Below are 57,671 nucleotides of genomic sequence, written 5' to 3'. Positions count from 1 at the left end.
GCCCGGAGCGGAAACCCTGCGCGCCAACAGCAACGGCTACGTCCAGCTCGGCACCGGGGTGTCCGGTAAGCCCGCGCGCGTCCAGCTCTACGACCCGAAGGGCGGCGCCCGGCACGTCATCATCGTGGGCGTTACCGGGTCCGGCAAGGGCGGCGTCCTGCAACTCGCGGCCCTGTCGTACCACGTGAACGGCGTCGCAATGATCTACGCCGACCCCAAGGGCAGCAGCAACCCCGATGTCGAGGACATGGCCGCCTACGCCGGATGCGGCCCCGAGCAGGCCCTCGGCGCCCTGCGCGTCGCCTACGCGGTCTTCCTCCACCGCGTGGAGGAGTCGCGGGACCTGCGGGCGAAGAACTTCGAGCCCACCCCCGAACGCCCCTACGTCGTCACGATCCTGGACGAGATGGTCCAGCTCCTCGGCGACAAGTCCCCCCACCGCGCCGAGGCCGGATGGATCATCTCGATCCTCGCCGCGCAGGGCCGCTCCATGGGTATGCCCGTCGCGCTGTGCGGACAGATCATGAACCTCGACCAGATGGGTTCCGACACCAGCATTCGCGACAACGTGTTCCACGGCGGCGCGCTGGTCCTCCTGCGCTCCGACAGCGCCCAGAAGAGCCGCGTCGACCTGCCCCGTTCCTTCGACGGCATCGACCCCTCCCAGATCCCGGCCTACTGGAAGGACGACGAGGGCAGCCTCATCTACGACCCGTCCGTCCCCGAGGACGACCCGCGCCGCACGTTCGGCGTCGGCTACGTCGTCGGCCCCGACGAGCTCGCCGAGATGATGCGCGCCTGGATCCTCGAATCCGCCGCCGGCCACTGGAACCCGGCCAACGTCGTCATCCCCGCGGACTTCCCCGGCTGGGCCGATCGCGACACCATCGCCACCATCCCCGTCGGCCCCGCCGCCAACGAGGACACCGGCCCGGCGTGGATGCCCGCCTCCGCCACCACGACCGCGGCGAAGGAGCCGACGGCCGAGGAGAAGATCCTCACCGTCCTCGACGAGCGCCGCGACCCGATCGGGCTGGAGGTCGGCTACCTCCACCTCGACCAGATCACCGACATGACCGGCGTCACCCGCAAGACCGTCGAGAACACCCTCAGCCGCCTGGTGAAGAAGGCCGTCGTCGTCCGCAGGTCGCCGTCCGCCGGCGAATACGGACTGCCCCTCACCGACGAGCGCTGACGGCCCGTCCGACCGGCCGTGCCGCCCGCACCCCGCCGCAGCCAGCGGCAAGGGTGCGGGCGGTGCGGGGGACCGGACAGGCCGGCCCGCTTCACGAAGGGCAGATACCGTGCTCGACCCCCATGATCCATACTTCGAAGCCGTGCTTGGTGCGCTCGGCGCGCTCGCCGACCAGCACGAGTCGTCCGCCGAGTTCAGCGCCGACGACGGCGAGCGGATGCTTACCGAGATCTGCATCCGGCTCGACCCCGACCGTGCCCGCGCCGCGGGCCACCCGCACGGCCTAGCCCTGCTCTGGAACCAGGTCACGGGCTGGCTGTGGGCGTACGGCACCTCCGACGACCGGCTCTCCGACCCGCAGCCGCTGGTCCTCGGCCTGGTCGCCACGCCGGACAGCATCACCTCCGCCGTGGAGGAACTCCTGGCGGGACACGCGGGCCACCTCCCCCTCCGGGGGGAGGAGACCTCGCTGCCCTCCCCCGCGGCGCTCGAAGCGCTGGCCCGCGCCGTCGCCGAGGGCGACCTCGACGAGGACACCGCCGGCCGACTCGCCCGGTACGCCTGACCGGCCGAACCACCTGGGCTCCGTTGCGAGTTGCGACGGAGCCCGCCCGCGCAGCACGAAGCCCTGCACCGGCCGCCTGATCTTGGCAGAGAGCCGGCCGGTGCAGGGCCTGCGACCACGCCCTTACAGACGAGATCGGACACCAGCATGCCCGAGTTCGACCGCTTTACGCTCGCCGTCGTGGACGACATCCGCGACCGGGATCAGGCCAGCGACGGCCACTCCCGCTACGGCGCCGACCACGCCAACAGCGCGCTGGCCCCCCTCGTGGACGACCTGCTCGGCGGTGCCCGGTGAACGAGTCCGCCGCCCTGGCTGCGCTGTTCCTGGCCGCCCGCCCGCCCGCTGCGTGGCTGCCCACACGGCCGTGGAACGGCCTGACCGTCCTCGACACCTATGGGTGCCAGGGCGGCGCCGGCATGGGCTACCACCTCGCCGGATACCGCGTCCTCAGCGTCGACATCGACCCGCAGCCGCGAAACCCGCTCGCGTTCCTGCAGGCCGACGCCGTCGCGTTCATCGCCGAGTACGGGCACCTCTTCGACCTGCAGCACGGCTCCCCGCCGTGCCAGCGCTACACCCGCTGCCAGAAGATCCGGGGCCGCGAGCACCCCGACCTCATCGGCCCCACCCGCACCGCCATGCAGTCCACCGGGCGCCCGTGGGTGATCGAGAACGTCGAAGAGGCCCGCAGCGAGCTGCGCGACCCGGTGATGCTCTGCGGGGCCGCGTTCGGCCTGCGCACCTACCGCCACCGCGCCTTCGAGTCCGGCGGCGGCCTCACCATCGTCCCGCCCCAGCACCCCGCGCACACGGCGCCGCTGGCGAAGATGGGCCGCCCCGTCGCCGACGGCGAGTTCATGCACGTCGTCGGCAACTTCTCCAACGTCCCCCTCGCCCGCAGCCCCCAGGTGATGGGCATGCCGTGGGCCAGCCGCGACGGCCTGCGCGAGGCCATCCCCCCGGCCTACACCGAACTGATCGGACGCCAGGCCGCCGCCCAGGTACCTGCCGGGGCGGTGGCGGCGTGAGCGGCCGGACCCCGCCGCTCGGCGACACCACCGGCCTGTGGCAGGCCGTCCTGGCCGCTGCGGCCGGACGCTGCCAGTGCCGCGGCACCTGCGGCAAGACCCACGCCAAGGACGGCGGGCGCTGCCCGACCCGGCACGGCGGCTACGCCCGGCACGGCACCGGCCCCGTGAGCCTGCTCGCCGCCGCGGCCGACCCGGACGCCCTGCTGCTGCCCGCGCACCGCGCCGCCGCCCTGCCCAAGCGGGAGCTGACCGCGTGGTGCCCGGCCTGCCACGACGCCACCCGCCGCGCCGCCGCCAGGGCCCAGCAGGCCGCGTCCCCGACCGCCGAGCCGGACGCCCTCTTCGCCCTCTGACCCCTCGCGGGCCGGGGCCCGTCCTCCCGGGCCCCGGCCTGCCCGTACCGAGAGGACCCCGCCATGACCGGAAAGCCCTTCCCGGACCGGCTCACCGCCGCGCTGACCCACGCCGCGTGCAACTGGCACGTATTCCCGCTCGCCCTCGGCGCCAAGCACCCCGCCCTGCACAGCGAGGAGCGGTGCCCGCGCACCGGCCCCTGCACCTCCGGGCATCTCGGCTGGGAGCGGCGGGCCACCACCGACCGCGACGTGATCCGCCGGGCCTGGTCCCACGGCCCCTACAACATCGGCATCGCCTGCGGTCCCTCCCAGCTGCTGGTGGTCGACCTCGACACCCCCAAGCACGCCGGCGACCTCCCGCCCGAGCGGTGGGCCGAGCGCGGCTGCAAGGACGGGCACGACGTGTTCGCCGCCCTGTGCGAGGAGCACGGGCAGCCCGTCTGCGACACGTTCACCGTGCGCACCGGTCGCGGCGGCACCCACCTCTACTTCACCGCCCCGGCTGGCCTGGCTCTGCGCAACACCTGCGGGGAGAAGGGGCAGGGGCTCGGCTGGAAGGTCGACACCCGCGCCCACGGCGGCTATGTCGTCGCCGCGGGAAGCACCGTCGCCGGTCGCCCCTACACGGTCACGGCCGACGTGGCGCCGATGGTCCTGCCCGCCTGGCTCGCTGCCCTGCTGACCCCGAGGGCCCCGTCCGTCGCGCCGCTCGACAGCGCGGCGGTGCGGGCCCGGATCGGGCGTCTCCAGGCGTACACGCAGGCCGCCGTGCGCGGCGAGACGGACAAGGTCGCGGGCGCCGGGGAGGGCGTGCGCAACCACACCCTGTTCGCGAGCAGTGCTGCGCTCGGCCGACTGGTCGCCGCCGGGACCCTGCCGGAGCACGACGCCACCGACGCCCTGCTCGACGCCGGGCAGAAGGCCGGACTCGGGGAGGCGGAATGCCGGCGCACCATCGCCAAGGGCCTGGCCCGTGGCGCCGGCGGCGCGGGGCGGGCCGCGTGAGCAACCACCACCTCTCGCCCCGTCAGGAGAAGCGCTTCTCCGGCAGGCGACGGCACAGGCCGGAGGCCGAGTGAACGCCACCAGCACCCTGCCCGCCCAGGCCCCCGCCGACGGCCGGAAGGCGGCGGGGGATCCGTTCTACGGCGACCTGCCCGGGGTGGAACGGCCCACCCGCCCGGGCCCCGTCCCGGACATGGCGGTCTTTCAGGGCATGGTGGGGCACACCGTTCGGGCTCTGGACCCGACCACGGAGGCCGACCCGGTCGGCGTACTCGTCAACCTGCTGTCCGGCGCCGGCGCCATGCTCGGCCCCACCAGCACCGGATCGGCCGACTGCTGCCCGCACCTGCGGATCGGCAACGACCGCCACCCCGCACTGATCTGGGGCCTGACGATCGGCGCGACCGCCGCCGGCCGCAAGGGCGCCGCCACCAACACCGCCAAGCTGCTGCTGTCCGCCGCCGCCCCCGGCTTCGCCAAGGACTGCTGCCTGTCCGGCCTGTCCTCCGGCGAGGGCCTGATCGAAGCCGTGCGCGACGGCGACCCGTCCAAGAAGGACGACCCCGGCCACGTCGACAAGCGGCGGTGGATCGTGGAGTCCGAGTACGGCATCACCATGGCACGCGCCCGCCGCGAGGGCTCCTCCCTCGGCGGCGTCCTGCGCCAGGCGTGGAACGGCGAGGACCTCGGCGTCATGAACCGCGAAGCCCTCAAGGCCACCGCCCCGCACATCGCGATCATCGGCCACATCAGCCCCCGCGAACTGCGCGCCAAGATGCAGGACTCCGAGATGGCCGGCGGCACCTACAACCGCTACCTGCCGGTCTTCGTCCACCGCAACCTCATCCTCGCCGAATCGCGGGGAGCGGATCCACAGCTTGTGGACAGCCTCGCCGCCACCTGGCGGGCCGCCCTCGCCGACGCCCGCCAGGCCGGAGAGATCACCCTCGACGACACCGCCCGCACCCTGTGGCGCGACGGCATCTACCCGGCCCTGTGCGGGGACGAGGACGGCGACGGCCCGCTCGCCGAGTTCACCGCCCGCGCCGCCCCGTACACCCTGCGCCTGGCCATGGTCTATGCCCTGCTCGACCGCCGCCGCCACATCGCCGAGGAACACCTGACGGCCGCCCACGCGCTGGTCGCCTACTCCCGGGCCTCCGCCGCACACGTCCTTGGCCTGTCCGAGCACACCACCGGCGACCCCAAGCTCGACAAGCTCGCCGCCGCCGTCCGCGCCGCCGGCCCCCGCGGACTGACCGGCGACGAGGTCTACCGGCTCTTCAAGAAGGCCACCAAGGACGAACGGGACCGCCTGGTCGCCGCCCTCCTCCAGATCGAGGGCTACGGCAGCGCCCAGATCCCCGGCGCCGGCCGCCACGCCACCGTCCTGCTCTACGCCCCGCCCGCCGACTGAACCCGGGGGTGGAAAGGCTGGAAAGGGGTGCTAAGCCCTCCCACCTGCGAAAACACCCAACCCGGGAGGGGTGGGAAGGGGGTGGAAAGGGGGGTGGAAAGGTCCCGCCCCAACCCGCCCTCCCAGGACGCCGACCCTTTCCACCCCCCTTCCCACCCCCTTCCCACCCCCTCCCCTCGCCGCAAAAACCCAGGTCACCAGGCTTAGCACCCCTTTCCACCCTTTCCACCCCCCTGCCAGAGGGGCCGAGCCGCCCGAACCGCGTGTCCGTAGCCCCTCGCAGTCACCGTCCAGCCCGTCACTTGGAAGGCAACCGTGCTCGAACCCATGCTCACGCTCGCGCAAGTGGCCGAACTGCTGGGCTCCGTCAGCCGCCCCGACTCGTCGCCCGCCGGGCCCTCCGGCCTTCTCGGCGCCGGGTGGTACTCGACGGAGGACGTCGCCTCGCTCATCGGAGTCGACCCGTCCACCCTCAGGCGCTGGCGCACCTCGAAGCCCATGCAGGGCCCACCGTTCGTCCGCCTGACCTCCCGCATCACCGTCTACAGCGTCGCCGACGTCCAGTCCTGGCTGGAGTCCCGCCGCATCGTCCCCGGAGAAGCCGCCTGATGCCTCAGCAGAACCCGCCGATCGGCGTGAAGTTGTCGACCGACATCGAGTACCGCCCCGAGTACCCGAAGCCCTACCGGGGACGGGTCCGGTGGTTCGACCCCGTGACGGGGCGCCGGCTGTCGCGCTCGGAGATGTCCGAGACGATCGAGGAGGCCGAGGCCTGGATCTCCGGGATGGAGCGACTGGCCAGCCGCGGCGTGACCCCGGCGACCGCGACCATGCCGCTCGCCGAGTACGGGGAGTCCGTGATGGAACTGGCGCTGCGCGGGCTGGAGTCCAAGACGCTCGACCCGTACCGCGCCGGCTGGCGGCTGCGGGTCGTCCCGACGATCGGCCACCTGCCTCTACGCGCCGTCACGAACGGCGTGATCGACCGCGCCGTGTACGGGTGGATCGCTGACGAGCACGGCCGGTCCACCGTGAAGAACACGCTCGCCATGCTCGTGCGGGTCATGGAGCAGGCCGTCCGGGACGGCGTCATCGACGCCAACCCGGCCAAGGTCAGCGGCTGGCAGCGCGAGTACCAGCGTGCTGAGGACGAACTCGACGACCCGCGCGCCCTGGCCCTGCCGGACTGGGCGACGCTCGACAGGCTCGCCACCAGCCTGGTGCAGCGCTCGCACGGGGAGTTCGGCGGCTGGGGCGACGTGGTGCGGTTCGCGGCCTGCACGGCGGCCCGGATCGGCGAGGTCTCCGGCGTGCGCCGCAAGGACATCGACCGGGAGCGCTGGACATGGGAGTTGTGTCGGCAGACCACGACTGGGCCCGGCGGGCTGGTGGACAAGGGGACCAAGGGCAAGCGGCGCCGGACCGTACCGGTGATCCCGGAGATCCGCGAGCTGGTGGCCTGGCGCCTAGACGTGATCGACCGGGACCCGATGGCGCGGCTGTTCACCGGGCCGCGGGGCGGGCGGATCACGACCGCAGTCCTGCGGGACGCGACGCACTGGGACGAGGTGGTGGTGGCGCTCGGCTTCGAGCACCTGCGCCGCCACGACCTCCGCCACACTGGGCTGACGTGGATGGCCGATGCCGGGGTGCCGCTGCACGTTCTGCGGAAGATCGCCGGGCACGGGTCACTCACGACGACGCAGCGATATCTACACCCGGACCGGCGCTCGATCGAGCTGGCCGGCGAGGCGCTGAGCGCACACCTGAGCGGGCCCCGCCAAACCCCGCGTCCTGAACTGGTATCGGAGTCTCCGCCCGGGCGCCATCTGCGAGTAGTCCACTGAGTAAATAGCGATGGCGAGCCCTGCTGACCTGGATCCCTTTCCAGGTCAGCAGGGCTCGGCACCCCTTTGGGGAACCCGATTTGAGCGCGGCTCTCGTGCGACTGTGAATAGCATCCACAGCTACGTCCACACGATCCACGCACTCGCGATGAGATCGCTCTAAAGTCCAACCTGCCACCGAACGCTATCTAGCTTCATCTCAGAGAATCGATGCCGATTGCCCTGTGGCGGAACGCAGTCGCTTGGCTTGAGCTGCACATGAGAAAGAGCCTCAACAGGCATCTCACGCATCAGATCATTAAGAGCAGAGAAGGTATGCGCGAAGATATTTTCCACCAGAATCCCTGGGCCTATGTGCAGCCTGTCGGGAACATGAGACTCCACGCCCCAGAGATTCCTCCCACCCAAACCATCGATGGCTTCTAGAATTTCCCGCATATCCTCCCGAGGCAATCCTACCAGCATGCGATCAATTTCACGCCCCCGATGAAGAGCAAGAGGCGCCAGCGCCTCTCCGTGGACAGAGTTCCTGAGCTTCCTCAAGATGAGAAGAGAACGCTTAACATCCGTGCCATCTCCAACGACTGAAGCGAGGCCAGGAGCCACCACTCCAAGTCTCTCGACCCATTTAACCGACTGCCATCCGGCGGCGTGAGGCTTTCCCCCTACCCCGAGGACAGTGTGAGCAACGCGAGCCACTACGTCTACAGCTGCCATCATGAGAATCAGGGCCGAATCAAGGCTTCCAAGAGCAGAATCTGCGGTGTCATTGCTCTGGGGTTTGCTCAACGAGAAGTACATCTCATCGCGCGCCTGCAATGCCCTCTGCACTCGCTGGAATAGTGAAGCCACCAGATGGGAAAGAGACTCGTCACCGACACCGCCTGCATATTGAGAGCAAGCACTGGACCAGCGCCACGCTTCGGGAAGCAAGGCAACGGAAGCCGTGAGGTAATAGAGCCCCTCATTACAACCATACGTTCCCACTCCATCGGGGGTGCGAAAATACATGAACTCGCCCTGCCGTCGCAGATAGAGTCCAATCATCGGGAGCGCATCCTCGGGAAGAAATGCAATCCCGTCCGCCGCCGGCCGCCGAGTCTCGCCAACCAGGTAAGGCCGCCTCGTGATATAAAGGTCCACGGGAATAGTGCGGGCAACTTCGAGCGCCAAAGCATCGGAGCACCTTCGATTCCGAGCCTCAGGTTCCGAAGAATTCACGTAAGACTTATTCTCGATATCCCGGATGGCAAACTCTCGAAAGTCGCCCATGGCCGCCGAGCGAGTCGGAGTGCCACCGCATGAGAAGACGAAATCTTGAACCTCGCCGGTAGGGTTGCGCGGTGGCATTACTTCTACCCAGCCTGGACAGTATTCAATATCCCATGGAGAACCCAGCCTCTTTCGATCAACCGATTCAGGAGGCCCGCCGTCGGAGTATCTCAGAAGACTAATGTGAGGATGGCTCAAAAGGCCAGACAAGAGCATCTCGCGGCCCCAATTTGAGCCACTTTCAAGAAGCTCGTAATCAATCATGACTAGCATCTTGCGAAGCGGCTGGCGTGAACTAAACAAGGCATGCGGTGAGGAGCTAGCTGGTTCTGGCCACTCGACGGTGCCCTCAAAACGGAAAGCCGGTGTCTTCAACTGCATCCTCATGACCGGGGAGGTTACGCCTAGCGACGGCCGGCGGGAAGTCGTTTCGCCCCGAGTGTGGCCCGCCGAGCCCCCAGCTCATGCACGACGCTGGCGATGAAGGGCAGAGCCAACTCAGCTACGGACCCTCCTGACCGCCTCTGCCGGGCTTCGTGGCGGCGCGGGTGTGCATGCGGCCCAGGAGAGAGAACTGATGGCGAAGCAGCTACCTCGACTCACCCAGGCAAGGTTCATCGAGCCACCCAGCGGGGGCTGGGCGCCACCCCTGCAGCCTCCTGAACACGCCTCTGGTCCCGAAGTGGTCCCGCCGGACTCCCCCGACCGCCACCTGCGGCTCGTACGCTGACCCACCCTCGGAAACGGCAAAAGCCCCGCTGGCCTGGACTTCCGTCCAGTCAGCGGGGCTCCGACATCACTGTCGGGACGACAGGATTTGAACCTGCGACCCCTTGACCCCCAGTCAAGTGCGCTACCAAGCTGCGCCACGTCCCGTGGTCTCGGCGCCTTCGGCGGAGCCTGGGGGGCTCTGCGGTGGGGCTTCTCGACCTTGTCCCCGGTGTCCCGGCGACGTGGAAAACAATACAGCACGTCGGGGGGTGCTCGCTGCCAGGTATTGCGGTGGTGGGGGTCGGGGTGGCGGGGGTCAGGGGGTGGGGTGGCGGGCGTCGTAGCGGAGGAAGGCGGGGCGGCGGGCTGCGAGGAGGACGATGGCGGCGACGCAGGCGAGGCCGCCGCTGATGACGGAGGTGGCGGGGCTGGTGAGGGAGGCGACGGCGCCGGATTCGAAGTCGCCGAGGCGGGGGCCGCCGGCGACGACCACGATGAAGATGCCCTGGAGGCGGCCGCGCATCTCGTCGGGGGCCGCGACCTGCATCATCGTGTTGCGGAAGATCATGCTGACGGTGTCGGCGCAGCCGGCCACGGCGAGCAGGAGGAGGCCGGGCCAGAGGCTGCGGACGAGGCCGAAGGCGGCGATGGCGAGGCCCCAGGCGGCGACGGAGACGAGGACCGCGGCGCCCTGGCGGTTGACCCGGCTGACCCAGCCGGAGAAGAGGGCGCCGACCAGGGCGCCGACCGCCGGGGCGGAGACCAGCAGGCCGACGGTGCGGGCGTCGCCGCCGTAGAAGGTGACCGCGATGGCGGGGAAGAGGGCGCGCGGCATGCCGAAGATCATGGCGGCGAGGTCGGCGAGGAAGCTGGTGCGCAGGTTGGGCTGCTCGCGCAGGAAGCGCAGGCCGTCGAGGACGGAGGCGCGGCCGCGGCGGTCGCCGAGCGGGCGCATGGAGGGCAGCCGCCACATCGCGTACAGGGTGGCGCCGAAGGCGACGGTGTCGACCAGGTAGGCGGCCTGTGCGCCGTAGGCGCCGATGAGGACGCCGCCGACCATGGGGCCGACGGTGAGGCCGAGATTCATGCTGACCGTGTTCAGGGCGTTCGCGGCCGGGAGCTGGTGGCTCGGGACCAGGCGCGGGATCATCGCCGAACGAGCGGGGGAACTGAGCGCGAAGAAGCCGGCCTGGACGGCGACGGCGGCGTAGAGCAGTGCGACGAGGCCGAGTCCGGCCAGCGCCTGGGCGGCCAGGACCGCGGAGACGGCGGCGAGGCCGGCGGATCCGATCAGTCCGAGGCGGCGGCGGTCGACGGTGTCGGCGATCGCGCCGCCGTAGAGGCCGAAGGCGATCAGCGGGAAGAGCGAGAAGAGGCCGACCAGGCCGGTGGCGAAGCTGGATCCGGTGAGGTCGTAGACCTGGACGGAGACGGCCACGGCCGTCATCTGCTGGCCGATGGACGAGACCGCCTGGCCGAACCAGACCCGCCGGTAGTCCGCGTTCTCGCGCAGCGGGCTGAGGTCGGCGAACGCCCCGCGGGTGACGCGCCGGAACCACGGCGGGGAGGGCGGGGAGGGCGTGTCGGGAGCGGAGTCCGGAGTGGGAGCGGGAACGGGAACCGGGTCGGGAGTGGAAACGGGGCCGGCGGCCGGGGCGGCAGCGGGAGGCGGCGGCGAGGCCGGGGAGTCGGCGGACGAATTCGCAGGATGATTGGTCGACACAGCGACCCATCGTCGTCCTGCCCGCCGCGGCGCCGCCCACCGGGGTCCGGCTGGCAGCACCCCGGCGGGCGGGCAGGCAGCACCCCGGCGGGCACAACCCAGCAAACGGGCAGGCCAGCGGGCCGCCTACCGGGTCAGGACCTGCTTCTCCCCCGCCTCGACCGCGAAGTCCAGCCGGTTGCCGGGCGGCGGGAAGGGGCAGATGAAGTGGTCGGCGAACGCGCAGGGCGGCAGGTACGCGCGGTTGAGGTCGAGCACCGTGTGGCCGTCCGCGTCGGGCGCGGGGAGAGTGATGAAGCGGAAGCGGTAGGTGTCCCGGCCGCTGGTCGCGTCCGCGAACACGCCGCTGAGGCCGTCGGCCGAGCCGCTGACCGTCAAGGTCCGGTGCTCCCCGGCGACGGTGAAGGCGATCCGGCCGGCGACGGTCAGCGGGCGCTCCTTGCCGTCCGCGTTGGGGACGACGACGGCCTGGTCGACGCCGCCCTCGAAGGGCGTGAAGACGGCCGGAACCGCCCACTCGGGCGAGTACGGGTACGCGGAGATGCCGGCGAACGACTCCCGGCGGGGCGCGGCCGGGTCGAAGACCCGCAGGGCCAGCTCGCCCTCCCGCTCGATCGGGACGAGCCGCAGCTCGCCCAGGGAGGCGGTGTCGGCGGCCGGGTCGGTGTCCGGCCGGAGCAGCGCCTCGCCGTCGACCGGGGCCGCCCCGCCGGCCACGGTGACGCCCTCGGCTGCGGCCGCCCGGACCCGGACGCCCTCCGCGTCGGCCCACCAGAGGCCGGGCAGGCCGGGGATCCGGGCAGGCTCGGGCTCCAGCCAGTGCGTGCCGACGAGCGCCAGCTGGCCGTGCAGCGTGCTCACCGCCGCCGCCCTGCTGTCGCTCCAGTGCTTCCATTCCTCCGCGGCTGTCGCCGTCATCGAAAGGCCCTCCCACTCCGGTCCCTGACCAGTCCGGTCATCCGTTGTCCGTCACCGACTCAACGCCTGCCCCCGGGGCGGATCATTCCCGGGACGGGGTCGGCCGGGGAAGCTGACATCTTCCCGCAACAACCCGGCCGAGAGCCCCGACGCGGCCGTCGGCCCGGTTGTTGCTACGAGCGCCGGAGCGGACGGAACAGGCCCTCCTGGACCACCGACACCACCAGCTGCCCGCTGCGGTCGAAGATCTCCCCGCGGGCCAGGCCGCGTGCGCCGTGGGCGATCGGCGCCTCCTGCTGGTACAGCAGCCAGTCGTCGGTGCGGAACGGGCGGTGGAACCACATCGCGTGGTCGAGCGAGGCCATGTCGAAGTGCCGATCGCCCCAGAGCGGCTCGACGGGGGCGCGGACGGCGTCCAGCAGCGTCATGTCGCTCGCGTAGGTGAGGGCGCAGACGTGGATCAGCGGGTCGTCGGGCAGGGCGCCGTTGGTGCGCAGCCAGACGCCGCTGCGCGCCTCGACTCCGGCCAGCTCCTCCTTGGTCCAGCGCAGCCGGTCGACGTAGCGGATGTCGAAGGGCTGTCTGCGGCTGATGAACGGGGGCAGCTCGCCGAGCCGGGAGCCGACCTCGTCCAGCGCGCTGGGCAGGTCCTCGGGGTCGGACACCTCGGGCATCGCGAGCTGGTGCTCGATGCCGCCCTGCTCGGGGAGGTGGAAGTCCGCGGTGAGGGCGAAGATCGACCGGCCGCCCTGGATGGCGAGCACCCGGCGGGTGGTGAAGGAGCGGCCGTCACGGATCCGGTCGACCTGGTAGACGATCGGCACGCCGGGCACACCGGGGCGCAGGAAGTAGGCGTGCAGCGAGTGGACCGGGCGGTCGCTGTCCACCGTGCGCCCCGCCGCGACCAGCGCCTGGCCGGCCACCTGGCCGCCGAACGTCCGCTGCAGCGCCTCTTCGGGGCTGCGCCCGCGGAAGATGTTCAGTTCGATCTGCTCAAGGTCCAGCAGTTCGACGAGTTCGTCGACGGGGGTACCCATGCGTGCGCTTCCTCTCCGGACGAACCGGCCCGGCCGGAGGTCCTCCGCCCGGCTGCCGACGCCCGTTCTATCGAATTGTTCAGCCCACTCGAATTCTCCAGCGGGCCAGGGAATTCCCGCACACCAGGGCGACCGCTGTCGATTCACTCGAACGGGGACGCCTCCGACCGCCCCGGGCCGGTCGCACCACCCGCACCGCCACCCGACCCCTGCGCAGCCCCCGCACCGAGCCCGGACTGGCGGACGGTGATGTTGAGGCGCCCGGTCAGGCCGAGCGCCGGGTCCGCGGTGCCGGGCAACGTCCGGACCACGCCGTGGTACGCGAACCGGGCCGGGCCGCCGAACACCAGCAGGTCGCCGCTGCGCAGCTCGACATCGGTCCATGGCCGGGTGCGGGTCTCGGTGTTGCCGAGCCGGAAGACGCAGGTGTCACCGATCGACAGCGAGACCACCGGGGCGTCCGTCCGCTCGTCGCGGTCCTGGTGGAGGCCCATCTTCGCGCCGTGCGGGTAGTGGTTGACGATCGCGATGTCCGGTTCGTACCGGGCCGCGCCCGCGATGTCGGCGCACGCGTCACCGTACGCCTGGGTGACGGCCCGGCGGGCGAGGTTGCCGAGTTCGGCGGGGAACGGCTTCACGGGGGTGCCGTCGGCGGCGGCCCGCCGGTAGCCGTACGGGTACCAGTGCAGGCCCAGGCTCACCATCTGTACGGACATCACACCGCCGGTCGGCATCCGGACGGTGTGCATCCCGGCCGGCGGGCGCGCCCACTCCCGACAGGCGGCGACCAGGCGCAGCTGCGCGTCCGCGTCCAGCCAGCCGGGGACGAGCACCGCACCGGGCGCGGGCTCGGACCGGGCGCGCGGGAAGAGTTCGCCGGGGAGGTTGCCGGGAGGTCCGCCGAAGAGTTCGCCCTGAGCCACACCACCATCCTCGCGCAGTGGGGCCACCCGGGCTCAACGCCGGGGGGGTGGAGCGGGCCCTGCCGGGACGAACGGCCGGACGGGCTGCCGGGCAGACGCCACCACCCGACGACCGATCACCGATCACCGATCATCCCGATCTCCCGCGCGCACACCGGCCAGGCCTCCCAGCCCTGCATCCGGAGGATCTCCTCGGCGACGGCGGTCTGCTGGCGCCGACTCGCACGGTCGGGCCGGTTCGCGAAGCGAAGTCCGCCCGCCTCCTCCCAGGTGGGCGGCCAGATCTGCAGACCGCCGAAGTAGCCGTTGCCGGTGTCGGCCCGCCAGTCGCCGCCGCTCTCGCACTCGGCGAGCTCGTCCCAGATCATGTCCGCAACGGTGGATGAGGCTTCGGCCCGGGCGCCACCCGGCAGCCCTGCGGCAAGCACCTGGACCGACACCAGCAGAGCCGACACCACCGGCAGCACCGCCACCGGCAGCACCGCCACCAGCAGCACCGACCGCGACAGAGGCACCGACCACCGCAGCAGCACCGACCGCGACAGAGGCACCGACCGCTGCAGGAGCGGCGCCCCCGACACCCCCGGCACCGCGCCCAGGACGGCCCGCAGGCGCATCAAGAACGATTCCCGGCTGATCCTACGAACGCTCTGAAGGCACAGCAGCCGACCCTAGGCGCCGAAAACGCCCGCCCAACCCGACACGCCGGACACGCCGACGGCCGCTCCCCCGCACAGCGGAGAAGCGGCCGATCGGACCGGAGGTGCAGCGCGCCCGGCGCGCGGACAGCCCCTACCGGGATCAGACGGTGAGGGTCTGGCCCGGGAGGATCAGGTCGGGGTTGGCGCCGATGACCTTGGCGTTGTCGTTGTACAGGTCGTGCCAGTCGAGGCCCTTGGCGGCGGCGATCGAGCTCAGGGTGTCACCGGACTTGACGGTGTAGTTGCCACCGGTGACCGGCTGGGCGTCGTTCGAGGTCGACGGCTTCGCCGGCTGGGCGGCCTTGGCGGACTTCGCGGCGTTGTCGGACTTCCACGACTTCGCGGCGTCGGCCGGCTTCGGCGCGGCAGCGGCGGCCTTGGGGGCCTCGGCGGCCTTCGGCGCGGCGGTGGCGGCCGGCTTCGGGGCAGCGGTGGCAGCCGGCTTCGGGGCGGCGGTGGCGGCCGGAGCGGCAGGCTTCGGCGCGGCGGTGGCGGTCGAGGCCGCCGAGGTGTCGACGGCGGCCGGGGCGCCGCCCTTGGTCAGGCCGGCCTTGACCGAGCACACGGGCCAGGCGCCGGGGCCCTGCGAGGCGAGCACCTTCTCGGCGACGGAGATCTGCTGCGCCTTGGTGGCCAGGTTGGCCTGCGAGGCGAAGGCGGTGCCACCGAAGGCGGCCCAGGTGCTGGAGGTGAACTGCAGACCGCCGTAGAAACCGTTGCCGGTGTTGATGGCCCAGTTGCCACCGCTCTCGCACTGGGCGACGGCGTCCCAGGTGGAGACGGACGCGGCGGAGGCCGAGGTGGCCGTGACGAGGCCGGCCACCGGCAGGGCCGCGACAGCGGCGCCCGCCACAACAGCCATCCGAACGCGGTTGCGCTTGGTGGCGGTGGAGGTGGTGGCAGCGGCGGTCTCGTTACGGAAGGTCATGAGGTTCCTCTCGACAGCCCCGGGCGGGCATGCGGAACCAGACCCTCGAAGGGCCGATTCGCTCGCCGCGTCCACTGGGCGGCCGTGCACGTGTCCGACGTGCCGCGCCGCCCCGGCCACCCGCCACACACCGGCGACCTGTTCGAGCAGTCGCATCGGCGGGCACGGCCTGCGCCGGGGTGAGCCGGCGGGCTGTGCGTCGGGGGTGAACCCGGGTGGTGCTCGTTGCACCGCCAATGAAGCTACGAGTCGGCCGCCGGGGATCCAAACAAGCAGCGGTCTCCCCAGCTCAGCCAGGCGTTACCGCCGGTAATGACCATGCAAACATGCCCGAATTGTCCGATTTAACCGTCATTTCCTAGATCAAACATCGGCCACCCGTGACCCACCTCACGGTTTCATTCCGCCAGGCCCGCCACCGACATCGACACATTGTGACCACCGAAACACGCACTGCGGTCGGATCCGAGGCAATTCCCGTCACCCTCGACGGCCACCCGTGACCCCTGACACAGGGGCCCGTTGGTAAAGGCGGCCGGATGCGGACCCAGGTCCCGTCGGCCGCAGACCTGGCCCCGGCCCGGCCACACCCCCGTCCCACCCGCCCCCGTTCGTCCCCGCTCCACTCTCAGACCGCCCCACCGAACACCGCCCCACCGAGGACCCGCCCCACCGAGGACCCGCCCCACCGAGGACCCGCCCCACCAACCGACCCGCCCCACCCCCGACACCCACGACCACACCCAAGGAGTCTCAGTGCCGCGCATGCTCGATGTCAGCGACGAGGTCCGATCCGAAATCGGCGACGACGAGGCCGACCGCCTGCTGGGCGGCGCCCACGCACCCGACGGCTACGAGTGCACCTCCTGCCGCACACCCGGCGACTCGTTCCAGGAGCCCACCAGCACCGTCCTGTTCGTCGGCGAGGAGACGGCGGTGCTCGCGTTCGCCCATGCCCGCTGCATCCCGTCCCAGGTGGTGCCGGTCTCCGAGGAGCAGCTGCTCGGCGCGGTGCGCAGCATCAGCCAGGCCCAGGGCGACGCACCCGCCGACACGCCCGTCGCGGCGCCGGTCCCGGCCCAGTCCGCTCAGTCCACCCAGTCGCAGCCCACCGCGTCCGGTGCGCAGCCGAGCGCGCCCGGCCAGGCCGCCATCCTTGGCATCACCTGCGGGCTCGTGCTGCACGCCGACACCGGTCACGCCGCCCTGGTGGTCGAGCCCACCGGGCCGGTCGGCCGGCCGGGCAACACCTCCGGCACCGACGAGTTCCTCGACCTCCTGCAGGACGCCGGCTTCCAGCCGGTCGCCGACCTCAACAAGACGCCGGAACAACTGCCCGGCTGGTCCGTGCTGGTGGCCATGGGCAAGCTGCACGCGATCCTCCAGCCCGCTGCCGCCGGCGGCAGCACCGGCTGGTGGCAGGCGCACCAGCCGCTCCAGGTCACCGACGCCTGGCGGATCGCCGCGGGCCAGCTGTCGGAGGTGACCATGTACGCGGTACCGGCCGGGATGGTCGGCCGCCAGCCGCGCGAGGACCTGCTCCGCCAGGCGCTGGAGCGGGCGGTGGCCAAGGGGCAGGTGGTGGCCGCGTCCCTCCCGCTCGCCGGCACCTGAGCCGCCCGGGATGCAGGACGCACCCGGCCCGGTCGGCGGTCACCGCTGCCGACCGGCAGCGCCGCACGGTCCTCACGCCGGCACCCCACGGTCGGCACGCCGACGCCTTCACGGTCCCTACGCCGGCCTTCGCGGTCCCCACGCCGGCCCTCCAGGAGCGGCCCAAGGCCGCTGCAGGAGGGCCGCAGGAGGACCACAGGAGAGCCGCAGGACCGGCACAGGCCACGTTCCGACCGGGCCGGTGCACCCCGCATCCCCCAGCGTTCTCACTCGTTGGCCCCTACGTGTACAGCTACGACGTCTCCGCATCCCACCGTCGCTCCACCACCGGCACCCGTGCGATCCCGGGCATGCGCCCGTCGTTCGACGCGGAGCACCCGCACTCGACGACGCCGATCTACGACGAGCTGTACTCCGAGTACCGGCGGCTGTTCCGGGCCCTGCCGGGCGACCGCTCGGGCGAGGAGAACATGAAGTTCACCGGGTTCGCGGTCCGCGACGGCTACCCGGTGCTGGCCGACCCGCGCCCGTACCCGCAGCAGCAGGCGTTCCAGAGCTACGGCGGGCAGGCGCTCGGGCTCCCGCAGTTCATGCCGAACCAGCAGACCGGTCCCGGTGTGACGGGACCGGCCGGGCACACCAGCGACGGCACCGGCCACGCCCACACGACCGGCCAGACCAGCCAGACCAGCCAGGTCGGCCAGACCGGCCACCTGGGCCAGGCGAGCCAGGGCCAGGCCGGCCAACCCGCCCACTCGGGCCAGCACCCGCAGTCCGGCCACGGCGGCCAGCCCGCCCCCGCCGCCCAGTTCGCCAACGGCCAGGGCTGGGTGGCCGCCGGCTACCTGGGCCCGGTCCCGCACCCGATGCCCACGCCGGCTCCCGGCCCCGGTGCCACCACCGGCGGACGGCACCGCAACCTGCTCTCCCTCCCCCCGGGCCGCAGCACCGACCAGCACTGAGCACCGCCGCCGCACCGAGCACCACAGGACGCGCGGCACACACCCGCGCGCCGGACGACCGAGGGCCCCACCGCCGAAGCGATGGGGCCCTCGCCACCAGGTGACCGGGTCACCTGACCACCAGGCCACCCGGTCCCACAGTCCTACTCGGTCCTACTCAGGACTACTCGGTCCTGCTCAGTCCTGCCCGACAGCTACTCGGTCCTACTTGCGCTTGCGCTTCTCACGCATCCGCACCGAGATCGAGATCGGCGTCCCGACGAAGCCGAACTCCTCACGCAGCCGGCGCTCGACGAACCGCCGGTAGCCCGCCTCCAGGAAGCCCGAGGCGAACAGCACGAACCGCGGCGGCCGCACCCCCGCCTGCGTACCGAAAAGGATGCGCGGCTGCTTGCCACCGCGGATCGGGTGCGGGTGGGCCGCGACCAGCTCGCCGAGGAAGGCGTTCAGCCGCGCGGTCGAGATCCGGGTCTCCCAGCCCTCCAGCGCCGCCTCGATCGCCGGAACGAGCCGCTCCATGTGCCGGCCGGTCTTCGCCGAGACGTTGACCCGGGGGGCCCACTGCACCTGGACGAGATCGCGCTCGATCTCGCGCTCCAGGTAGAAGCGGCGCTCCTCGTCCAGCTGGTCCCACTTGTTGTAGGCGATCACGACGGCGCGCCCGGCCTCGACGGCCATCGAGATGATCCGGGTGTCCTGCTCGGCCAGGGTCTCGCTGGCGTCGACCAGGACGACCGCGACCTCGGCCTTCTCCAGCGCGGCGGAGGTGCGCAGCGAGGCGTAGAAGTCGGCGCCGGCGGTGAGGTGGACGCGGCGGCGGATACCGGCGGTGTCCACGAACTTCCAGGTCTTGCCGCCGAGTTCGATCATCTCGTCGACCGGGTCGCGGGTGGTGCCGGCCATCTCGTTGACGACCACCCGGTCCTCGCCGGCGACCTTGTTGAGCAGGCTGGACTTGCCGACGTTCGGCCGGCCGATCAGCGCGACGCGGCGCGGGCCGCCGGGGGCGAGGTCGCCGAAGGTCTGCGGCGGGGCCTCGGGCAGCGCGTCCATCACGGCGTCGAGCAGGTCGCCGGAGCCGCGGCCGTGCAGGGCGGAGACGGGGTACGGCTCGCCCAGGCCGAGCGACCAGAGGTAGGCGGCCTCGGCCTCGGTCGACTGGCCGTCGACCTTGTTGGCGCAGAGCACGGTCGGCTTGCCGGCCCGGCGGATGATCTTGATCAGGGCTTCGTCGGTGTCGGTGGCACCCACGGTGGCGTCGACGACGAACAGCACCGCGTCGGCGGTCTCGATGCCCAGCTCGGCCTGCGCCGCCACCATGGCGTCGATGCCGAGGACGTCGATCTCCCAGCCGCCGGTGTCGACGACCTTGAAGCGGCGGCCGTTCCAGCTGGCCTCGTAGCTGACGCGGTCGCGGGTGACGCCCGGCTTGTCCTCGACGACCGCCTCACGGCGGCCGATGATGCGGTTCACCAGGGTCGACTTGCCGACGTTCGGGCGGCCGACGACGGCCAGCACCGGCATCGGCGCGTGCTCGGCGCCGTCGAGGCCGTCGACACCGTCGAGGTCGAACCCCTCCTCGGCGGCGAGCGCCATGAACTCTGCGTAGTCGGCGCTGTCCAGCTCACCGTGTCCGGTGGCGGTGTGCTCTGCGGTCATGTTTCCGTTTTCCGTTTCCCGGCGCGGCCCTTCCCAGGGGCACGCCGTGCGTACCTGCCCGGTTCCGGGCAGCGCGGGTTACTGCATGAAATGCGGGTGGAGGCTCAGACCGCCGAAAGGCCGGCCCGCTCCTCCACCAGCGAGGTGATCGTGTCGATCACCTGGTCGAGAGTCAGCTCGCTGGTGTCCACCAGGACGGCGTCGGCCGCCTGGGTCAGCGGGGCGGTCTCCCGGGAGGAGTCGGCGGCGTCCCTGCGGGCCAGGTCGGCGGCCATCGCGGTGATGGTGGCCTCGTCCACGCCCTTGGCCCTCAGCTCGGCGGCACGGCGCTCTGCGCGGGCGGCCTCCGAGGCGGTCAGGAAGACCTTGACGGTGGCGTTCGGGAACACCACGCTGCCCATGTCCCGGCCCTCGGCGACGATGCCGCGCTCGGCGACCCCGGCGCAGCCGCGCTGGAGCTCCACCAGCCGCGTGCGCACCGCCGGCACCGCGGCGACGGCACTGACCTGCCCGGTCACCTCGGGGCCGCGGATCGGGCCCGAGACGTCCTGGCCGTCGACGGTGATCGTCGGGCCGTCGGCGTCCGTCCCGGAGACGATCACCGGCTTTCCGCAGGCGACGGCCACGGCCTCGGCGTCCTCGATGTCCACGTCGTTGGCCAGCATCCACCAGGTCATCGCCCGGTACATGGCACCGGTGTCCAGGAAGCTCAGCCCCAGCCGGGCGGCGACCGCCCGCGAGACGGTCGACTTGCCGGAGCCGGAGGGTCCGTCGATGGCGACGACGACCGGGGCGTTCGCTCGGTCGGCAGTGTCCACGGCAGAACCTCTCTCTGAATCCTGAAACCTGAAGCGTGAAATCTGGAACGTGGGGCGGTGAAACCCGGTGGTGGAACCCGGGTGAAGCCCGGACGGGGGGCCCGGCGGTAAACCTGAAACCGAGGGATGTCCCCCTCAAGGTTAATGGACCGGTGCGGAACCCCGCCCCGCCCGGGCCCGTACCCCTTCGGAGCAGCCCCGACCGCAGCACCCAGCCCCGCCCGGCCCGCGCCGCCGCCCCCGCCCTGTCCGTCCTGTCCGCAGGGCGCAACCACAGCCGGCCGGCCCCGCCACCAGCCGTCCGCAGCCGGGACGGGGACCGACCGGGACCGGGACGCCCCCCGGCTCAGTCCCGGACGCTCCAACCGGTCGCCCGCAGCGCCATCGTCAGCGGCTTGACCGCGGCGGGAGCGACCGACAGCTGGACGAAGCCGACCTGCTGTCCGCTGGAGTGCTCGATGAGGACGTCCTCGATGTTGACCCCGGCCGCGCCCACCTCGCCGAAGAGGCGGCCCAGCTCGCCGGGCTGGTCGCCGAGGACGACGGCGACCGTCTCGTAGCGGGTGGGCGGCGCGCCGTGCTTGCCGGGGATGCGGGCCTGGCCGGTGTTGCCGCGGCGCATCACGGCCTCGATGCCGACCGCGCCCGCGCGCCGCTCGCCGTCCTCGGCGGCCTGCAGGGCCCGCAGCGCGGTGACGGTGTCGCCGAGGTCGACGGCGACCTCCTCCAGGATGTCGGCGACGGCGCCGGCGTTGGCGGAGAGGATGTCGACCCACATGCCGGGGTTGGAGGCCGCGATCCGGGTGACGTCCCGGACACCCTGGCCGGAAAGCCTTATCGCCGTCTCGTCGGCGTGCTCCAGCCGGGCGGCGACCAGCGAGGACACCAGCTGCGGGGCGTGCGAGACGAGGGCGACGGCACGGTCGTGCGCGGCGGCGTCCATCACGATCGGCATCGCGCCGCAGAGCGCGACCAGTTCCAGGGCCGCGTTGAGCGTCTCGGTGTCGGTGTCGGCCGTGGGGGTGAGCACCCAGGGGCGGCCCTCGAACAGGTCGGCGCGGGCGGCCAGCGGGCCGGAGCGCTCGCGGCCGGCCATCGGGTGGCTGCCGATGTAGTGGACGGTGTCGCAGCCGAGCGCCACCACCTCGGCGCGCGGCCCGGCCTTGACGCTGGCCACGTCGGTGTACCAGCGGGCCAGGCCGCGCCGCTGGCAGTCGGCGAGGACCTTGCCGACCAGCGCCGGCGGCACCGCGATGATCGCCAGGTCCACCGGACCGTCGGCGGGGTCGATGACACCGGCGCCGAGCGAGGCCGCGGTGCGGGCCGAGTCCGGGTCGGCGTCCTCCAGATGGACGGTCAGCCCCCGGCCGGTGAGGGCCAGTGCGGCGGACGTGCCGATGAGTCCGGTACCGACGACGGCGGCAGTGCGCATGGCGGGGTGGCTCTCCTCACGGGGCTTACCTGGACGTGCTCGACCCATCCTCTCGCATCCTGCCCGTCCCTGCGGCCACCCACCGTCCCCGCGGCCATCCCCCGTCCCCGCGTACGCCCCTGACACCCCGACCGGCCTCGCCGGACCGCAACCGCCTCCGGCCCCGACCCGTCCCACACCACACGGGCCGCACGCGTCACGCGAGGGCGGTCCGGACGCGGCAACACGCGGAAATCCGACGACGCCCGCGCCGGCTGGGGGCAGACTGGCCGCCCGAGCAGGGCGCGGCGCTAACGAAGGGGTTGGCTGGGTGGACGACCAGCGCAGGACAGACGACCGGCGCAGGACAGCAGGCGACCGGCAACCGGGCGGGTCGGAGGTGCCGGCCCACTCCTCGGTGCTCGACTCCGTCGTGGTCTACGCGGCCGGCGCGGTGTGCCGCCGCCGGGCCCGGGTCCCCGTGCCGCCGGACGGACGGCTCCGGCTGACCGGGCTGCCCCGGGTGCTCGACGGGCGCTCGCTGCGCGCCCGGGTGCTCGACGGCCCACCCGGCACCACCGTCACCGAGGCCCGTCTGGAGCCCGTCGCGGAACTCCGCGCCGTGGCCGAACTCCCCGAGCTCCAAAGCCTGTTGGACGAGGCCAGGGAGCACGAGAGCGCCGTCCGCGAGCGCCACCGCCTGGTCCTCTCGGCCATCGCCGAGACGGCCGGACTGCGCGCCGTACCGCCGCCGCGCCGCGATGACGAACCGCACCGCCGCACTCCCGCCGACGCCTGGCTGGAGTTGGCCGAGTTCGTCGACGAACGGCTGTCCGGACTGCACCGGCGCGCCGAGGACCTCGCCCAGGAGCTCCGGCTCGCCGAGCACGCGACCGAGGTGCTCACCGCCCGGCTGGAGCGCGCCTCCACCGCGGGGGCCACCCGGCCCGTGGAGACCTCCGCGACCGTCCTCCTCACCCTCACCCGCACCCCCACCTCCACCTCCACCTCCACCGAACCCGCCGGCCCCGACCCCGGCCCCAGCCCCGAACCCGAACCCGACCTCGAACTCGAACTCGAGTACGGCGTCCCGGCCGCCCGCTGGGTACCCGCCTACCGCCTGTCCTACCGCCAGGGCGAGGACTCCGCCCGACTCGTCCTGCGCGCCTCGCTGGCCCAGCAGACCGGCGAGGACTGGACCGGCGTACGCCTCGCCCTCTCCACCGCCGACCTCGACCGGCGCACCGACCTGCCCCGGCTGCGCTCGCTGCGGATCGGCCGCAGCCAGCCCGCCCCGCCCCCGTCGGGGTGGCGCGAGCCCCCGGCCGGCCTGGCCGACCTCTTCGCCGGCTACCAGGCGGCGGGCCCGGCCCCCGCGCCCGCCGGGCGCGTGTCCGCCGGACAGGTGGCCTCGGTACGCGTGGGCGCCGCACCCACGGGCGCCCTGCCCGTCGCGGCCGTCACCCCGGCTTTCGACGAGCAGCCGGAGTTTCTCCGCCACCCCGGCGGCAGCCTGGCGGCCGACGAGTTCCCCCTGCCGCCCCCCGCCTTCGGCGGCTACGGCGCCCCGCCGCCGCCCGGGATGCCCCAGCCGGGCAGTCCGCCCCCGCCCCCGGCCGCCCCCCGCCGGGCCCGGCGCCGCGCCGCCGAGGCCGCCCCCGGGTTCGCCGCGTCTGCGCCCGCCCCCGTGACGGCCCCGGCCCCGGCGGCCCCCGGCGGGGCCGGACCGTTCGCCGCCTTCGCACCCGCCCCGTTCGCCCCCAGCGCCCCGTTCACCCCCGACGCCCCGCCCGCCCCCGACGCCGCCCTCCTCGACTACCCGTCCCTCGTCCTGGCCGGTCCCGAGGAGCCCGCCGCCCGCCGGGGCACCCTGCACCCGCCCGGGCCGAGGCCCGCGGTGTCCGCCGGTTCGGCGGTGGCGGCCCTCCCGCTCCCCCGGCACGCCGTCCCGCCCCGCGTCTCGGCCGGCTCCTTCGACCACCGCTTCGACGCCGCCGCCCCCGCCGACATCCCGTCCGACGGCGCCTGGCACACCGTCACGATCGGCGAGATCCCGCTGGCCGTCCGCTCCGAGTACGTCACCGTCCCCTCCGTCGAGGAGAAGGTCTACGGCACGCTGGTGCTCGCCAACCGGACCGCCCAGGCCGTCCTGGCCGGCCCGGTCGAGGTGACCGTCGACGACGAGTTCCTGCTCACCGCCGCCCTTCCCACCCTCGCCCCCGGCGGCGAGCGCCGGCTCGGCACCGGTGTGACCGAGAGCGTCGAGGTGGCGCGCCGCACCGAGCTGCGCGAGTCCACCGCGGGCATGCTGAACAGCAGCACCGTGCTCGACCACCGGGTGCACGTCGAACTGGCGAACCGGCTCGGCCGCCCCGTCACGGTGGAGGTCCGCGAACGCGTCCCGGTCACCTCGGACGCCGAGGTCCGGATCGAGGAACGGGCCGGCTGGCAGGCACCGGCCGAGTCCTCGCCGGACTGCCCGCCGAGCACCCGGCTCTGGCGGGTCGAACTGCCGCCCGGCGGCCGGGTCGAGCTCGACGGCGGCTACGAGATCCGAATCCCGGCCGGCAAGGCCATCGTCGGCGGAAACCGGAGGAACTGAACGATGACCGGCACCACCACCCCCCTCCCCGGCGGGCCCGACTCCCCTCCCCGGGGCGCCGTCCCCCTTCCGGTCACCGCCGTCACCTGCCTGGAGGACCGCAGCCAGGTCGAGCGCGCCGCCACCGCCGAGCTCACCGCCGGCGTGCAGCGGCTGCGGCTCGGCCCGGTCACCGCGCTCGCCGTCGACCGCACCCTGCGGGCCGAGGCCGACCGCGCGGGCGTCCGCGTCCTGGACGCCCGGATCGTCCGCACCTGGACCCCGCGCGCCCCGCTGCCGCCCGGCCCGGCCGACTCCGAGCTCCGCCACCGGGTCCACCAGCTCGACGAACAGGCCCGCCGCGAGGAGCAGTCCGGCGACCGTCTGGCGGCCCGGCTGGCGCTGCTGGCCCAGCTCTCCGCCGACCTGCTCCGCGAGATCGGCGAGGGCGCCGGCGCGGGCGAGGTCGAACGGGCCCGCTGGACCCGTGAGCTGGACCGGGTGGACGCCGAACGCGAGCGGTACGTCGAGGAGCTGCGCGCCGTCCGCTCCCGGCTGCGCCGACTGGAACAGGAGCGCTCCGACGCCCACCGGACCCTGGACGAGGCCGAGGAGGAGCCCGCCGAGCTCGTCGCGCACCTGGACCTCACCGTCGAGGCCGCCACGGCCGGGCCCGCCCTCCTCACCGTCAGCCACCTGGTGCCCTGCGCGGTGTGGCGCCCCTCCTACCGGGCCACCCTCGCCGGGGGCGGCCTGCACCTGGAGTCGGAGGCGGTGGTCTGGCAGCGGACCGGGGAGGACTGGACCGGCGTCCGGCTCACCCTCTCCACCGCCCGGTCGGCCCTGGCCACCGCCCCGCCCGCGCTCACCGAGGACGTGCTGATGCTGCGCGAGCGCAGCGCCGAGGAGCGCCGCACCGTCGAGGTGGAGCTGCGCGAGGAGGCGATCAGCACGGTCGGCCCGTCCGAGGCGGTACCGGGCGTGGACGACGGCGGGGAGGTCCGGGTGCTGCGCGCGCCCGCGCCGGCCACCGTGCCCTCGGACGGCCGGGCGCACCGGGTCCCGCTCGGCGGCTTCACCGCGGCCGCGAGCAGCGAGTTCGCGTGCGCGCCGGAGCTGTCACCGCTGGTCACCCAGGTGGTCCGGTTCCGCAACGCCGCCGGGCACGCGCTGCTGGCCGGGCCGGTCGAACTGGTCCGCGACAGCGGCTTCACCGGCCGCGGCGAACTGCCCTTCACCGCGGCCGGCGCCGACGCCGAGCTGGCGTTCGGCAGCTCGGACGGCTACCGGGTGGTCCGCGAGACCGAGGAACGGCAGGCCACCACCGGACTCAGCCAGCGCTCGGTGACCACCCGGACGGTCCGGCTGCACCTCTCCCGCTTCTCCGGACCGGAGGAGCACGACGAGCAGCTGGTCTCGGTGCGCGAGCGGGTACCGGTCTCCGAGGTGTCGGCCGTGGAGGTACGGCTGCGCAAGGAGGAGTGCTCGCCCGCCCCGGACGCCTTCGACACCGAGGGGATCGTCCGCTGGGACCTGCCCCTCGGCCCGGGCGCCCGCCGGACGGTGACGCTGGTGTACGAGATCACCGCCACCGCCAAGGTGGCGGGCCTGTGACACCCCGGCCCGCGTGCGCTCGGCCGAACCCCCGTCGTGACAACCGTTCAGGTACAACAGGAGCATGATCCTGCACCTCGCCCCCCTGGACGACTGGCTCGCCGACCCCGGCCGGCCCTACGCGACCGCCTCGCTGCTCACCGACGGGTTCATCCACTGCTCGGCGGACGAGCAGACGGCACTCGCGGTGGCCAACGCCTTCTTCGCCGACACCCCCGGTCCGCTGATGGTGCTGCTGATCGAGGAGGCGCTGGTGGAACCGATGGTGAAGTGGGAGGCCCCGAACGGCGCACCGCCGCCCGGGGCCACCCCCGGTGCGCTGTTCCCGCACATCTACGGGCGGCTGAACCGGTCCGCCGTGGTCGGCCTGGAGAAGGTCGAACGCGGCCCGGACGGCCGCTGGGCGAGCCTCACCCCCTGGAGCTGAGCCCCACCCCCGACGCCCCCGCCACCCGCGACCCCGGCGCCCCGAGACCCCGGCACCCCGGCACCCCGCGACCCGGCGGAGGGCTACAGCCAGCCCCGCTCCCGGGCCGCCATGCCCGCCTGGAAGCGGGTGGTGGCGCCGAGCTCGCGCATCAGGCTCTGGAGCCGGCGCTGGGTGGTCCGGGCGCTCCAGCCGAGCGAGCGCGCGATCGACTCGTCGGTGAGGCCGGCCGCCAGCAGGCCGAGCAGCTTGCGGTGGTCGGCCTCCGGCTCCAGCGCGCCGTCCTCGTCCCCGATCGCCGACTGGAGCTGCACGGCGCGCTCCCACTCCGCCTCGAACAGCGTGTCCAGGGCCTGGAGCAGGGCGGACGGGTGGATCACGTACGCGGCGTCCAGGACGCTGTCGCCGACGCTGATCGGGATGATCGCCATCCGGTCGTCCGACATGACCATCTTCATCGGCAGCACCGGCCGGACCCGGGCCTCCTCGCCATCCTCGACCCCGACCAGGATGTTCTTCTCCAGCCTCCCCGGCCAGGCCACCGCCTCCCGGTCGTAGATGGTCCGGAACCGCAGCCCCTCCTTCATCCGCTTGCGCTGCAACGGGATGCCGGCCACCGGATCCTGGATGTACGGGGGGCAGTCGAAGCCCCGGACCTGGTACTGGCTGGTCTCGGTGATGTGCTCCAGCCGCTGGGCGATGGCCTCGCCGCCGGTCAGCACCTCGACCGAGTGCGCCGGGTCGGTGTAGCGGGAGGCCTCCCGGAAGGCGTCCATCAGGCGGTGCATCTCGGCCCGGGCATGCCGCAGTTCGGACTCCCGGTGGCCGATCAGGGTGCCTATCGCGACATCCGGCGCGACCGGCAGGAAGCGGTGGCGGTCCACCGGCGCCCGGGTCGCCATGCCCTGCTGCGCCAACCGGTCCAGCGCCCGCAGACTCTGCTGGAGCGTCAGCCCGCAGAGCCCGGCGAGGTCCTCCGCCGTGGACTGCGGATTGGCCACCAGCAACGCGTAAACCTGACCGTCCGGATCGGCCAGCCCCAGTGCGCTGAGTGGTGCATCGGACACGGTGCCGCTCCCCCGTTGGTCTCTCCCCTGCGCCGCACCGAAGGCGGCGTGGCGCAGTCCCGCCACTCGACGGGTCGTGGTCAGGTGGCAATCCTCGGCCACGGATCATCACGCTGACAAGGCGATGACCAGGCGATGCGTCCCGGCTCACAGCAAGACCCGCCGAACGGCGTGAGGGCCTCCCCGCCGCTCGGCGGGGAGGCCCTCACAGGCACGCGAATATGTAGACCGGTCTACAGATGGCCGTTTTTATGTAGACCGGTCCACAGACTGCTCGCTATGACGACCGGTCTACAGAGCGGCGTTCTCTGTAGACCGGTCTACAGAGAAACTCCGCCCTCGATAGACCGGTCTACAGACTCGTTTTTATGCAGACCGGTCTACAGAATGCTCTCCAGACCGGACCCACACGACCGACCCGCAGGCCGACTCACGGACCGACCTACAGGCCGACCTCGTTCATCAGCTGGCCGACCTCCGGGTTGGTCAGACGGCGCAGCCAGCCCGACTTCTGGTCGCCCAGCGCGATCGGACCGAAGTGCGTGCGCACCAGCTTCTCGACCGGGAAGCCGGCCTCGGACAGCATCCGGCGGACGATGTGCTTGCGGCCCTCGTGCAGCGTGACCTCGACGAGGTAGTTCTTGCCGACGTTGGAGACCACCTTGAAGCTGTCGGCGCGCGCGAAGCCGTCCTCCAGCTCGATGCCCTTGGCGAGCTGCTTGCCCAGGTCACGCGGGATCGGACCCTGAATGGCGGCCAGGTACGTCTTGGTCACGCCGTACCGGGGGTGGGTGAGGCGGTGGGCCAGTTCACCGTGGTTGGTGAGCAGGATGATGCCCTCGGTCTCGGTGTCCAGGCGGCCGACGTGGAACAGCCGGGTCTCCCGGTTGGTCACGTAGTCGCCGAGGCACTGGCGGCCGTCCGGGTCCTCCATGGTGGAGACCACGCCGGCCGGCTTGTTCAGCGCGAAGAACAGGTACGACTGGGTGGCGACGGTCAGGCCGTCCACCTTGATCTCGTCGTTCTGCGGGTCGACCCGCTTGCCCTGCTCGGTGACGAGCTTGCCGTTGACCTGGACGCGGCCCTGCTCGATCAGCTCCTCGCACGCCCGGCGGCTGCCGATGCCGGCCCGCGCCAGCACCTTCTGCAGGCGCTCGCCCTCGGGCTCCTCGAAGGTCTTGGGGAGCTTCACGGCCGGCTTGTCGTGGCGCGCCAGCACGGCGTCCTCGATCTTCGCCTGCAGCTCGCGCGAACGCTGCGGCTGGCGGCGCGGGTCGCCCGGGGCGCCCTGGCCGTCGCGGCGCGGACGCGGCGCGGGGCCGGGACGGCGCCCGCTGAAGCCGCCGCGCGCGGGGGTGGCGTTGGGGCCGCCGCCGTACTCGGGGCGGTCGTAGCGCCGCTCCTCGGGACGCAGCGGGCGGTCGGGGTACCTGTTGTCGTCGCGCCGGTCGTCCCGACGGCTGTCGCGCCCGTACGAGCCGGAGCTGCCGCCACGCGACGACGAGCCGCCACCGTACGAACCACCGCGCGACGAGGAGCCGGAGCCCCCGCCGTACGAACCACCACGCGAGCCCGAGCCGCCCCCGTAGGAGCCGCCGCCCGAGGAGGACCCGCCACGGGACGAGGAACCGCCACCGTACGAACCACCACGCGAGCCCGAGCCGCCGTACGAACCGCCGCGCGAAGAGCCCGAGCCGCCGCCGTACGAGCCACCGCCGGAGGAGGACCCGCCACGCGACGAGGAACCGCCACCGTACGAACCGCCACCCGAGGAGGACCCGCCACGCGACGAGGAACCGCCACCGTACGAACCGCCACCGGAGGACGAGCCCCCGCGCGAGGAACCGGAGCCCCCGCCGTACGAACCACCACGCGAGCCGGAGCCACCCCCGTAGGAGCCGCCGCCGCTCCGGCCCCCGCCGTGTCCGCCCCGGCCGCTTCCGCCGCCGCTGTTCCTGTCGTTGCCACTGCTACGCATCAAAGTGTCCGTACGTCGTTTTCCGTCTGGGCTGTGCGGTCGTTTCGGCCGACCTCACCGCCCCCTACCGATCAGGCGCAGCCCGACCGGCCTCGCCACTGCCGTCCGCGGCCTGCACGGCAGCGGCGGCGACCGCCTCCGCGATCATCGTGCCCTCCAGGGACTCCGCTTCCACGTCGTCGACCTCGGGCAGGAAGGGAGCAAGCTCCGGCAGCTCATCCAGGCCGCGGAGCCCCATCCGTTCCAGGAAGTAGTTCGTCGTCCGATACAGGATCGCACCTGTTTCGGGCTCGGATCCGGCCTCTTCCACCAGTCCTCGCTGTACCAGGGTACGCATCACACCGTCGCAGTTCACACCACGGACGGCTGAGACCCGCGATCTGGACACCGGCTGCCGGTAGGCGACGACCGCCAATGTCTCCAGTGCGGCCTGCGTCAGCCTGGCCTGTTGGCCGTCCAGGACGAACCGCTCGACGGCCGGCGCGCACTCGGCCCGGGTGTAGAACCGCCACCCGCCGGCGACCAGCCGCAGGTCGAAGCCGCGCCGCTGGGCGGTGTACTCGGCGGACAGTTCCCGCAGCGCCGCCGCCACCTCCTCCCGGGGCCGCTCCAGGACGGACGCCAGGTGGGCCTCCCCGGCCGGATCGTCGACGACCATCAGGATCGCCTCCAGCTCGGCCTTCAGCCCTGGACCGACCGATTCCCAGCCCTCCGAACCCTCCGCACCGCCCTCGGCCCCGGCCTCCACGACCGCCGCCGCCTCCGCTTCGCCGCCGCCGGACTCCCCGACACCAGAAGTCGGCGGGCCCGACTTCTGGTGCACCACCTGCACCGCCGGCTCCCGCACGACCACTGACTCCGCCGTCGACACCGCCCCGACCCCGGCCTCCACGGCTGCCGCCCCCGCCGCCACCCCCGGGTCCAGCTCCAGCTCCGAATCCAGCTCCGCCCCGGGCAGCAGCTCCGGCAGCAGCTCCGGTTCCAGCCACTCCTCCGCCCGCGGCCGCCCCGGCAGGCCGAGCGGGCGTCGGGGCACCGGCCGCCCCCCGGCGTTGGCACCAGACGTCATCGCTCCTCCTCCTTCTCTCCCTCGGGCCGGTCGAACCTCTCTCCCGCGGGCCGGTCGAACTCGTCCGTGACCTCGACCACCCCGCGGTCCGCGTCGGCCACCCAGCGCACCAGCAGCTCCTCCAGTGCCTCCGGCTGCTCGAAGGCCACCACCCGCTCCCGGTAGAGCTCCAGCAGTGCCAGGAAGCGGGCGACCACCACCAGGGCGTCCGGCGCGTCCGCGACCAGCCGCTGGAACGACGCCTCCCCCAGTTCGGTGAGCAGCCCGACCACCAGGCCCGCCTGCTCCCGCACGCTGACCGGCGGGGCGTGGATGTGGTCGACGTAGACGACCGGCTTCGGCCTGGGCGCCATCGCCTTGGCCGCCAGCTCCGCGAACCGCGCCGGGCCGACGCTGATCACGACCTCGGGCAGCAGCTGCGCGTGGTGGGGTTCCAGTCCGACCGTCCGGGGCCGCCGCAGCAGCTCGGCGGCCCAGCGCTCGCCGAACAGGGCTGCCGCCCGCTTGTACGCCCGGTACTGCAGCAGTCGGGCGAACAGCAGGTCGCGCGCCTCCAGCAGCGCGAGGTCCTCCTCGTCCTCGACCTCGGCGGCGGGCAGCAGCCGGGCGGCCTTGAGGTCGAGCAGCGTGGCGGCGACGACCAGGAACTCGGTCGCGGCGTCCAGGTCCCAGTCCGGTCCCATCGCCCGGATGTGGGCCATGAACTCGTCGGTGACGGTCGCCAGCGCCACCTCGGTGACGTCCATCCGGTGCTTGGCGATCAGGCTCAGCAACAGGTCGAACGGGCCCTCGAAGTTGTCCAGCCGTACCCGGAACCCGCCCCGCGGCTCCTCGGTCGCCCCGACCGGCCCAGCGCTCCGACGAGCCCCGGCCGCCCCACCGACGGCGGTGCCCGAAGCACCGGACACAGCACCGGACACGGCATCGGACTCAGCACCCGAGGCGGCACCGGACGCGGCGGCGAAGACAGAACCAGCAGGTGAGGAAGCGGACGGAGGCGAAGAGGAGGCAGCAGCGGACACAGGCGCTGCGGACGGTTCGGAGGTGCTCGGCATGACGGTCCATCTTCACCCGCCCCCGCCGCCCACCCCCCGCCGGGGCCGTCGACACGCCGTGGCGCATCGGGCACACCGCGGATCGCATCCACCCCGGCCACGGGCCCACCACGCTCGACTCGACGACTCCCGGAGCCCGCGACGCCTCACAAGGGCCGACACGGCAGCTCACATCGACTCGCGTCGGCTCACATCGGCTCGCAGCAGCTCGCGTCGACTCGCAACGGCCCACAGCGGCCCGACAGCGGCTCTCAGCACCCCGTCGCGGCCCGCGGACGGCCACCGGCACCCCGGAACGCCCGGAGCCCCCCCTCGGCCCGCAGAGACCCGCCGAGCCCCTCAGAGACTCACAGAGACCCGCAGAAGGCCCACCGGCGACCGGCCGGTGCTCACCCAGGCTCACCCGGGCACCAAGCGCCCGTAGACGCCCTCCAGGCGCCCTCAGCGCCCGCGCAGCCGCCGCACCAGGATGCTGGCCTCGCCGCGCTGCTCCAGGTCCGCCAGAACCACCGCGATGGCCTCCCGGACGATCCGGCCGCGGTCCACGGCCAGGCCGTGCTCGCCGCGCAGCACCAGACGGGTGTGCTCCAGGTCCATCAGTTCCTCGGCGGACACGTACACGGTGATCTTCTCGTCGTGCCGTTCCCGCCCGCTGGGGCGGCGCGGGGCGCGGCCGCGCGGACGGGGGCGCCCGTTTCCGCCCGACTGCTCCTCGGCGGCGCCCGCGTGCTGCCGGGGCGCCGGGGCGGCCGCCCGGCCGCCCGGCGCTGCCTTCCCCGCCTGTGCGGCGGCCTGCGCACCACCCTGCCCAGCACCGGCACCCTGCCCGGCGCCCTGCTGCAGCCCCGAAGGCTGCGCCGGCCCCGGTACACCGGCCCCGGGGGCCGGCTGCCGGCGCTCGTACGGCTGCCCGGCCTCGTCGGTGCCCTCGGCACCCTCGGCGCCGTCCGCAGCACCGGCACCGGCACCGTTGACGGCCCGCGCGGTCTCCGGTCTGGGCGCCTCGGCGGCCGGACGCGGCGCGAGGGAGGGCGACAGCGCCATCCCGCCGGTGGTCCGGAACAGCTCGTCGGCCCCCGGGAGACTCACTCGGCGGGGCGGCACCGGTCGAGCACCTCCCTGGCGAGCTGACGATAGGCGGCGGCACCGACCGAGTTGGTCGCGTACGTCGTGATCGGCTCGCCGGCGACGGTGGTCTCCGGGAAGCGCACGGTACGGCCGATGACGGTGTGGAAGACGTGGTCGCCGAACGCCTCGACGACCCGGGCCAGCACCTCGCGGCTGTGCACGGTGCGCGAGTCGTACATGGTGGCGAGGATGCCGTCCAGCCGCAGCTCGGGGTTGAGCCGCTCGCAGACCTTCTCGATGGTCTCGGTGAGCAGCGCGACACCGCGCAGCGCGAAGAACTCGCACTCCAGCGGGACGATGACGCTGTGAGCGGCCGTCAGGGCATTGACCGTCAGCAGGCCCAGCGAGGGCTGGCAGTCGATGATGACGAAGTCGTAGTCGGGCAGCAGCGGCTTCAGGGCGCGCGCCAGCGCGGACTCCCGGGCCACCTCGCTGACCAGCTGCACCTCGGCGGCCGACAGGTCGATGTTGGAGGGCAGCAGGTCCATGCCCGGCACCGCGGTCTTCAGCAGCACCTCATCGGCCGTCAGGCCCCGCTCCATGAGCAGGTTGTAGACGGTGACGTCGAGTTCCATCGGGTTGACCCCGAGGCCCACGGACAGCGCGCCCTGCGGGTCGAAGTCGACGAGCAGCACCCGGCGGCCGTACTCGGCCAGCGCGGCACCCAGGTTGATGGTCGACGTGGTCTTGCCGACGCCGCCCTTCTGGTTGCACATCGCGATGATCTGCGCGGGGCCGTGTTCGGCGACCGGTGCGGGGATCGGGAAGTACGGCAGCGGACGGCCCGTCGGACCGACCCGCTCGCGGCGCTGGCGCGCGGCGTCGGGGGCCAGCGTGGCGGCGTACTCCGGATCCGGCTCGTACTCGGCGTCCGGGTCATCGTAGGCGCCGTAGGCGAACTCGCCGTAGGCCAGGCCGTGGGCCGGCAGATCGGCGTCGAAGTCGGTCACCGTGGTCACCTGGGTCACCTGTGCTGTGTTCTGGCGTGCTTCGAAAGTACGGAGAGCGACCGAGCCGACCTCGGCCGAGCCCACGGTGGCCTGCCGGGCCCCGGGCTCCTCACTCGGCAGTCCGGCGGCGTGCTCCGCCAGTCCTGGCTGACCACCCCCGGGAGCAAATGTCGACTCATTCACAAGTCGTCTTACCTCCTTGGGCATCCAGGACTCTATGTCGATTCGTCAGCGTGGCAGCATGCCGACGGTTTGCGACTCTAGGCTCTTCAAGGCGTTCGCAGCAACACAATCCACGGTAGTGGGCAGGATGTGTCGACTATCGGGCCACCCGCTGTCAAGGGATGGACCGGCCCTTGACCCTAACGTTTCTGCGGTCGGGTGACGCGACCCACAGAAATTGACGACAGAGCGACCCGCCCATGTCACCGGCCGTTCACGGGCATGGCGAAGCCCCCGGCCCGAGGGAATCGGGTCGGGGGCCGACGGTCCGCCCCGCAGGGGTCGGACCGGGCCGGGAGGACCCGCGCCGACCAGGCACGGACCCTCCCGAAGGGCACATCACGATCACGGGGACACGTCGGTCACCCGGACACGTCGGTCACCGGTCGCAGGGGTCGCCGGCACCCGGGGGCGACCGGGACACGGCGGGGAACCAGGCGACGACGGAGAACCACACGACGACGGCGAGCCGGGCGGCCGCGGAGCCCCGAGTCGCCTCGGACCTCCGCGGCCGCCGCGGTCACCAGGACGCGGAGGTCAGGCGAGCACGCTCTCCAGGGAGACGGACTCCAGGCCGAAGGCCTCGGCGACGGCACCGAAGGTGATCTGGCCCTCGTGCACGTTCAGGCCCTTGGCCAGCGCCGGGTCACGGCGCAGCGCGTCCTTCCAGCCACGGTTGGCCAGCTCCACGATGTAGGGCAGCGTGGCGTTGGTCAGCGCGTAGGTGGAGGTGTTCGGGACGGCGCCCGGCATGTTGGCCACGCAGTAGAAGACCGAGTTGTGGACCTGGAAGGTCGGCTCGGCGTGCGTGGTCGCGTGCGAGTCCTCGAAGCAGCCGCCCTGGTCGATGGCGATGTCGACGAGCACGGAGCCCGGCTTCATGCGGGAGACCAGCTCGTTGGTGACGAGCTTCGGGGCCTTGGCGCCCGGGATCAGCACGGCGCCGATCACCAGGTCGGCCTCCAGGACGGCCTTCTCCAGCTCGAAGGCGTTGGAGGCGATGGCCTTGATCTTGGTGCCGAAGACCTTGTCGGCCTCGCGCAGCTTGTTGATGTCGCGGTCCAGCAGGGTCACCTCGTAGCCCATGCCGATCGCGATGGTGGCCGCGTGCCAGCCGGAGACGCCACCGCCGATGACGACGGCCTTGGCCGGGTGGGTGCCGGGCACGCCGCCGGGCAGCACGCCGCGGCCGCCGGCCGGGCGCATCAGGTGGTACGAGCCGACCTGCGGGGCCAGCCGGCCCGCGACCTCGGACATCGGGGCGAGCAGCGGCAGGGCGCCGTTGGCGAGCTGCACGGTCTCGTACGCGATGGCGGTGGTGCCGGACGCGACCAGCGCGTCGGTGCCGGCGCGGTCGGCCGCCAGGTGCAGGTACGTGAAGACGGTCTGGCCCTTGCGCAGCCGGTGGTACTCCTGGGCGATGGGCTCCTTGACCTTCAGCAGCAGGTCGGCGGTGGCCCACACCTCGTCGGCGGTGGGGAGGATGGTGGCGCCGGCGGCCACGTACTCCTCGTTCGGGATCGAGGAGCCGACACCGGCGTTGTCCTCGATGTAGACCTCGTGCCCGTTGCGGACGAGCTCATGCACGCCGGCGGGCGTGATGGCCACGCGGTACTCGTGGTTCTTGACCTCGCGGGGGATGCCGACCTTCACGGCTAAACACGTCCTCTTGCCATGGGGGTCCCTACCGGAGAAGACCGGCGGGCGACGCGCACGTGGGGAAGCCTCCGGAAGGCACCGGGGCACAGATCGCTGCGCGACTGAGTTCGAGTGTAATGAAGCCCAGGCGGCGTGTCAGCCTTCCAAAGTGAATAAATCCGCCGGACACATTGGCAGGTTCGTAGGCTTCCCCGGCGATCTTCCTGCCAAAGCCGCACCAACCAGGCATCTTCGACAATACTCCGGAAGTGCCCCCTACCACCCGGCGTCGGCGCGTTCCCGCAGGTCCGCCAGGGCCGCACCGACCGCCTGTCGGCCGCGCTCGTCCCCCAGGCGGCGCAGCAGTCCCAGCGCCGCCCGGTACTCCCGCTCGGCCTCGTCGAAGCGGCGCTGGGCGGTGTGCGCCTCCGCCACCCGGGTGAGCAGCCGGGCCTCGGCGGCCGGGTCCCCCATGGACTGCCGCAGGCCGAGCGCCCGCCCGTACCAGTCGGCGGCCCGGACGGCGTCGCCGAGCGCGCGGTGACAGCCGGCCGCGCCCTCCAGGGCCCGGGCGCAGGCGGCCTCGTCGTCCGCCGCCCGGGCGTGCTCCAGGGCCGCCCGGTAGTGCCCGACGGCCGGCTCCCAGCGGCCGTCGGCGGCCTGGAGGTCGCCGAGGTTGAGCAGCGCGGCGGCCGCCCGGCGGGCCTTGCCGTGCCGCTCGGCCACCGTCAGCACCAGCTCGTGCAGCTGGTACAGGTCGGCGGGGGCGGCGGCGCCGGTCAGCGGCAGGGCCCGGAGCAGGGCGGTGACCAGCCGGCCGGCCGAACCGTCCAGGTCGCCCTGGCCGATCGCGTCGGCGACCGCCCCGAGCAGCAGGTCGCGCTCACCGAGCAGCCACTGCCGGGCCTGGGCCGCCGAGCGCAGCCGCAGCGGCCCGGGCAGCGGGTCGGGACCCGGGCCGCCGGCCGGGTCGAGCAGGGCGCGGGCCGAATCGGTGAGCCGGACCAGGCGCTCCAGCAGGCGGGCCCGGGCGAGTTCGAGCTCGGCGGGCCGGTCCTCGCGCCCGCGCAGCCGGACCAGCCGCGGGTGGAGCCGACCGGGTACCCGGTAGCGGGGGGTGCCGTCGTCCGCGGGCGGCTCCTCGCCGAGCAGCTCCCGCTCGGCGAGTGCGGCCAGCATCGCGGCCGCCTCCGGGGCCGGGCAGCCGACCAGGGCCGAGGCGGTGCGCAGATCGACGGTCTGCGCGGGGGCGAGGGTGAGCGCGCGCAGCATCCGCGCCTGGGCCGCCGGCAGCGCGCCGTACAGCAGGGTGAACGCGCCGACCAGCGGGTCGTTGTCCGGGACGGGCACGGGTTCGGCGGGCTCGGGGCCGGGCTTCACCCAGGCGGCGGGATCGGTCGCGGGCTCGGCGGCGGGCTCCCCCGGAGCCCCGGAGGCCGCCTTGCGCCTCGCCGCGTCCGTACCGCCGGGGGGCGCGGCCGCCCGCTTCCCGTCCTCCGTGGCACCCCCCGGAACGGCCGCCGGGGCCGTGGCGGCCGCCTGAGCCGCCTTCCGGCCGGCCCTGTCGCCCGTTCCGGGCCGCCCGGAGCGGGACGGCTCCGCCTTCACCGTGCCGGGCTTCCCGGCGCCCGCCCTCGGCCCGTCCTGCTTCAGCCCCTCTTCCTTGACCCTCTCCGACCCGCCCGCCCCCGCCGGACCTCCGACGCCCCTCGCCCCTCCGACCCCGTTCGGCCCACCCGCCTTCTCCGACCCACCCGTCTTCCCCAGCCCACCCGCCTTCTCCGACCCACCCGTCTTCCCCAGCCCACCCGCCTTCTCCGACCCACCCGCCTTCTCCGGCCCGCCGGCCCCCTCCGGCCGGCCGACTTTGTCCGCCTCCCCCACCGCCCCCTGCGGCTGCGCGCCCGCCGCCCCGTCCGGCCGGGCCGCCCCCTCCCGCACCACCCGGGCCAGCTCCGCGGCCGCGTCCGTGACGGCCGCCTTCGGGTTGCCGCGCAGCCAGCCGGCCATCAGCCGCAGCGCCGCCGGCCCGGAGCCGCAGGCCTCGGCGAGGTCGGCCCCGCCGACCGGGTCGCAGCTGATCCGGGTGCCGCCGACGAGGTCGCCGAGCAGCTCGTCCGAGGCCTGCCGGTCCAGTCCGCCGAGGATCACCGGGTCGATGTCCTCGATCCCGGTCAGCGGGCCGGCCGTGGTGGCGAGGACGAGGCAGCCGGGCTCGTCGGCGAGCAGCGGCCAGAGCTGTCCGGCGTCCCGCACGTCGTCCAGCACCAGCAGGACGCGCCGACCCGCCAGCGCCTCGCGCAGCGCGACGCAGGCCGGCTCGTCCCGGCCGTCCTCGGCGGATCCGGGCAGCGGCACGGCGCCGACGTCCGCCCCGAGCTGCTCCAGCAGTCGGCGGGCGGCCCTGGCGGGCGGCACCCGGCCGCCGTCGGGGGCGGAGAGCCGGGCGAACAGCACGCCGTCGGGGTAGTCGGCGGCGACGGTGACGGCGAAGCGCACGGCCAGCGCGGTGCGGCCCGAGCCGGGGCGGCCGGCCAGCACCAGGACGGTGCTGCGGCCGTCCGCGGGGCGGGCGGCGGCGGCCCGCAGTGCGGCCAGCTCGGCGCGCCGGCCGACGAACAGCGCCGGCCCGGCGGGCAGCCGGTCCAGCGCGGGGGCGCCCTCGGCGGTCATCGCGGGCCGTGCGTCCATCGTCGCCGTTTTCCTCGCCACCCGTGCCACTCCCGACGGTCACCCAGCTCAGCGGAGGCGGCCCGCGACGGGCGCCCGTCTGCGAAGCGTAGTTCGACCGTCCGGCTCAGCGGGGGTGACATCCGGTCGTACGAACCGGCAAATCACCCCCGCGGATCAACCCGGGGGCCGGGAGCCGTTCGCTCACGCCCGGAACGGCCTGGCCGGCCAGGGCGAGTCGGCCGGGCGCAGCGCGTCCAGGCCGCCGGGGCCGGTGAGCGCGGCGTGCAGGGCGAGGGTGCCGGTGATCAGCGTCGGGTTGTGCAGCTCCCCGGCGTGGATCAGCCGGACCAGCTCGGGGACCGGCACCCGGGCGACCTCGATCTCCAGCTCCTCGCCGTGCGCCTCGTAGCGGTCGCCCTCGGCCTCGGCGAGGTCGGTGGCGAGGAAGAGCCGCAGCGCCTCGTCGGTGCCGCCCGGGGAGGTGTAGAAGTCGACCAGCACCTGCCACCGGCCGGCCTTGCAGTGCGCCTCCTCGTACAGCTCGCGCTGGGCGGCGTGCAGCGGGTTCTCGCCGGGCACGTCGAGCAGGCCCGCGGGCAGCTCCCACAGGCGCTGGCGGACGGGGTGGCGGTACTGGCGCAGGATCAGCACCCGCTGCCGGTCGTCCAGGGCGAGCACGGAGACCGAGCCGGGGTGGGTCTGGTAGTCGCGGCGGGCCCAGCTGCCGTCGGGCATCCGGACCTCCTCGGTGCGCACCCCGGTGACCTTCCCCTGGAACGGGGTGGTGCTCCCCCGGATCTCCCACTCCTCGGCCACGTCGCGGATCTGCGGCTGCCGGTCGTCCATCGGTCTCCCCTTTTCGTCAGTACGACACAATCTAACGCCGAACGGCGGCCCCGCGGGAATCGCGGGGCCGCCGTCGGGTGAACGACACGTCCTACTGGGCGGCCGTCTTGATCTCGATGGCCGCCTTCACCAGGCCCGCGAAGAGCGGGTGCGGGCGGGTCGGGCGGGACTTCAGCTCCGGGTGGGCCTGGGTGGCCACCAGGTAGGGGTGCACCTCGCGCGGGTACTCGACGTACTCGACCAGGTCGCCCTTCGGGGACAGGCCGGAGAACTGCAGGCCGGTCTTCTCCAGGTCCGCCCGGTAGGCGTTGTTGACCTCGTAGCGGTGGCGGTGGCGCTCCTCGACGTACTGCTCGCCACCGTAGACCTCGCGGACGATCGAGCCCTCGGCGAGCTTGGCCGGGTAGAGGCCCAGGCGCATGGTGCCGCCCAGGTCGCCCTTGCCGTCGACGATCGCCAGCTGCTCGGCCATGGTGGAGATCACCGGGTACTTGGCGGCCGCGTCGAACTCGGTGGAGTTGGCCTCGGGCAGGCCGGCCAGGTTGCGGGCGGCCTCGATGACCACGCACTGCAGGCCCAGGCACAGGCCCAGCAGCGGCACCTTGTTCTCACGGGCGTAGGTGATCGCCTGGACCTTGCCGTCCACACCGCGGTCGCCGAAGCCGCCGGGGATGCAGATCGCGTCCACGTCGCCCAGCTGCTCGCGCGCGCCCTCGGGCGTGGTGCAGTGGTCCGAGGTGACCCACTTGATCTCGACCCGGGCGTTGTTGGCGAAACCGCCGGCGCGCAGCGCCTCGGTCACCGAGAGGTAGGCGTCCGGCAGGTCGATGTACTTGCCGACCAGGGCGACCTTGACGATGTGCTGCGGCTCGTGGACGCGGCGCAGCAGGTCGTCCCAGGTGGTCCAGTCCACGTCGCGGAACGGCAGGTCCAGCCGGCGCACCACGTACGCGTCCAGGCCCTCGCCGTGCAGCACCTTGGGGATGTCGTAGATCGACTTGGCGTCGATGGCCGCGACCACGGCCTCCTCGTCCACGTCGCACATCAGCGAGATCTTGCGCTTGATGCTCTGCGGGACCTCGCGGTCGGCGCGCAGCACGATGGCGTCCGGCTGGATGCCGATGTTGCGCAGGGCCGCGACCGAGTGCTGGGTGGGCTTGGTCTTCAGCTCGCCCGAGGGGCCGATGTACGGCAGCAGGGAGACGTGCACGAAGAAGACGTTGTCCCGGCCGACCTCGTGGCGGACCTGGCGGACGGCCTCCAGGAAGGGCAGCGACTCGATGTCGCCGACGGTGCCGCCGACCTCGGTGATCACCACGTCGACGTCCTCGGTCGCCATCCGGCGGATCCGGGCCTTGATCTCGTTGGTGATGTGCGGGATGACCTGGACGGTGTCGCCCAGGTACTCGCCGCGGCGCTCCTTGGCGATGACGGTCGAGTACACCTGGCCGGTGGTGACGTTCGCCGAGCCGTGCAGGTTGGTGTCGAGGAACCGCTCGTAGTGGCCGACGTCGAGGTCGGTCTCGGCGCCGTCGTCGGTGACGAACACCTCACCGTGCTGGAACGGGTTCATGGTGCCCGGGTCCACGTTGAGGTACGGGTCGAGCTTCTGCATCGTCACGCGCAGTCCGCGGGCCTTGAGCAGGGCGCCCAGGCTGGAGGCGGTGAGGCCCTTGCCGAGCGAAGAGGCGACACCCCCGGTGACGAAGAGGTGCTTGGTCGTCACGGCGCGGCCGTTCGATGCCTTGCCGGAATGGGGCTGTGCCAAGAGGGGGCTCCCGTGGGTCGCGTGTCGAAGGTGACTTGGGCGGGGGCTCTCGGCTCGCCTGGCGACGGGAGCGCGGTGCGGTGCACGGCGCTCGGATGGGTCGTCGGTTCAGCTGGTCCGGGGCGTTTGATCCCACCAGTCCACGGGATACCAGGGTATCAGTGCCCCGGCCTGGCCGCGTTCCGGGCCGCTCGCGCCACCCCGGGGGCGCACTCCCGGCGCACCATCCGGCGCATTCGCCACACCGGTCTCACCACCACCGGGGCGGGCCACTCCGGGCCGCGCGGCCGGGCCATCACCGCCCCTCCGGACGGGCCATCCGGAGCTGATCCTTCCGAGCCATCCTGCACGGCTCCCCCGCGATGCACGGCATTTCCGCCGAATTGTGGCGCCACACGGAGCTGCGCCCGCGTGCTTCGCCCCTTTCGTCCGTCGTAAGCTGCACGGACGCATCGCCGACAGCAGAGCACGCGGAGGGCGTGGGAGGGTCAGGACTCTCTCGGTCCCCGATGCGCGACCGGACCTCCCCGTAATCCAGCTCCTCCCCACCCACTCCAGGGGCTCGATCGAACCCCGCGCGGACACTCCAGCAAGGCCCGCCACCACCCCCCGGCGGGCCGGACGTCCCGGGGTGGCACCCCGGCCCCGCAGACCGCTGGCTCGACCCGGATCGCCGATGCGTCGTGACCACATTGCGAACTGGAGATCCACGTGGCCGGCCGTATCGAGGACTACGCACTCATCGGGGACATGCAGACCGCCGCCCTGGTCAGCAGGGACGGGGCGGTCGACTGGCTGTGCCTGCCCCGATTCGACTCACCGGCCGTCTTCGCCGGCCTGCTGGGCACCGATGAACACGGCTTCTGGCGGATCGGACCGGCCGAGGTGGTCGCCACCGACCTCCCCGCCCCGGCCGCCGCCCCCACCCCGGCCGAGGCCGAGGCGGCGGCCGCCGCCGCGCGCGTCCGGCTCGCCGACACCGGCGACCTCCGGATCCCGCCGCCCACCGCCGCCGCGCCGGCCGTCCCCGCCGACCGGCGCCGCTACCGGGGCGACTCGCTCGTCCTGGAGCAGGAGTGGGACACCGCGGGCGGCAGCGTCCGGGTGATCGACTTCATGCCGCCGAGACCGCTGGCCGGCCGCGACTCCGTCCCCCAGATGATCCGGATCGTCGAGGGCGTGAGCGGCACCGTGCGGATGCGCTCGGCACTGCGGATGCGCTTCAGCTACGGCCGGATCGTCCCCTGGGTGCACCGCGTCGAGCAGGCCGACGGCGGCCACCGCACCGTCGCCGTGGCCGGCCCCGACTCCGTCTGGCTGGACGGCGAGGCCGAGACGTACGGGCGCAACCTCACCACCTACGCCGACTTCACCGTCACGGCCGGTGAGCGGATCGCCTTCGCCCTCACCTGGCAGGCCTCCCACCTGGAGGCGCCGACCGCGCCGGACGCCGAGGAGATGCTCGACGCCACCACCGACTTCTGGCACGAGTGGGCCGGCCAGTGCACCTACCAGGGCCCCTACCGGGAGGCCGTGGTCCGCTCGCTGATCACCCTCAAGGGCCTCACCTACGCCCCCACCGGCGGCATCGTCGCCGCCCCCACCACCTCGCTGCCCGAGGACATCGGCGGCGAGCGGAACTGGGACTACCGCTACACCTGGCTCCGGGACGCCGCGATCACCCTCTCCTCGCTGCTGCGCACCGGCTACCGCGACGAGGCCAAGGCCTGGCGCGAGTGGCTGCTGCGCGCCGTCGCCGGCGACCCGGAGAACCTGCAGATCATGTACGGCATCGCCGGCGAGCGCGAGCTCACCGAGTCCTCGCTGGACTGGCTGCCCGGCTACGAGGGCTCCCAGCCCGTCCGGGTTGGCAACGGCGCGGCCGGCCAGCTCCAGCTCGACGTCTACGGCGAGGTGGTCGAGGCGCTGCACCTGGCGCACATGACCGGCCTGGTCCGCAACGACCACGCCCACCACCTCCAGCTGCGGCTGATCGAGTACCTGGAGGACCACTGGACCGAGCCGGACGAGGGCATCTGGGAGGTCCGCGGCCCGCGCCGACACTTCGTCCACTCCAAGGTGATGGCCTGGGTCGCCGTCGACCGCACCATCAAGCTGCTGGAGCAGTCCCCCGAGGACGCCCCCTCCGACGGCCACCTGGAGCGCTGGCGCGAGCTGCGCGAGACCATCCACCGGGACGTCTGCGACAAGGGCTACGACCCGGAGCGCAACACCTTCACCCAGTACTACGGCGGCAGGGAGCTGGACGCCTCACTGCTGCTGATCCCGCAGGTCGGGTTCCTCCCGCCGGACGACAAGCGGGTGATCGGCACCATCGAGGCGATCCAGCGCGAACTGTCCACCGAGGACGGCTTCGTGCTGCGCTACCCCACCCACGACGAGAGCGGCAACAACGTCGACGGCCTCTCCGGCCACGAAGGCGCCTTCCTGGCCTGCTCGTTCTGGCTCGCCGACGACCTCGCCATGATCGGCCGGGTGCAGGAGGCCCGTGAGCTGTTCGACAAGCTGCTGTCGCTGCGCAACGACCTCGGACTGCTCGCCGAGGAGTGGGACCCGCGCGAGAAGCGCCAGGTCGGGAACTTCCCGCAGGCCTTCAGCCACGTCCCGCTGATCGACACCGCGCTGCGGCTGACCGCCTGCGGCGGCGCCTACCTGTCCGCCCAGCCGGACGGGCGCACGGGCGACCGCACCGAGCAGGCCACCGTCTGACCGGCCCGGCCGGACGAGGGCCAGGTGCTGTCCCGCCCCGAGGGGGCGGGACGGCACCTAAGAGCGCTGGACCAGCTCGTCGTAGGTGCTGAGCACCTGGGCGACGGTGGCGGCCTCGTCCGGCCAGGTCTGCGCCTGCTGCCGGCCGGCCTCCGCCAGCCGCTCGCGGCCGGCCGGGTCGGCCAGCAGCTCGCGCACGGCCCCGCCGAGGGCGCCCGGGTCTCCGGGCGCCACCAGCACGGCCGCGTCCCCGACCAGTTCGGGGATCCCGCCGACCGAGGTGGCGACCACCGGCACGCCGGCCCGCATCGCCTCCTGGACGACCAGCGAGCGGGCCTCCCAGCGGCTGCCGACCACCACCACGTCGGCGGCCGCCAGCAGGTCCGGGACGTCGGTGCGGTAGCCGAGCAGCCGCACCGGGAGCTTCTCCGCGGCCACCCGCTCGCGCAGTGCGCCGCCCTCCGGGCCGTCCCCGGCGATCAGCAGCAGCGGCTCCGGGTCCAGCGCGGACAGCTCGCGGGAGGCGTCCAGCAGCAGCCCGAAGGCCTTCTGCGGGACGAGCCGGCCCACCGCCAGCACCAGCGGGCGGTCCGGGCCGTCGCCGAGCAGCGCGGCCCGGGCCGCGGTCCGCTCCAGCCGGCCCTCGGGCATCGGCGGGGCGGCGACCGGGCCGAGCCGGGCGTCGGTGGCGCCCAGCTCGCGGGCCCGGGCGACCAGGTCGGAGGAGGCGCCGAGCACCAGGTCGGCGGCGCGCGCCACCCGGCGCTCCATCAGCCGCTGGAGCCGGCGCTCCATGCCGGTGGCCAGCAGCGCGTGGTGCGAGGTGACCACCAGCGGGGTCTCCGGGCGCAGCCCGGGGAAGCGGCCGGCGGTGCGCAGCGCGAGGTCGGAGAGGAGCCCGGCGCGCAGCCCGTGGGCGTGGACCACGTCGGCTCCGGTGAACGCCCGGCGCAGCTCGCCGATCGCGGTGGCATCGCTGCGGGCGCCGGCGGTGGGGGTGATGTCGACCAGGTGGAACCTGGCGCCGGTCCGGGAGAAGCCGAACAGCGCGTCCGTACCGGCCGGCGCACAGACCGTGACGGTCACCCCGTGCGCGACCAGGCCCTGTGCCAGGGAGCGCACGTGCGCACCGATGCCGCCGGTGCTGGCGGCCAGGACGAGTACCACGTGCAGCTGCCCCGGTTCCGGGGCGGCCGCGGTGGCCCGGGCGGCGGAATGGTCCACGTCGTCTCGCATCCGACTCGATCAGGTACTCACGCCGCGCTGCGAGGGTTGCCCGCCGGCGGCGCTCGGGACTGGAAAGCCAGTGTCCAGCCGCCACCTTGCCAGGTCGGCGGCCCTCTTGGACAGTCGGCGCCACGGGGGGCGCGTCGCCGTCGGTCGACGGGTCGCCACCGTCGGCTACCGGTGGCGCGGGGCCCGGGCCGCGGCCAGGAGTTCCTCCGCGTGGGCGCGGCCCAGCTCGGAGTCCTCCAGGCCGGCCAGCATCCGGGAGAGTTCGCGCACCCGCTCCTCGTCGTTCAGCACCTTGACACCGCTGCGGGTGACGGTGCCGTCGTTGGTCTTCTCCACCACCAGGTGCCGGTCGGCGAAGGCGGCGACCTGCGGAAGGTGGGTGACCACGACGACCTGGGCGCTCTCGGCCAGCTTGGCGAGGCGGCGGCCGATCTCGACCGCGGCCTTGCCGCCGACACCCGCGTCCACCTCGTCGAAGAGGTAGGTGGGGACGGGGTCGGCGCCGGCGAAGACCACCTCGACGGCGAGCATCACCCGGGACAGCTCACCGCCGGAGGCGCCCTTGGCGATCGGGCGGGGCTGGGCGCCGGGGTGCGGGGCGAGCAGCACCTCGACCTCGTCCACGCCGTGCGGCCCGTAGGCGACCGTGCGGCCCTCGATCTCGATGCCGGCCAGGTCGTCGACCCAGCTGATGGCGAAGGTCACCCGGGCGTGCGGCATGGCGAGCTCGGCGAGCTCGGCGGAGACGGCCTCGGCGAAGCGGCCGGCGGCGGCCTGCCGGGCGGCCGAGACCTCGGCCGCGAGCTCGGCCAACTCGGCGCGCAGCGCGGTCTCCTGGGCGCCGAGCTCGTCGATCCGCTCGTCGTCGCCGTCCAGCTCGGTGAGCCGGACGGAGCCGGCCTCGGCCCAGGCGAGCACCTCCGCCAGCGCGTTCTCCGGGCCGCCGTACTTGCGCAGCAGCTGGGACAGGACGGCCCGGCGGTCCTCGACGGCGGCCAGCCGGACCGGGTCGGCGTCCAGGTCGTCGGCGTATCCGGCCAGGTCGCCGGCCACGTCGGCGAGCAGGTAGCCGACCTCGTTGAGGCGGTCTCCGAGGGCGGCCAGGCGCTCGTCGTGGTGGCGGACGGCGTCCAGGGCGCGGCGGGACTGCGCGAGCAGGGTGCCGGCGTCCAGCGCCTCCGGGTCGGTCGGGTCGCCGGCCAGCGCGGCGTGCGCGAGGGTGGCGGCGGAGGAGAGCGCGTCGGCGTGGCCCAGGCGCTCGGCCTCGGCGGCCAGCTCCTCGTCCTCGCCGGCCACCGGCTCGGCGGCGGCGATCTCGTCCAGGCCGAAGCGGAGCAGGTCCGCCTCCTGGGCGCGCTCGCGGGCCCGGGTGGTCAGCTCCTCCAGGGTGGCCGACACCTCGCGCAGCCGGCGGTAGACCGTGCGGTAGCGGGCCAGCGGCTCGGCGACGGCCTCGCCGGCGTAGCGGTCCAGCGCGCCGCGCTGGCGGGCCGGGCGCAGCAGGCGCTGCTGGTCGGTCTGGCCGTGGACGGCGATCAGGTCCTCGCCGAGCTCGGTGAGCAGCCCGACCGGGACGGACCGGCCGCCGACGTGCGCCCGGGAGCGGCCCTCGGCGGAGACGGTCCGGCTGATCAACAGCGCTCCGTCGTCCAGTTCGGCGCCGGCCTCGACGGCACGGACGGCCGCCGGGGAGCCCTCGGGCAGCTGCAGGCGGCCCTCGACGACCGCGCGGGCGGCGCCGTTGCGCACCAGGCCCGGGTCCGCCCGGCCGCCGAGCAGCAGGCCGAGGCTGGTCACCACCATGGTCTTGCCTGCGCCGGTCTCACCGGTCACGGCGGTGAAGCCGGGGGCGAGTTCGACCACCGCGTCGTCGATAACCCCAAGATCCCGTATCCGCATCTCGTCCAACACGGTGACGACCTTACGAGGTTCCGGCCCCGGCGCGCGACGAGCGGCAACTCCGTGCCCGCAAGTTCATCCCTTCCGGGACGTTTGACCGGCAACGATCCCGACTTTTTTCCACCTGGCGGCCGGGCCGGTCACGCCCGGTCACGCGGCCCGATCCGGGCCCGCGGGCGCCTCGGGGACGGTGCACCAGCGCAGGAAGAACTGGGCGAGCGGGCCGATGGCCAGCGCGTACGCCACCGTGCCGACGCCCGCCGTGCCGCCGAGCAGCACACCGGCGGCGAGGACGGTCAGCTCGATGCCGGTGCGGATCAGCCGCAGCGAGCGGCCGGTGCGCCGGTGCAGGCCGGTCATCAGGCCGTCGCGCGGGCCGGGGCCGAGCCGGGCGCCGATGTAGAGGCCCGTGGCCAGGCCGTTGACCAGGATGCCGGTGACCATCAGCGCGATCCGGGCGGGCAGCGGGCCCGGTGTGCCGACCACCCGCAGGGTGAGGTCCATGGCCGCGCCGAGCACCAGCACGTTGGCGACGGTGCCGACGCCGGGCCGCTGGCGCATCGGGATCCAGAGCAGCAGCACGGCGGCGCCGCAGATGGTGACCCAGGCGCCCACCGAGAGGCCGAGGACGCGCTGCAGGCCCTGGTGGAAGACGTCCCACGGGTCGAGGCCGAGCGAGGCGCGCAGCATCAGCGCCATGCTCGCCCCGTACAGGAACAGGCCGACCGCGAGCTGCGGCAGGCGGCGGCCCAGCGCGTGGGTGTCGCCGAACAGCCGGGCGGCCGGTGAGCGGGCGCCCGAGACGGCCGAGGCCGCGGAGGCCGCAGCGGACGCAGGCGGGGCGGGGACGGGCGCGGGTGTGGTCGTGGTGGCCATCGGGACTCCTGCGGGTGGTGCTGCACCGCGCCGTTGACGGACGGCGGTGGCGGACTCGACGGCCGCCCTGCCATGATGAGCGGGCCAAAGTGACCCCTTCCAGGGCCAATCCCGAGCAAGTGGACTGATCAGCCATGGCCGACTGGCACACCACCGTCACTCCCCCCGCCCTCGCCCGGCTGCTCGCCGCCACCCGGCTGCCCGAGCCGGCCGGCATCCGCCGCCCCGCCTACCGGACGCTCGCCGGGCAGATCCGGCTGCTGGTCTCCGAGGGCCGGCTGCCGGTCGGCGCCCGGCTGCCCGCCGAACGCGAGCTGGCCACCGCCCTGGAGCTGAGCCGCACCACCGTCGCCACCGCGTACGAGACCCTGCGCACCGAGGGCTACCTGCACAGCCGGCGCGGCTCGGGCAGCTGGACGGCCCTGCCGGAGGGCGCGCCGCCGCCCAGCGACGCCCTGCACCCGGTGCCGCCGGACGAACAGGGCAACACCCTGGACCTCGGCGTGGCCGCGCTGCCCGCCCCGCAGCCCTTCCTCGGCGAGGCCGCCGCCCGGGCGGTCGAGCAGCTGCCCGCCTACGCCGCCGGGCACGGCCACTTCCCGACCGGGGTGCCGGTCCTGCGCGAGGCGGTGGCCCGCCGCTACACCGAGCGCGGCCTGCCCACCACCCCCGACCAGATCCTGATCACCACCGGCGCGATGGGCGGCCTGCACCTCGTCCAGCGCGCACTGGTCGGGCGCGGCGACCGGGTCGCGGTGGAGGCACCCAGCTACGCGCACACCCTGCAGGCCCTGCGGCTCGGCGGCGCCCGCCTGGTGCCCGTCCCGTACTCCTGGCCCGGCGGACCGCGACAGCAGCCCGTCTGGGACCTCGCCGAGTGGGGCCGGGTCCTGCGCGGCGCGGCACCCCGGCTCGCCTACACCATCCCCGACTTCCACAACCCGACCGGCGCCCTGGTGGACGAGGCCCAGCGCCGCGCCCTGCTCGCCGCCGCCCGCGCGGCCGGCACCGTGGTGCTCGCCGACGAGACCACCGCCGAACTCGGCTGGGGCGTACCGGACGGCACCGCCCTCCCCCGCCCGATGGCCGCCCTGGACCGGGCCGCCCAGGTGGTCACCGTCGGCTCGGCGAGCAAGCTGCTCTGGGGCGGCCTGCGGGTCGGCTGGGTGCGCGCGGCGCCGGCCCTGGTCCGGCGGCTGGCCACCGAGCGCGTCTACAGCGACGTCGGCACCCCCGTGCTGGACCAGCTGATCGCCGCCGAGCTGATGGGCGAGGCGCTGCTCGACCGCGTCCGCGCCCACCAGCTGGACCGACTGCGGGCCGGCGCCGCCGCCTTCGCGGCCGCACTGCCGGCCCGCTTCCCCGACTGGGCCCACGCCGAACCGCCCGGCGGCCTCTCGCTCTGGGTCTCCACCGACGGCCTCTCCGGCGCCGCCCTCGCACTGGCCGGCGAGCGCGGCGGCGTCCGGATCGCGGCCGGCAACCGCTTCGGCTCCGACGGGGCCTTCGAGAACTACATCCGGCTCCCGCTCACGGTGCCCGCCGCGGCCGTCCCGGCAGCCGTCGAACGGCTGGCCGACATCGCCGCCCGAGCCACCTCCGGAGGCCGCTGGAGCGCCGACGACAGCCAGCCGCTGGCAGTCTGACGAAACGTCAGCAGTGCGTGTCGGCCCGACCGCGCCAACCCGTCACCGGAAGCGCGAACTTGGCCACCAGCCGGTCGGTGAACGGCGCCCGGTGCAGCCGCGCCAGGCGCACCGGGGTCTGCCCCCGGCGGACCTCCACCCGCGCCCCCGCGGGCAGTTCGACCGATCGCCGGCCGTCGCACCAGAGCACCCCGTGCGGCGTCTTCGGCTGGACCTCCACCGCCAGCACCGAGTCCGGCGAGGTCACCAGCGGCCGGGCGAACAGCGCGTGCGCGCTGATCGGCACCATCAGCAGCGCCTCCACCTCCGGCCAGACCACCGGGCCGCCACCGGAGAACGCGTACGCCGTCGACCCGGTCGGCGTCGCACAGACCACCCCGTCGCAGCCGAAGTTGGAGACCGGCCGGCCGTCCACCTCGGTCACCACCTCCAACATCCGCTCCCGGGCGGCCTTCTCGATCGACGCCTCGTTCAACGCCCAGTCGTGGTGCACCACATCGCCGTTGGTCCGGACGATTACGTCGAGGGTCATCCGCTCCTCGACCTCGTAGTCGGCGTCGACCACCCGCTCGACCACCACCGCGAGATCGTCCCGCTCGGCCTCCGCAAGGAAGCCCACCCGGCCCAGGTTGATCCCGAGCATCGGCAGCCCGTGCTCGCGCGCCAGCTCCGCCCCGCGCAGCAGCGTCCCGTCCCCGCCCGCGACCAGGATCAGCTCGCAGCCATCCGCCGCTCCCGGCCCCCCGGCCACCCGCTCGACCCCGTCGGGCAGATCCAGGTCCACCGCCTCGGCCGCGAGCAGCCTGATCCGGATACCCGCCTTCAGCAGGCCGTGCACCAGACCCTCGACGCTTCGCAGCGCGGCCTCCCGGCCGGTGTGCGCGATCAGGAAGACCGTACGTTCCTCACTCATGCCGATTGCCCTCTCCCTACGCCTGCCGGGTCGCCCTTGGCCCGGTGCGGTCGCGTCACCCAGCATGACGGACCGGACGTCCGCAGAGCAGCCTAGCGGGGGCCCTCCGCCACGGCCCGGTCCGCCTCCTCCGGGTCCAGCTGCGGGGCGTCCCGGCGAAGCCAGAGGAAGTACTCCACGTTCCCCGACGGGCCGGGCAGGGGGCTCGCGGTGACCGCCCGCACGCCCAGCCCGAGCGCCCACGCCTGTCCGGCCACCTGGCGCACCATCTCGGCCCGCAGCTGCGGGCTGCGCACGACGCCGCCGCTGCCCAGCCGCTCCTTGCCGATCTCGAACTGCGGCTTGACCATCAGCACCAGGTCGGCGTCCTCGGCGGCGCAGCCGGCCAGCGCGGGCAGGACCAGGCCCAGCGAGATGAACGAGAGGTCGCCCACCACCAGGTCGACCGGCGTCCCGCCGATCAGCTCCGGGGTCAGCTCGCGCACGTTGGTGCGGTCCATCACCGTCACCCGGTCGTCGCTCTGCAGCGACCAGGCCAGCTGCCCGTAGCCGACGTCCACGGCCAGCACGTGCTGCGCGCCGGTGCGCAGCAGCACATCGGTGAACCCGCCGGTGGACGCGCCCGCGTCCAGCGCCCGGCGACCCTCCACCACCAGGCCCTGCGGCACGAAGGCCGCGAACGCCCCGGCGAGCTTGTGGCCGCCGCGCGAGACGTAGTCGGGGTCGTTCTCGTCCTTGGCCACCACGACCGCCGCCGCGGTCTCCACCTGGGTGGCCGGCTTGGTCGCGGTGGTGCCTCCGACGGTCACCCGGCCGGCCGCGATCAGCTCGGACGCGTGCTCGCGCGACCGGGCCAGCTTGCGGCGGACCAGCTCCGCGTCGAGACGGCGTCGTGCCACTGCCACTGGTGTTTCAGCTCCTACGGGTCATTCCGGGCGGGTCATTCCTGATCGAGCGCGGCCAGCGTGTCGGCGAGCCGCTGGTGAACATCTTCGTACACCGCGACGTGCGCCTCGGTCGGCACCCCGTCCAGCGCCGCCAGCCGGGCCAGTCCCGCGTCGACGGCCGGGTGGCCGGTCGGGGTCAGCTCGACGCCCAGGGGCAGCGGTTCCCCGCCGTCCGGGTCAGGCATCGGGCTTCTTCGTACTCGTGGTCTTCCGGACGGTGGTCCGCTTGGTCGCCGTCCGCTTGGCGGGCGTCTCCTGCGGCGCGGGGGCCGCGGTCCGCTGCGCGGTCGAGGTCCTCTTGACGGCGGTCTTCTTCACCGCCGCCTTGCGGGCCGGCGTCGCCTTGCGGGCGGCGGCCTTCGCCGGCGCCTTCTTGGCCACGGCCTTCTTCTCGGCCGGCTTGCCCTCCGCGGCCTTGCCCTGCGCCGCCCCGCCCTCGGCGGCCGGCTTCACGGCATCGTTCACGGCCGGCTTCGCCGCCGCCTTGCGCGCCGGCTTCCTCCCGCTCGGCCGGACCGCCCCGCCCGCGGGCTCCGCGTCCACCGCCGGGGTGTCCACCTCGACCCGCTCCGCCAGTATCGGCTCGCCGCTGCGAACGGCCGCGGCCTGCGGCTCCTCCGCCTTCTCCCACCCGCGCCCGAACAGGTCGTCGGCCCGGGGGGCCGGCGCGGGCTCGGGCTCCGACGCGGCCGGGACCGGCTCCTCCTCGACCTCGCGCAGCTTGCTCTCCAGGTAGGCCAGCACGACCCCGACCTTCGTCACCTGGTCGCCGACCTTCTCGAAGGCCCGCTCCACCTCGCCGCGCGCCACCCCGACCGCCAGGTCCACCCCGGCCCGTCCCGCGGTGACCGCCTCCTCCGCCAGCGTCTGCAGCGACTTCGCGGACGGCGGGAACTGCCCGCCCAGCTTCCGCTCCACCTCGGAGAGGTCGATGCCGCCCATCTCCAGCAGCCCGGCCGCCCGGCCGACGACGCGCTTGCCGACCTCCTCGGCCAGCTCGGCGGCGATCTCCACCACTCCCCGCACCGTCTTCGGCAGCATCCGGGTGCCTCCTTAGCGCCTTGCGCGCATCGCTCCGTCGCCGTCGGTGCCCGGACCGTTCCAGGCACCCCACAGACGACGCTACCGCCAAAACCCTCCTGCGGTACCGTGGCCCCGCAGTCACCGCCGCCACCCGCCGTACCCCGGCGCTACCAGGAGTGGATCCACCGCCATGGCCAACGCCGAGGAGTGCCGCGAGGCGCTGGAGCAGCTCAGCCGGAACCTGGCCAGGTCCACCGGCGACGTCCGCAAGGCCGCCACACTCGACCGCTCGCTCACCTGCCGGATCACCGATCTCGACCTGACCTTCACCGGGCGGCTGCGCGACGGCCGGATCCAGGACGTCACCGAGGCGCCCGGCGAGCCCGCCGAGAAGGCCGAGATCCGGCTCACCATGAGCAGCGACGACCTGGTCGCGATGGTCGGCGGCAAGCTGCACTTCGCCTCCGCCTGGGCCGGCGGCCGGGTCCGCCTGGAGGCCGGCTTCCGCGACCTGCTGCGGCTACGCACCCTCCTCTAGGACCCGACCCGGACCCGACCAGGCGTCACCAGGCCTCACCAGGCCCGGTGCCCCGGCCGGTCAGAACCCCAGCTCGGCCAGCGCCTTCCGCCCGTCCACCGGCGCGCCGCCCGCGTCGAGCGCCGTCCAGGCCGCCGCGCACAGCGCCCGCAGGCCGTCCCAGCGGTCCGTCCCGGTACCGGCCAGCCGCAGCTCGCCGTCCTCGACCGCCGCCGTCCGCCCGCCGCAGCCGAACACCCCGTCACCGAGCGCCGCCACCCCGGCATGGGCCACCAGCAGCCCCCGCAGGTCCTCCGCCACGTAGGTCGGCCGGTGCTCGGCCGGGGCCGACAGCAGCTGCGCCGGCGTGGTCACCCCGGTGAAGACCAGCAGGCTGTCCACCCCGCCGTTGAACGCGCCCTCGATGTCGGTGTCCAGCCGGTCGCCGACCACCAGCGGCCGCTTCGCACCCGTCCGCAGCACCGTCTCCCGGTGCATCGGGGGCAGCGGCTTGCCCGCCACCTCCGGCTCCACGCCCGTCGCCGCCCGCACCGCCGCGACCAGCGTCCCGTTGCCCGGCGCGATCCCGCGCGCGGTCGGCACCGTCAGGTCGGTGTTGGACGCCACCCAGGGCAGCCCGCGCTGCACCGCGTACGAGGCCTCCGCCAGCTGCAGCCAGCCCACCGAGGCGTCGTAGCCCTGGACGACCGCGAGCGGCTCCTCGGCCAGCGAGCGGACGGCCACCAGACCGCGCTCGGCCAGCGCCTCCTCCAGGCCCAGACCGCCCACCACCAGCACCTTCGACCCGGCCGGCACCTTCTCGGCCACGACCCGGGCCGCCGCCTGCGCCGAGTTGATCACGTCGGCCGGCTCGGCCGGGATCCCCAGCTCGGTCAGGTGCGCGGCCACCACCCGCGGCGGACGGGAGGCGTTGTTGGTCACGTACGCCAGCCGCATCCCGGCCGTCCGGGCGGTCTCCAGCGAGACCACGGCGTGCTCGATCGCGTTCGGCCCCGCGTAGACCACGCCGTCGAGGTCCAGCAGCGCGGTGTCGTACGCCTCGGTGAGCGGGCGGTCGCTGCCGCCCGGAGCGGTCCGTCGCGCGGTGGTGGCCGTCTCGGTCATGCCTGCTCTACCTCATTCACTGCGTCGATGGTCACTGCGTCGATCCCCGTCATCCGTCTCGTCCCGGCCGCCCGCCTGCCCGTCCCCGCGCGCGTCCGAGCCCTCCGGCAGCGCACCGGACGGCCAGCGGGGCTCCAGGTACCCCGGCGCCCCCGGCAGCAGCGGTCCGAACGCCCCGGCGCGGGCCGCCAGGGTCGCCCGGGTCTGCCGCAGCGCGGCCCGGTAGTGGTCGATCTCCGGCCGCATCGCCACGGCCAGCGCCAAGTGCTCGGCGGACGTCTCGAAGTCGCCCAGCCGGGCCGCCGAGACGCCCCACCCGAACTGAGCGTAGTCGTCCGAGGGATCGGCCAGCGCGACGGCCCTGAAGTTCTCCAGCGCCGCCGCGTACGAACCCGCGTCGAACTGCGCTCTGGCCAGCGTCTCCCGGATGCTCCGGGAGTGCGGTTCGGCCTCCGCCGCGCGCGCCAGCAGCTGCTCCGCCGCCGCCGGATGCCCCTGTGCCAGCAGCGTCCCGCCACGGCGGAACCACTCGTACACGTCCCCCGCGGGCTCCCCCGCCCGCCCCTGCTCCGGCACTCCCCCACCACTGCCCGCACCGCCGCCGGCCCCGTCCGCACCACCGGTGCCTGCGCCGTCCAACCGCTCCTGCCCACCGCTCATGCGCCCACCTCGCCCTCGGTCGTGACACCCGCCCCCGCAGATCCGGCACGGGTGTTCAGATCTCTGAACAACGCGTACCCGATTACGATGCCCAGAATGAGCACACCCAGTGCAGAAAGCGGAGCGGAGTCTCCGCAGGGCGGCCCCGGCAATCCCGGCCACGTCGCCACTGCAGGCCTGTCCCTGTCCCCCTTCCGAGGCCTGCGCTACGTCCCCGACCGGGTCGGCACGCTGGCCGCGGTCACCTCACCGCCGTACGACGTGGTCGACCCCGGCCGCCGGCTCGACCTGGAGACCGCCGACCCGCACAACGTGGTCCGGCTGATCCTGCCGCGCCCCGAGCCGGACGACGCCGGTGACCGCCCCGACCGCGACACCCGGTACCGGCACGCCGCCCGGCTGCTGCGCGACTGGCAGCGCGAGGGCGTCCTGGCCGCCGATCCCGAGCCCTCGCTCTACGTCTACGAGCAGCGCGTCCCCGCCACCGCCGACTCCCCGGAGCTCCTGCAGCGCGGCCTGATCGGGGCACTCGCCGTCAGCGGCAGCGAGGCCGGCGTGGTGCTCCCGCACGAGGACGTGATGCCCCGGCCGGTCGCCGACCGGGTCGGCCTGATGCGCACCACCCGGGCCAACCTCGAACCGCTGCTGCTCACCTACCGGGGCAACGGCGGCGCGGCAGGCGTGGTCGAGAGCGCCGTCCAGCGCGAGCCGATCCTCACCACGACCACCACCGACGGCACCCACCACCGCCTCTGGGCCGTCACCGACGCCGCCGAGATCGCCGAGGTGGGCCGCGACCTCGCCACCTGCCGGGCCCTGATCGCCGACGGCCACCACCGCTGGGCGATGTACCTGCGGCTCCAGAGCGAGCACCGCCACCTGCCGCGCAGCGCCTGGGACCGGGGTCTGGTCCTGCTGGTGGACACCGCCCGCTACCCGCTGCGGGTCCGGGCGATCCACCGGGTGCTGTACCGCCTGCCGGTCGCCGAGGCGCTGGAGCGGCTGGGCGACCACTGGCAGGTCAAGGAGGTGCCCGGACCGCTCGGCATCGCCCTCCAGGCCCTCGCCGAGCTGAAGCAGCACGGCGGCAGCGGCTTCGTGCTCACCGGCGGGGACGGCGTCTACTGGCTGATCGGCGAACCCGACGAGGCCCTGCTCGACGCCACCGTGCCGAAGGACCGGCCCGAGGAGTGGCGCCACCTGGACGCGACCGTCCTGCACGCCACCCTGCTCGACCACACCTGGCGGGTCCCGGACGGCCCCGACGACATCGGCTACCTGCACACCGCCGTGGCCGCCGAGCGCGAGGCCGCCCGCAGCGGCGGGACCGCCGTACTGCTGCACCCCGTCCGGGAGAGCGTGGTCCGCCGGCTCGCCGAGCAGGGCGTCACCATGCCGCGCAAGTCCACGTCCTTCGGCCCCAAGCCGGCCACCGGGCTGGTCCTGCGCAATCTCGAACTGGGCTGACGACCGGTCGGCCGCGGTCCGACAGCGCCGTAGTCCGACAGTGCGGTGGTCCGAAAGCAGTGAGGCCCTGCCGCGCCCCGGGATCTCCCGTGGTGCGGCAGGGCCTCACTCAGTACCCGGCTGCTCAGCGCTGGTCGGCGCCGGCGTCCCTGTCGGACTTCCCGGTGGCGCGCTCCGGCGCCTCACCGTCGAAGTCCTCGTCGATCTCGAGGTCGTCCTCGTCGTAGAACTCCTCGACGTCTTCCTCGTCCTCGAAGATCTCCCGCTCGTCCGGCACGCCGGCACCGGACTTGGCCGCCGGGGCCTCGTCCTGCTCGGTGTCCTCCGCCAGCTCCGGGTCGAGCGCGTCCACGAACTCCAGGCCGTCGATCTCGGCCAGCCGCTCGGAGGCGTTGGTCGCGCCGTCGGTGTCGGCCTCGGCCGCCTTGGCGAACCACTCACGGGCCTCGTCGGCACGGTCGGCGGCGATCAGCGCCTCGGCGTAGGCGTAGCGCAGACGCGCGGTCCACGGGTGCACGGCGCTGGAGGCCAGCTCCGGGCTCTGCAGGGTGACGACGGCGGCGTCGAACTGCTCCATGTCGCCGCGGGCACCCGCAGCGACGAGGCGCATCTCGACCTGGCCGGCCTTGTCCAGCTGGTTCACCTCGGGCTCGCCGGCCATCGCCAGGGCGCGCTCCGGGCGGCCCAGACCGCGCTCGCAGTCCGCCATCACCGGCCACAGGTCCGCCCGGCCGGTCATCCGACGGGCGGCGCGGAACTCGGTCAGCGCCTCGGAGTAACGCTGCGTCATGTAGGAGGCGAAGCCCGCCGCCTCACGGACGGCCGCCACACGGGAGGCCAGCCGCAGCGCGACGCGCGAGTACTGGTAGGCCTCCTCCGGCTCGTTGTCGAGCAGGCGGGCGACCATCACCAGGTTGCGGGCGACATCGTCGGCGAGCGTCTTGGGCAGGCTCTTGAGCTCCTGACGCACGTCCCCGTCCAGCTCGAAGCCGGTGACGTCCTCCGGGATCGGCAGCCGCTTGACGGGCTCGAAGTTGCCCCGGCGGTCGTCGTAGTCCCGGCCGCCGCGGTCGTCGCGGTCGCGGTTATAGCCGCCACCCGAGGGGCGGTCGCCACGGTAGCCGCCGCCGGACGGGCGGTCGTCACGACGGAAGCCACCACGGTCATCGCGGTCGCGGTTGAAGCCACCACCGGACGGACGGTCGTCACGACGCGGGCGGTCGTCACGGAAGCCGCTCGGACGGTCGTCACGACGGAAACCACCGCCGCCGGAGGGGCGGTCGCCACGGTCGCGGTTGAAACCGCCGCCGGACGGACGGTCGTCGCGGCGGAAGCCGCCACGGTCGTCGCGGTCGCGGTTGAAGCCACCACCGGAGGGGCGGTCGCCGCGGTCGCGGTTGAAACCGCCACCCTGCGGACGGTCATCGCGGCGGAAGCCGCCACGGTCGTCGCGGTCGCGGTTGAAGCCACCACCGGAGGGGCGGTCGCCGCGGTCGCGGTTGAAACCGCCACCCTGCGGA

The 57,671-nt window shown here is 73.7% G+C and carries 48 protein-coding genes and 1 tRNA gene (1 of these 49 running past the window's edge); 18 read left to right on the top strand and 31 right to left on the bottom strand.

The features are described 5' to 3' along the window. The 9 genes from ACFVVX_RS26775 to xerC form a co-directional block, all read left to right on the top strand. Window positions 1-1,195, top strand: the 3' portion of a protein-coding gene (locus ACFVVX_RS26775) for a hypothetical protein (RefSeq protein WP_387949163.1). It extends 1,070 nt beyond the left edge of the window; 1,195 of the gene's 2,265 nt are visible here — the last part of the coding sequence; its start codon lies beyond the left edge, outside the window; the stop codon is at window positions 1,193-1,195. Between the two features lie 142 nt (window positions 1,196-1,337). Further along, window positions 1,338-1,760, top strand: a complete 423-nt coding sequence (locus tag ACFVVX_RS26770) for a hypothetical protein (RefSeq protein ID WP_387949162.1) — start codon at window positions 1,338-1,340, stop codon at window positions 1,758-1,760. 147 nt (window positions 1,761-1,907) lie between these two features. After that, entirely contained in the window at window positions 1,908-2,057 is a 150-nt protein-coding gene (locus ACFVVX_RS26765; RefSeq protein WP_387949161.1) for a hypothetical protein, read from the top strand. 122 nt (window positions 2,058-2,179) lie between these two features. Then, window positions 2,180-2,791: an SAM-dependent methyltransferase gene (locus tag ACFVVX_RS26760; RefSeq protein ID WP_387949238.1), complete on the top strand. Its 612-nt coding sequence runs from the start codon at window positions 2,180-2,182 to the stop codon at window positions 2,789-2,791. After that, window positions 2,788-3,147: a hypothetical protein gene (locus ACFVVX_RS26755; protein WP_387949160.1), complete on the top strand. Its 360-nt coding sequence runs from the start codon at window positions 2,788-2,790 to the stop codon at window positions 3,145-3,147. Before ACFVVX_RS26760 ends, ACFVVX_RS26755 begins: the two co-directional genes overlap by 4 nt. 63 nt (window positions 3,148-3,210) lie before the next feature. After that, complete coding sequence (locus ACFVVX_RS26750) at window positions 3,211-4,155, top strand: bifunctional DNA primase/polymerase (RefSeq protein WP_387949159.1); 945 nt, start codon at window positions 3,211-3,213, stop codon at window positions 4,153-4,155. A gap of 70 nt (window positions 4,156-4,225) precedes the next feature. Next, a complete protein-coding gene (locus ACFVVX_RS26745) occupies window positions 4,226-5,572 on the top strand; it encodes a hypothetical protein (RefSeq protein WP_387949158.1) in 1,347 nt (448 codons plus the stop codon). 315 nt (window positions 5,573-5,887) lie between these two features. Next, window positions 5,888-6,181, top strand: a complete 294-nt coding sequence (locus ACFVVX_RS26740) for a helix-turn-helix transcriptional regulator (RefSeq protein WP_387949157.1) — start codon at window positions 5,888-5,890, stop codon at window positions 6,179-6,181. After that, window positions 6,181-7,419, top strand: coding sequence for a tyrosine recombinase XerC (gene xerC, locus ACFVVX_RS26735; protein WP_387949156.1), 1,239 nt, complete (start codon window positions 6,181-6,183; stop codon window positions 7,417-7,419). The genes ACFVVX_RS26740 and xerC overlap by 1 nt, the downstream gene beginning before the upstream one ends. A 159-nt stretch (window positions 7,420-7,578) precedes the next feature. On the opposite strand, the gene ACFVVX_RS26730 is transcribed toward xerC, so the two are convergent. The 8 genes from ACFVVX_RS26730 to ACFVVX_RS26695 all read right to left on the bottom strand — a co-directional run bounded on the left by ACFVVX_RS26730 (window position 7,579) and on the right by ACFVVX_RS26695 (window position 15,632). Further along, window positions 7,579-8,955 carry a hypothetical protein gene (locus ACFVVX_RS26730; RefSeq protein ID WP_387949155.1) on the bottom strand — a complete coding sequence of 459 codons (1,377 nt, stop codon included), beginning with the start codon at window positions 8,953-8,955 and terminating at the stop codon, window positions 7,579-7,581. Window positions 8,956-9,493: 538 nt separating this feature from the next. Continuing rightward, window positions 9,494-9,567: transfer RNA gene (locus ACFVVX_RS26725), tRNA-Pro, on the bottom strand. A 151-nt stretch (window positions 9,568-9,718) separates the two neighbouring features. Then, a complete protein-coding gene (locus tag ACFVVX_RS26720) occupies window positions 9,719-11,125 on the bottom strand; it encodes an MFS transporter (protein WP_387949154.1) in 1,407 nt (468 codons plus the stop codon). A 126-nt stretch (window positions 11,126-11,251) separates the two neighbouring features. Then, window positions 11,252-12,043 carry a DUF1684 domain-containing protein gene (locus ACFVVX_RS26715; protein ID WP_387949153.1) on the bottom strand — a complete coding sequence of 264 codons (792 nt, stop codon included), beginning with the start codon at window positions 12,041-12,043 and terminating at the stop codon, window positions 11,252-11,254. Between the two features lie 173 nt (window positions 12,044-12,216). Continuing rightward, complete coding sequence (locus tag ACFVVX_RS26710) at window positions 12,217-13,080, bottom strand: acyl-CoA thioesterase (RefSeq protein ID WP_387949152.1); 864 nt, start codon at window positions 13,078-13,080, stop codon at window positions 12,217-12,219. Window positions 13,081-13,223: 143 nt separating this feature from the next. Next, window positions 13,224-14,003 (bottom strand): alpha-ketoglutarate-dependent dioxygenase AlkB family protein, encoded by a 780-nt coding sequence (locus ACFVVX_RS26705; RefSeq protein ID WP_387949151.1) that lies wholly within the window; start codon window positions 14,001-14,003, stop codon window positions 13,224-13,226. Between the two features lie 116 nt (window positions 14,004-14,119). Continuing rightward, the gene (locus tag ACFVVX_RS26700; protein ID WP_387949150.1) at window positions 14,120-14,518 is read right to left on the bottom strand and encodes a transglycosylase family protein; all 399 of its coding nucleotides are present in this window, start codon (window positions 14,516-14,518) and stop codon (window positions 14,120-14,122) included. 286 nt (window positions 14,519-14,804) lie between these two features. Next, window positions 14,805-15,632 (bottom strand): transglycosylase family protein, encoded by an 828-nt coding sequence (locus ACFVVX_RS26695; RefSeq protein WP_387949149.1) that lies wholly within the window; start codon window positions 15,630-15,632, stop codon window positions 14,805-14,807. Between the two features lie 756 nt (window positions 15,633-16,388). On the opposite strand from ACFVVX_RS26695, the gene ACFVVX_RS26690 reads away from it, so the two are divergent. Further along, the gene (locus tag ACFVVX_RS26690) at window positions 16,389-17,246 is read left to right on the top strand and encodes a hypothetical protein (protein ID WP_387949148.1); all 858 of its coding nucleotides are present in this window, start codon (window positions 16,389-16,391) and stop codon (window positions 17,244-17,246) included. Between the two features lie 350 nt (window positions 17,247-17,596). Then, the gene (locus ACFVVX_RS26685) at window positions 17,597-18,208 is read left to right on the top strand and encodes a hypothetical protein (RefSeq protein ID WP_387949147.1); all 612 of its coding nucleotides are present in this window, start codon (window positions 17,597-17,599) and stop codon (window positions 18,206-18,208) included. Window positions 18,209-18,412: 204 nt separating this feature from the next. Here ACFVVX_RS26685 and der read toward each other — a convergent pair whose 3' ends face one another. From der to ACFVVX_RS26670, 3 genes are all read right to left on the bottom strand, one after another. Next, window positions 18,413-19,867, bottom strand: a complete 1,455-nt coding sequence (der, locus tag ACFVVX_RS26680) for a ribosome biogenesis GTPase Der (protein ID WP_387949146.1) — start codon at window positions 19,865-19,867, stop codon at window positions 18,413-18,415. A gap of 104 nt (window positions 19,868-19,971) precedes the next feature. Continuing rightward, window positions 19,972-20,685, bottom strand: coding sequence for a (d)CMP kinase (gene cmk / locus ACFVVX_RS26675; RefSeq protein WP_387949145.1), 714 nt, complete (start codon window positions 20,683-20,685; stop codon window positions 19,972-19,974). 346 nt (window positions 20,686-21,031) lie between these two features. After that, a complete protein-coding gene (locus ACFVVX_RS26670; RefSeq protein WP_387949144.1) occupies window positions 21,032-22,117 on the bottom strand; it encodes a prephenate dehydrogenase in 1,086 nt (361 codons plus the stop codon). Window positions 22,118-22,427: 310 nt separating this feature from the next. Here ACFVVX_RS26670 and ACFVVX_RS26665 point away from each other — a divergent pair, with 310 nt between their 5' ends. The 3 genes from ACFVVX_RS26665 to ACFVVX_RS26655 all read left to right on the top strand — a co-directional run bounded on the left by ACFVVX_RS26665 (window position 22,428) and on the right by ACFVVX_RS26655 (window position 26,718). Further along, a complete protein-coding gene (locus tag ACFVVX_RS26665; RefSeq protein WP_387949143.1) occupies window positions 22,428-24,698 on the top strand; it encodes a DUF4139 domain-containing protein in 2,271 nt (756 codons plus the stop codon). Between the two features lie 3 nt (window positions 24,699-24,701). Then, window positions 24,702-26,291, top strand: a complete 1,590-nt coding sequence (locus ACFVVX_RS26660) for a DUF4139 domain-containing protein (protein ID WP_387949142.1) — start codon at window positions 24,702-24,704, stop codon at window positions 26,289-26,291. Window positions 26,292-26,355: 64 nt separating this feature from the next. Continuing rightward, window positions 26,356-26,718, top strand: a complete 363-nt coding sequence (locus ACFVVX_RS26655) for a DUF952 domain-containing protein (protein ID WP_387949141.1) — start codon at window positions 26,356-26,358, stop codon at window positions 26,716-26,718. Between the two features lie 83 nt (window positions 26,719-26,801). Here ACFVVX_RS26655 and ACFVVX_RS26650 read toward each other — a convergent pair whose 3' ends face one another. The 10 genes from ACFVVX_RS26650 to ACFVVX_RS26605 form a co-directional block, all read right to left on the bottom strand. Next, window positions 26,802-27,785, bottom strand: a complete 984-nt coding sequence (locus ACFVVX_RS26650) for a helix-turn-helix domain-containing protein (protein ID WP_387949140.1) — start codon at window positions 27,783-27,785, stop codon at window positions 26,802-26,804. Window positions 27,786-28,227: 442 nt separating this feature from the next. Continuing rightward, window positions 28,228-29,763, bottom strand: a complete 1,536-nt coding sequence (locus ACFVVX_RS26645; protein WP_387949139.1) for a pseudouridine synthase — start codon at window positions 29,761-29,763, stop codon at window positions 28,228-28,230. 64 nt (window positions 29,764-29,827) lie between these two features. Next, window positions 29,828-30,421, bottom strand: a complete 594-nt coding sequence (scpB, locus tag ACFVVX_RS26640) for an SMC-Scp complex subunit ScpB (RefSeq protein ID WP_387949237.1) — start codon at window positions 30,419-30,421, stop codon at window positions 29,828-29,830. Between the two features lie 407 nt (window positions 30,422-30,828). Beyond that, complete coding sequence (locus tag ACFVVX_RS26635; protein ID WP_387949138.1) at window positions 30,829-31,740, bottom strand: segregation and condensation protein A; 912 nt, start codon at window positions 31,738-31,740, stop codon at window positions 30,829-30,831. A gap of 588 nt (window positions 31,741-32,328) precedes the next feature. Beyond that, window positions 32,329-32,976, bottom strand: a complete 648-nt coding sequence (locus tag ACFVVX_RS26630; RefSeq protein WP_387949137.1) for a hypothetical protein — start codon at window positions 32,974-32,976, stop codon at window positions 32,329-32,331. Next, window positions 32,973-34,049, bottom strand: coding sequence for a ParA family protein (locus ACFVVX_RS26625; protein ID WP_387949236.1), 1,077 nt, complete (start codon window positions 34,047-34,049; stop codon window positions 32,973-32,975). The genes ACFVVX_RS26630 and ACFVVX_RS26625 overlap by 4 nt, the downstream gene beginning before the upstream one ends. Window positions 34,050-34,724: 675 nt before the next feature. Further along, the gene (ald, locus tag ACFVVX_RS26620) at window positions 34,725-35,840 is read right to left on the bottom strand and encodes an alanine dehydrogenase (RefSeq protein WP_387949136.1); all 1,116 of its coding nucleotides are present in this window, start codon (window positions 35,838-35,840) and stop codon (window positions 34,725-34,727) included. A 261-nt stretch (window positions 35,841-36,101) separates the two neighbouring features. Then, window positions 36,102-38,516 (bottom strand): AAA family ATPase, encoded by a 2,415-nt coding sequence (locus ACFVVX_RS26615; protein WP_387949135.1) that lies wholly within the window; start codon window positions 38,514-38,516, stop codon window positions 36,102-36,104. Window positions 38,517-38,699: 183 nt separating this feature from the next. Continuing rightward, a complete protein-coding gene (locus ACFVVX_RS26610; protein ID WP_387949134.1) occupies window positions 38,700-39,344 on the bottom strand; it encodes an NUDIX domain-containing protein in 645 nt (214 codons plus the stop codon). Window positions 39,345-39,435: 91 nt separating this feature from the next. Next, complete coding sequence (locus ACFVVX_RS26605) at window positions 39,436-41,112, bottom strand: CTP synthase (RefSeq protein ID WP_387949133.1); 1,677 nt, start codon at window positions 41,110-41,112, stop codon at window positions 39,436-39,438. 711 nt (window positions 41,113-41,823) lie between these two features. Here ACFVVX_RS26605 and ACFVVX_RS26600 point away from each other — a divergent pair. Beyond that, complete coding sequence (locus tag ACFVVX_RS26600; protein WP_387949132.1) at window positions 41,824-43,842, top strand: glycoside hydrolase family 15 protein; 2,019 nt, start codon at window positions 41,824-41,826, stop codon at window positions 43,840-43,842. A 57-nt stretch (window positions 43,843-43,899) separates the two neighbouring features. On the opposite strand, the gene ACFVVX_RS26595 is transcribed toward ACFVVX_RS26600, so the two are convergent. The 3 genes from ACFVVX_RS26595 to ACFVVX_RS26585 all read right to left on the bottom strand — a co-directional run bounded on the left by ACFVVX_RS26595 (window position 43,900) and on the right by ACFVVX_RS26585 (window position 47,853). Continuing rightward, window positions 43,900-45,078: a glycosyltransferase family 4 protein gene (locus tag ACFVVX_RS26595; protein ID WP_387949131.1), complete on the bottom strand. Its 1,179-nt coding sequence runs from the start codon at window positions 45,076-45,078 to the stop codon at window positions 43,900-43,902. A 165-nt stretch (window positions 45,079-45,243) separates the two neighbouring features. Beyond that, window positions 45,244-46,977, bottom strand: coding sequence for a DNA repair protein RecN (gene recN, locus ACFVVX_RS26590; RefSeq protein WP_387949235.1), 1,734 nt, complete (start codon window positions 46,975-46,977; stop codon window positions 45,244-45,246). Between the two features lie 150 nt (window positions 46,978-47,127). Continuing rightward, entirely contained in the window at window positions 47,128-47,853 is a 726-nt protein-coding gene (locus tag ACFVVX_RS26585) for a YitT family protein (RefSeq protein WP_387949130.1), read from the bottom strand. Between the two features lie 134 nt (window positions 47,854-47,987). On the opposite strand from ACFVVX_RS26585, the gene ACFVVX_RS26580 reads away from it, so the two are divergent. Continuing rightward, a complete protein-coding gene (locus tag ACFVVX_RS26580; RefSeq protein ID WP_387949129.1) occupies window positions 47,988-49,499 on the top strand; it encodes a PLP-dependent aminotransferase family protein in 1,512 nt (503 codons plus the stop codon). A gap of 7 nt (window positions 49,500-49,506) precedes the next feature. On the opposite strand, the gene ACFVVX_RS26575 is transcribed toward ACFVVX_RS26580, so the two are convergent. The 4 genes from ACFVVX_RS26575 to ACFVVX_RS26560 all read right to left on the bottom strand — a co-directional run bounded on the left by ACFVVX_RS26575 (window position 49,507) and on the right by ACFVVX_RS26560 (window position 52,400). After that, window positions 49,507-50,412 (bottom strand): NAD kinase, encoded by a 906-nt coding sequence (locus tag ACFVVX_RS26575; protein WP_387949128.1) that lies wholly within the window; start codon window positions 50,410-50,412, stop codon window positions 49,507-49,509. Between the two features lie 92 nt (window positions 50,413-50,504). Beyond that, the gene (locus ACFVVX_RS26570) at window positions 50,505-51,311 is read right to left on the bottom strand and encodes a TlyA family RNA methyltransferase (RefSeq protein WP_387949127.1); all 807 of its coding nucleotides are present in this window, start codon (window positions 51,309-51,311) and stop codon (window positions 50,505-50,507) included. A 41-nt stretch (window positions 51,312-51,352) separates the two neighbouring features. Then, window positions 51,353-51,544, bottom strand: coding sequence for a hypothetical protein (locus ACFVVX_RS26565; RefSeq protein ID WP_387949126.1), 192 nt, complete (start codon window positions 51,542-51,544; stop codon window positions 51,353-51,355). Beyond that, entirely contained in the window at window positions 51,537-52,400 is an 864-nt protein-coding gene (locus tag ACFVVX_RS26560) for a hypothetical protein (RefSeq protein WP_387949125.1), read from the bottom strand. The genes ACFVVX_RS26565 and ACFVVX_RS26560 overlap by 8 nt, the downstream gene beginning before the upstream one ends. A 172-nt stretch (window positions 52,401-52,572) precedes the next feature. Between ACFVVX_RS26560 and ACFVVX_RS26555 the strand changes: the two genes are divergently transcribed. Beyond that, window positions 52,573-52,920: an SCP2 sterol-binding domain-containing protein gene (locus tag ACFVVX_RS26555; protein ID WP_387949124.1), complete on the top strand. Its 348-nt coding sequence runs from the start codon at window positions 52,573-52,575 to the stop codon at window positions 52,918-52,920. A 60-nt stretch (window positions 52,921-52,980) separates the two neighbouring features. Here ACFVVX_RS26555 and ACFVVX_RS26550 read toward each other — a convergent pair whose 3' ends face one another. Both ACFVVX_RS26550 and ACFVVX_RS26545 read right to left on the bottom strand, forming a co-directional pair. Next, entirely contained in the window at window positions 52,981-54,024 is a 1,044-nt protein-coding gene (locus ACFVVX_RS26550) for an HAD-IIA family hydrolase (RefSeq protein WP_387949123.1), read from the bottom strand. Window positions 54,025-54,036: 12 nt separating this feature from the next. Continuing rightward, window positions 54,037-54,684 (bottom strand): tetratricopeptide repeat protein, encoded by a 648-nt coding sequence (locus ACFVVX_RS26545; RefSeq protein ID WP_387949122.1) that lies wholly within the window; start codon window positions 54,682-54,684, stop codon window positions 54,037-54,039. A gap of 96 nt (window positions 54,685-54,780) precedes the next feature. Here ACFVVX_RS26545 and ACFVVX_RS26540 point away from each other — a divergent pair, with 96 nt between their 5' ends. Further along, window positions 54,781-56,151 (top strand): DUF1015 family protein, encoded by a 1,371-nt coding sequence (locus ACFVVX_RS26540; RefSeq protein WP_387949121.1) that lies wholly within the window; start codon window positions 54,781-54,783, stop codon window positions 56,149-56,151. Window positions 56,152-56,275: 124 nt separating this feature from the next. Here ACFVVX_RS26540 and ACFVVX_RS26535 read toward each other — a convergent pair whose 3' ends face one another. Next, window positions 56,276-57,121 carry a hypothetical protein gene (locus tag ACFVVX_RS26535; RefSeq protein WP_387949234.1) on the bottom strand — a complete coding sequence of 282 codons (846 nt, stop codon included), beginning with the start codon at window positions 57,119-57,121 and terminating at the stop codon, window positions 56,276-56,278. Between the last annotated feature and the right edge of the window lie 550 nt (window positions 57,122-57,671).

This window comes from Kitasatospora sp. NPDC058170, from assembly GCF_042883905.1.
Lineage (GTDB): Bacteria > Actinomycetota > Actinomycetes > Streptomycetales > Streptomycetaceae > Kitasatospora.
This window is presented reverse-complemented; position numbering and strand designations above follow the sequence as displayed.

Excerpts from the sequence above, each read along its gene's own strand:
- ACFVVX_RS26660 (WP_387949142.1), top strand. The coding sequence starts at position 24,702 with ATGACCGGCACCACCACCCCCCTCCCCGGCGGGCCCGACTCCCCTCCC.
- der (WP_387949146.1), bottom strand. The coding sequence starts at position 19,867 with ATGACCGCAGAGCACACCGCCACCGGACACGGTGAGCTGGACAGCGCC.
- ACFVVX_RS26715 (WP_387949153.1), bottom strand. The coding sequence starts at position 12,043 with ATGACGGCGACAGCCGCGGAGGAATGGAAGCACTGGAGCGACAGCAGG.
- ACFVVX_RS26560 (WP_387949125.1), bottom strand. The coding sequence starts at position 52,400 with ATGCTGCCGAAGACGGTGCGGGGAGTGGTGGAGATCGCCGCCGAGCTG.
- ACFVVX_RS26685 (WP_387949147.1), top strand. The coding sequence starts at position 17,597 with ATGCGCCCGTCGTTCGACGCGGAGCACCCGCACTCGACGACGCCGATC.
- ACFVVX_RS26585 (WP_387949130.1), bottom strand. The coding sequence starts at position 47,853 with ATGGCCACCACGACCACACCCGCGCCCGTCCCCGCCCCGCCTGCGTCC.
- ACFVVX_RS26645 (WP_387949139.1), bottom strand. The coding sequence starts at position 29,763 with ATGCGTAGCAGTGGCAACGACAGGAACAGCGGCGGCGGAAGCGGCCGG.
- ACFVVX_RS26655 (WP_387949141.1), top strand. The coding sequence starts at position 26,356 with ATGATCCTGCACCTCGCCCCCCTGGACGACTGGCTCGCCGACCCCGGC.
- ACFVVX_RS26565 (WP_387949126.1), bottom strand. The coding sequence starts at position 51,544 with ATGCCTGACCCGGACGGCGGGGAACCGCTGCCCCTGGGCGTCGAGCTG.
- ACFVVX_RS26730 (WP_387949155.1), bottom strand. The coding sequence starts at position 8,955 with ATGATTGATTACGAGCTTCTTGAAAGTGGCTCAAATTGGGGCCGCGAG.
- ACFVVX_RS26595 (WP_387949131.1), bottom strand. The coding sequence starts at position 45,078 with ATGCGAGACGACGTGGACCATTCCGCCGCCCGGGCCACCGCGGCCGCC.
- ACFVVX_RS26615 (WP_387949135.1), bottom strand. The coding sequence starts at position 38,516 with ATGGACGCACGGCCCGCGATGACCGCCGAGGGCGCCCCCGCGCTGGAC.
- ACFVVX_RS26575 (WP_387949128.1), bottom strand. The coding sequence starts at position 50,412 with ATGAGTGAGGAACGTACGGTCTTCCTGATCGCGCACACCGGCCGGGAG.
- ACFVVX_RS26695 (WP_387949149.1), bottom strand. The coding sequence starts at position 15,632 with ATGACCTTCCGTAACGAGACCGCCGCTGCCACCACCTCCACCGCCACC.
- ACFVVX_RS26550 (WP_387949123.1), bottom strand. The coding sequence starts at position 54,024 with ATGACCGAGACGGCCACCACCGCGCGACGGACCGCTCCGGGCGGCAGC.
- ACFVVX_RS26580 (WP_387949129.1), top strand. The coding sequence starts at position 47,988 with ATGGCCGACTGGCACACCACCGTCACTCCCCCCGCCCTCGCCCGGCTG.
- ACFVVX_RS26540 (WP_387949121.1), top strand. The coding sequence starts at position 54,781 with ATGAGCACACCCAGTGCAGAAAGCGGAGCGGAGTCTCCGCAGGGCGGC.
- ACFVVX_RS26765 (WP_387949161.1), top strand. The coding sequence starts at position 1,908 with ATGCCCGAGTTCGACCGCTTTACGCTCGCCGTCGTGGACGACATCCGC.
- ACFVVX_RS26710 (WP_387949152.1), bottom strand. The coding sequence starts at position 13,080 with ATGGGTACCCCCGTCGACGAACTCGTCGAACTGCTGGACCTTGAGCAG.
- ACFVVX_RS26750 (WP_387949159.1), top strand. The coding sequence starts at position 3,211 with ATGACCGGAAAGCCCTTCCCGGACCGGCTCACCGCCGCGCTGACCCAC.
- ACFVVX_RS26670 (WP_387949144.1), bottom strand. The coding sequence starts at position 22,117 with ATGCGCACTGCCGCCGTCGTCGGTACCGGACTCATCGGCACGTCCGCC.
- scpB (WP_387949237.1), bottom strand. The coding sequence starts at position 30,421 with ATGGTCGTCGACGATCCGGCCGGGGAGGCCCACCTGGCGTCCGTCCTG.
- ACFVVX_RS26760 (WP_387949238.1), top strand. The coding sequence starts at position 2,180 with ATGGGCTACCACCTCGCCGGATACCGCGTCCTCAGCGTCGACATCGAC.
- xerC (WP_387949156.1), top strand. The coding sequence starts at position 6,181 with ATGCCTCAGCAGAACCCGCCGATCGGCGTGAAGTTGTCGACCGACATC.
- ACFVVX_RS26555 (WP_387949124.1), top strand. The coding sequence starts at position 52,573 with ATGGCCAACGCCGAGGAGTGCCGCGAGGCGCTGGAGCAGCTCAGCCGG.
- ACFVVX_RS26610 (WP_387949134.1), bottom strand. The coding sequence starts at position 39,344 with ATGGACGACCGGCAGCCGCAGATCCGCGACGTGGCCGAGGAGTGGGAG.
- ACFVVX_RS26545 (WP_387949122.1), bottom strand. The coding sequence starts at position 54,684 with ATGAGCGGTGGGCAGGAGCGGTTGGACGGCGCAGGCACCGGTGGTGCG.
- recN (WP_387949235.1), bottom strand. The coding sequence starts at position 46,977 with ATGCGGATACGGGATCTTGGGGTTATCGACGACGCGGTGGTCGAACTC.